The sequence below is a fragment of the Arthrobacter rhizophilus genome (assembly GCF_026241105.1).
Lineage (GTDB): Bacteria > Actinomycetota > Actinomycetes > Actinomycetales > Micrococcaceae > Arthrobacter.
Map to the genome: position 1 here is coordinate 1 of NZ_JAPFFT010000013.1, position 56418 is coordinate 56418.

The 56418-nt window shown below is 62.5% G+C and carries 53 protein-coding genes, 5 tRNA genes and 1 other RNA gene (1 of these 59 only partly in view); 34 read left to right on the forward strand and 25 right to left on the reverse strand.

The genetic code is table 11. The annotated features are described in order from the left end of the window. Window positions 1-478: 478 nt before the first annotated feature. From OOZ51_RS12290 to OOZ51_RS12320, 7 genes are all read left to right on the forward strand, one after another. Entirely contained in the window at window positions 479-901 is a 423-nt protein-coding gene (locus tag OOZ51_RS12290; protein ID WP_265979891.1) for a DUF3052 domain-containing protein, read from the forward strand. After that, window positions 898-1386 carry a peroxiredoxin gene (locus OOZ51_RS12295; protein WP_265979892.1) on the forward strand — a complete coding sequence of 163 codons (489 nt, stop codon included), beginning with the start codon at window positions 898-900 and terminating at the stop codon, window positions 1384-1386. Before OOZ51_RS12290 ends, OOZ51_RS12295 begins: the two co-directional genes overlap by 4 nt. A 5-nt stretch (window positions 1387-1391) precedes the next feature. After that, window positions 1392-2348, forward strand: coding sequence for an NAD-dependent protein deacetylase (locus OOZ51_RS12300; protein WP_265979893.1), 957 nt, complete (start codon window positions 1392-1394; stop codon window positions 2346-2348). A 56-nt stretch (window positions 2349-2404) separates the two neighbouring features. After that, window positions 2405-2480 (forward strand) — tRNA-Val (locus tag OOZ51_RS12305). 113 nt (window positions 2481-2593) lie between these two features. Then, complete coding sequence (locus OOZ51_RS12310; RefSeq protein WP_265979894.1) at window positions 2594-3118, forward strand: methyltransferase family protein; 525 nt, start codon at window positions 2594-2596, stop codon at window positions 3116-3118. Window positions 3119-3409: 291 nt separating this feature from the next. Then, window positions 3410-4207 (forward strand): IclR family transcriptional regulator, encoded by a 798-nt coding sequence (locus OOZ51_RS12315; RefSeq protein WP_265979895.1) that lies wholly within the window; start codon window positions 3410-3412, stop codon window positions 4205-4207. Window positions 4208-4399: 192 nt separating this feature from the next. Beyond that, window positions 4400-5716: an MFS transporter gene (locus OOZ51_RS12320; RefSeq protein WP_265980008.1), complete on the forward strand. Its 1317-nt coding sequence runs from the start codon at window positions 4400-4402 to the stop codon at window positions 5714-5716. Window positions 5717-5964: 248 nt separating this feature from the next. Here the strand turns inward: OOZ51_RS12320 and OOZ51_RS12325 are convergent, their stop codons facing one another. Beyond that, window positions 5965-7032, reverse strand: coding sequence for a D-2-hydroxyacid dehydrogenase (locus OOZ51_RS12325; protein WP_265979896.1), 1068 nt, complete (start codon window positions 7030-7032; stop codon window positions 5965-5967). Window positions 7033-7103: 71 nt separating this feature from the next. Here OOZ51_RS12325 and OOZ51_RS12330 point away from each other — a divergent pair, with 71 nt between their 5' ends. Genes OOZ51_RS12330 through OOZ51_RS12340 form a run of 3 tightly spaced genes read left to right on the forward strand, consistent with a single transcriptional unit; the run spans window position 7104 to window position 9875 of the window. Then, window positions 7104-8015 carry an NAD(P)-dependent oxidoreductase gene (locus OOZ51_RS12330; protein WP_265979897.1) on the forward strand — a complete coding sequence of 304 codons (912 nt, stop codon included), beginning with the start codon at window positions 7104-7106 and terminating at the stop codon, window positions 8013-8015. Window positions 8016-8031: 16 nt separating this feature from the next. Then, a complete protein-coding gene (locus OOZ51_RS12335) occupies window positions 8032-8802 on the forward strand; it encodes an SDR family oxidoreductase (protein ID WP_265979898.1) in 771 nt (256 codons plus the stop codon). Further along, window positions 8802-9875, forward strand: a complete 1074-nt coding sequence (locus tag OOZ51_RS12340) for an L-idonate 5-dehydrogenase (protein WP_265979899.1) — start codon at window positions 8802-8804, stop codon at window positions 9873-9875. The genes OOZ51_RS12335 and OOZ51_RS12340 overlap by 1 nt, the downstream gene beginning before the upstream one ends. Before the next feature lie 41 nt (window positions 9876-9916). On the opposite strand, the gene OOZ51_RS12345 is transcribed toward OOZ51_RS12340, so the two are convergent. Then, window positions 9917-10645 (reverse strand): FadR/GntR family transcriptional regulator, encoded by a 729-nt coding sequence (locus OOZ51_RS12345; RefSeq protein ID WP_265979900.1) that lies wholly within the window; start codon window positions 10643-10645, stop codon window positions 9917-9919. 233 nt (window positions 10646-10878) lie between these two features. Between OOZ51_RS12345 and gndA the strand changes: the two genes are divergently transcribed. Both gndA and OOZ51_RS12355 read left to right on the forward strand, forming a co-directional pair. Next, a complete protein-coding gene (gene gndA, locus OOZ51_RS12350; RefSeq protein ID WP_265979902.1) occupies window positions 10879-12315 on the forward strand; it encodes an NADP-dependent phosphogluconate dehydrogenase in 1437 nt (478 codons plus the stop codon). 241 nt (window positions 12316-12556) lie between these two features. After that, window positions 12557-13390: an oxidoreductase gene (locus OOZ51_RS12355; protein ID WP_265979903.1), complete on the forward strand. Its 834-nt coding sequence runs from the start codon at window positions 12557-12559 to the stop codon at window positions 13388-13390. Here the strand turns inward: OOZ51_RS12355 and epsC are convergent. The 3 genes from epsC to msrA all read right to left on the reverse strand — a co-directional run bounded on the left by epsC (window position 13387) and on the right by msrA (window position 15557). Next, entirely contained in the window at window positions 13387-13971 is a 585-nt protein-coding gene (gene epsC, locus OOZ51_RS12360; protein ID WP_265979904.1) for a serine O-acetyltransferase EpsC, read from the reverse strand. The two genes, OOZ51_RS12355 and epsC, sit on opposite strands and share 4 nt — an antisense overlap. A 50-nt stretch (window positions 13972-14021) precedes the next feature. Beyond that, window positions 14022-14957 carry a cysteine synthase A gene (cysK, locus tag OOZ51_RS12365; RefSeq protein ID WP_265979905.1) on the reverse strand — a complete coding sequence of 312 codons (936 nt, stop codon included), beginning with the start codon at window positions 14955-14957 and terminating at the stop codon, window positions 14022-14024. Window positions 14958-15032: 75 nt separating this feature from the next. Further along, window positions 15033-15557 (reverse strand): peptide-methionine (S)-S-oxide reductase MsrA, encoded by a 525-nt coding sequence (msrA, locus tag OOZ51_RS12370; protein ID WP_265979906.1) that lies wholly within the window; start codon window positions 15555-15557, stop codon window positions 15033-15035. Window positions 15558-15703: 146 nt separating this feature from the next. Here msrA and OOZ51_RS12375 point away from each other — a divergent pair, with 146 nt between their 5' ends. Together OOZ51_RS12375 and OOZ51_RS12380 are read left to right on the forward strand one after the other, a co-directional pair. After that, the gene (locus OOZ51_RS12375) at window positions 15704-16621 is read left to right on the forward strand and encodes a Nif3-like dinuclear metal center hexameric protein (protein ID WP_265979908.1); all 918 of its coding nucleotides are present in this window, start codon (window positions 15704-15706) and stop codon (window positions 16619-16621) included. A 134-nt stretch (window positions 16622-16755) separates the two neighbouring features. Further along, on the forward strand, window positions 16756-17493 hold the full coding sequence (locus tag OOZ51_RS12380; RefSeq protein ID WP_265979910.1) for a zinc ribbon domain-containing protein: 738 nt from the start codon (window positions 16756-16758) through the stop codon (window positions 17491-17493). Between the two features lie 71 nt (window positions 17494-17564). Here the strand turns inward: OOZ51_RS12380 and OOZ51_RS12385 are convergent, their stop codons facing one another. Then, window positions 17565-18329, reverse strand: a complete 765-nt coding sequence (locus OOZ51_RS12385) for a YaaA family protein (RefSeq protein WP_265979912.1) — start codon at window positions 18327-18329, stop codon at window positions 17565-17567. Between the two features lie 92 nt (window positions 18330-18421). Between OOZ51_RS12385 and rnpB the strand changes: the two genes are divergently transcribed. Beyond that, an RNA gene (gene rnpB, locus OOZ51_RS12390) (RNase P RNA component class A) lies at window positions 18422-18812 on the forward strand. Window positions 18813-18872: 60 nt separating this feature from the next. Here rnpB and OOZ51_RS12395 read toward each other — a convergent pair. After that, complete coding sequence (locus tag OOZ51_RS12395; protein WP_265979913.1) at window positions 18873-20252, reverse strand: TIR domain-containing protein; 1380 nt, start codon at window positions 20250-20252, stop codon at window positions 18873-18875. A gap of 235 nt (window positions 20253-20487) precedes the next feature. Further along, window positions 20488-21354 carry a DUF4231 domain-containing protein gene (locus OOZ51_RS12400; protein WP_265979914.1) on the reverse strand — a complete coding sequence of 289 codons (867 nt, stop codon included), beginning with the start codon at window positions 21352-21354 and terminating at the stop codon, window positions 20488-20490. A 331-nt stretch (window positions 21355-21685) separates the two neighbouring features. Between OOZ51_RS12400 and OOZ51_RS12405 the strand changes: the two genes are divergently transcribed. The 3 genes from OOZ51_RS12405 (at window position 21686) to OOZ51_RS12415 (ending at window position 24416) form a co-directional block, all read left to right on the forward strand. Then, window positions 21686-23182: a glyceraldehyde-3-phosphate dehydrogenase gene (locus tag OOZ51_RS12405; protein ID WP_265979915.1), complete on the forward strand. Its 1497-nt coding sequence runs from the start codon at window positions 21686-21688 to the stop codon at window positions 23180-23182. 88 nt (window positions 23183-23270) lie between these two features. Next, window positions 23271-23480, forward strand: a complete 210-nt coding sequence (locus OOZ51_RS12410; RefSeq protein ID WP_265979916.1) for a hypothetical protein — start codon at window positions 23271-23273, stop codon at window positions 23478-23480. 135 nt (window positions 23481-23615) lie between these two features. Further along, window positions 23616-24416 (forward strand): GmrSD restriction endonuclease domain-containing protein, encoded by an 801-nt coding sequence (locus OOZ51_RS12415; RefSeq protein ID WP_265979917.1) that lies wholly within the window; start codon window positions 23616-23618, stop codon window positions 24414-24416. Here OOZ51_RS12415 and OOZ51_RS12420 read toward each other — a convergent pair. The 4 genes from OOZ51_RS12420 to orn all read right to left on the reverse strand — a co-directional run bounded on the left by OOZ51_RS12420 (window position 24400) and on the right by orn (window position 26803). Then, complete coding sequence (locus OOZ51_RS12420; protein ID WP_265979918.1) at window positions 24400-25266, reverse strand: acyltransferase domain-containing protein; 867 nt, start codon at window positions 25264-25266, stop codon at window positions 24400-24402. The two genes, OOZ51_RS12415 and OOZ51_RS12420, sit on opposite strands and share 17 nt — an antisense overlap. A 3-nt stretch (window positions 25267-25269) precedes the next feature. After that, window positions 25270-25842, reverse strand: a complete 573-nt coding sequence (gene def, locus OOZ51_RS12425; RefSeq protein WP_265979919.1) for a peptide deformylase — start codon at window positions 25840-25842, stop codon at window positions 25270-25272. Between the two features lie 130 nt (window positions 25843-25972). After that, window positions 25973-26045: transfer RNA gene (locus OOZ51_RS12430), tRNA-His, on the reverse strand. A 131-nt stretch (window positions 26046-26176) separates the two neighbouring features. Next, entirely contained in the window at window positions 26177-26803 is a 627-nt protein-coding gene (orn, locus tag OOZ51_RS12435) for an oligoribonuclease (protein WP_265979920.1), read from the reverse strand. 151 nt (window positions 26804-26954) lie between these two features. Between orn and mptB (OOZ51_RS12440) the strand changes: the two genes are divergently transcribed. After that, window positions 26955-28580: a polyprenol phosphomannose-dependent alpha 1,6 mannosyltransferase MptB gene (gene mptB, locus OOZ51_RS12440; protein WP_265979921.1), complete on the forward strand. Its 1626-nt coding sequence runs from the start codon at window positions 26955-26957 to the stop codon at window positions 28578-28580. Here mptB (OOZ51_RS12440) and OOZ51_RS12445 read toward each other — a convergent pair. Continuing rightward, window positions 28564-29817 carry a glycosyltransferase 87 family protein gene (locus tag OOZ51_RS12445; RefSeq protein WP_265979922.1) on the reverse strand — a complete coding sequence of 418 codons (1254 nt, stop codon included), beginning with the start codon at window positions 29815-29817 and terminating at the stop codon, window positions 28564-28566. The two genes, mptB (OOZ51_RS12440) and OOZ51_RS12445, sit on opposite strands and share 17 nt — an antisense overlap. A 34-nt stretch (window positions 29818-29851) precedes the next feature. Further along, on the reverse strand, window positions 29852-31165 hold the full coding sequence (locus OOZ51_RS12450; RefSeq protein WP_265980010.1) for a glycosyltransferase family 87 protein: 1314 nt from the start codon (window positions 31163-31165) through the stop codon (window positions 29852-29854). 327 nt (window positions 31166-31492) lie between these two features. Here OOZ51_RS12450 and mptB (OOZ51_RS12455) point away from each other — a divergent pair, with 327 nt between their 5' ends. Further along, complete coding sequence (gene mptB / locus OOZ51_RS12455) at window positions 31493-33070, forward strand: polyprenol phosphomannose-dependent alpha 1,6 mannosyltransferase MptB (protein ID WP_265979923.1); 1578 nt, start codon at window positions 31493-31495, stop codon at window positions 33068-33070. A gap of 7 nt (window positions 33071-33077) precedes the next feature. Here mptB (OOZ51_RS12455) and OOZ51_RS12460 read toward each other — a convergent pair whose 3' ends face one another. After that, entirely contained in the window at window positions 33078-33755 is a 678-nt protein-coding gene (locus OOZ51_RS12460; RefSeq protein WP_265979924.1) for a DNA alkylation repair protein, read from the reverse strand. Between the two features lie 157 nt (window positions 33756-33912). On the opposite strand from OOZ51_RS12460, the gene map reads away from it, so the two are divergent. Then, complete coding sequence (map, locus tag OOZ51_RS12465) at window positions 33913-34680, forward strand: type I methionyl aminopeptidase (RefSeq protein ID WP_265979925.1); 768 nt, start codon at window positions 33913-33915, stop codon at window positions 34678-34680. Between the two features lie 33 nt (window positions 34681-34713). Here the strand turns inward: map and OOZ51_RS12470 are convergent, their stop codons facing one another. Both OOZ51_RS12470 and OOZ51_RS12475 read right to left on the reverse strand, forming a co-directional pair. Further along, window positions 34714-35379, reverse strand: coding sequence for a GNAT family N-acetyltransferase (locus tag OOZ51_RS12470; protein WP_265979926.1), 666 nt, complete (start codon window positions 35377-35379; stop codon window positions 34714-34716). A 63-nt stretch (window positions 35380-35442) separates the two neighbouring features. Next, window positions 35443-35515 (reverse strand) — tRNA-Arg (locus OOZ51_RS12475). A gap of 218 nt (window positions 35516-35733) precedes the next feature. Here OOZ51_RS12475 and OOZ51_RS12480 point away from each other — a divergent pair. The 3 genes from OOZ51_RS12480 (at window position 35734) to ettA (ending at window position 38641) form a co-directional block, all read left to right on the forward strand. Beyond that, entirely contained in the window at window positions 35734-36300 is a 567-nt protein-coding gene (locus tag OOZ51_RS12480) for a single-stranded DNA-binding protein (RefSeq protein WP_265979928.1), read from the forward strand. Between the two features lie 323 nt (window positions 36301-36623). Continuing rightward, window positions 36624-36911, forward strand: a complete 288-nt coding sequence (locus OOZ51_RS12485; protein ID WP_265979929.1) for a DUF6993 domain-containing protein — start codon at window positions 36624-36626, stop codon at window positions 36909-36911. 47 nt (window positions 36912-36958) lie between these two features. Beyond that, a complete protein-coding gene (gene ettA, locus OOZ51_RS12490) occupies window positions 36959-38641 on the forward strand; it encodes an energy-dependent translational throttle protein EttA (protein WP_265979931.1) in 1683 nt (560 codons plus the stop codon). Window positions 38642-38743: 102 nt separating this feature from the next. On the opposite strand, the gene OOZ51_RS12495 is transcribed toward ettA, so the two are convergent. Next, window positions 38744-39652, reverse strand: a complete 909-nt coding sequence (locus tag OOZ51_RS12495) for an acyl-CoA thioesterase (RefSeq protein ID WP_265979932.1) — start codon at window positions 39650-39652, stop codon at window positions 38744-38746. A 63-nt stretch (window positions 39653-39715) separates the two neighbouring features. Between OOZ51_RS12495 and OOZ51_RS12500 the strand changes: the two genes are divergently transcribed. After that, a complete protein-coding gene (locus tag OOZ51_RS12500; protein WP_265979933.1) occupies window positions 39716-40390 on the forward strand; it encodes a DUF8185 domain-containing protein in 675 nt (224 codons plus the stop codon). A 57-nt stretch (window positions 40391-40447) separates the two neighbouring features. Here OOZ51_RS12500 and OOZ51_RS12505 read toward each other — a convergent pair whose 3' ends face one another. From OOZ51_RS12505 to pepN, 4 genes are all read right to left on the reverse strand, one after another. Then, the gene (locus OOZ51_RS12505) at window positions 40448-40921 is read right to left on the reverse strand and encodes a globin (protein WP_323054747.1); all 474 of its coding nucleotides are present in this window, start codon (window positions 40919-40921) and stop codon (window positions 40448-40450) included. Window position 40922: 1 nt separating this feature from the next. Then, a complete protein-coding gene (locus tag OOZ51_RS12510; protein WP_265979934.1) occupies window positions 40923-41651 on the reverse strand; it encodes a mechanosensitive ion channel family protein in 729 nt (242 codons plus the stop codon). Between the two features lie 147 nt (window positions 41652-41798). Beyond that, the gene (locus tag OOZ51_RS12515; RefSeq protein ID WP_265979935.1) at window positions 41799-42278 is read right to left on the reverse strand and encodes an OsmC family protein; all 480 of its coding nucleotides are present in this window, start codon (window positions 42276-42278) and stop codon (window positions 41799-41801) included. A gap of 85 nt (window positions 42279-42363) precedes the next feature. Beyond that, a complete protein-coding gene (pepN, locus tag OOZ51_RS12520) occupies window positions 42364-44925 on the reverse strand; it encodes an aminopeptidase N (RefSeq protein ID WP_265980014.1) in 2562 nt (853 codons plus the stop codon). Window positions 44926-45064: 139 nt separating this feature from the next. On the opposite strand from pepN, the gene OOZ51_RS12525 reads away from it, so the two are divergent. The 3 genes from OOZ51_RS12525 (at window position 45065) to OOZ51_RS12535 (ending at window position 47609) form a co-directional block, all read left to right on the forward strand. After that, on the forward strand, window positions 45065-46066 hold the full coding sequence (locus OOZ51_RS12525) for a hypothetical protein (protein ID WP_265979936.1): 1002 nt from the start codon (window positions 45065-45067) through the stop codon (window positions 46064-46066). Between the two features lie 152 nt (window positions 46067-46218). Continuing rightward, window positions 46219-46701, forward strand: coding sequence for a ribose-5-phosphate isomerase (locus OOZ51_RS12530; RefSeq protein WP_265979937.1), 483 nt, complete (start codon window positions 46219-46221; stop codon window positions 46699-46701). After that, the gene (locus OOZ51_RS12535) at window positions 46701-47609 is read left to right on the forward strand and encodes an Fpg/Nei family DNA glycosylase (protein WP_265979938.1); all 909 of its coding nucleotides are present in this window, start codon (window positions 46701-46703) and stop codon (window positions 47607-47609) included. Before OOZ51_RS12530 ends, OOZ51_RS12535 begins: the two co-directional genes overlap by 1 nt. 73 nt (window positions 47610-47682) lie before the next feature. On the opposite strand, the gene OOZ51_RS12540 is transcribed toward OOZ51_RS12535, so the two are convergent. Next, window positions 47683-47756 (reverse strand) — tRNA-Gly (locus tag OOZ51_RS12540). A 144-nt stretch (window positions 47757-47900) separates the two neighbouring features. Between OOZ51_RS12540 and OOZ51_RS12545 the strand changes: the two genes are divergently transcribed. The 6 genes from OOZ51_RS12545 (at window position 47901) to OOZ51_RS12570 (ending at window position 53143) form a co-directional block, all read left to right on the forward strand. Further along, window positions 47901-47975: transfer RNA gene (locus OOZ51_RS12545), tRNA-Pro, on the forward strand. Between the two features lie 68 nt (window positions 47976-48043). Then, on the forward strand, window positions 48044-49414 hold the full coding sequence (tig, locus tag OOZ51_RS12550) for a trigger factor (RefSeq protein WP_265979939.1): 1371 nt from the start codon (window positions 48044-48046) through the stop codon (window positions 49412-49414). A gap of 253 nt (window positions 49415-49667) precedes the next feature. Continuing rightward, a complete protein-coding gene (locus OOZ51_RS12555; RefSeq protein ID WP_234749995.1) occupies window positions 49668-50279 on the forward strand; it encodes an ATP-dependent Clp protease proteolytic subunit in 612 nt (203 codons plus the stop codon). A 37-nt stretch (window positions 50280-50316) separates the two neighbouring features. Further along, on the forward strand, window positions 50317-50976 hold the full coding sequence (locus OOZ51_RS12560; RefSeq protein ID WP_234749864.1) for an ATP-dependent Clp protease proteolytic subunit: 660 nt from the start codon (window positions 50317-50319) through the stop codon (window positions 50974-50976). A gap of 184 nt (window positions 50977-51160) precedes the next feature. Beyond that, the gene (clpX, locus tag OOZ51_RS12565) at window positions 51161-52447 is read left to right on the forward strand and encodes an ATP-dependent Clp protease ATP-binding subunit ClpX (RefSeq protein ID WP_265979940.1); all 1287 of its coding nucleotides are present in this window, start codon (window positions 51161-51163) and stop codon (window positions 52445-52447) included. 81 nt (window positions 52448-52528) lie between these two features. Next, window positions 52529-53143: a mycothiol-dependent nitroreductase Rv2466c family protein gene (locus tag OOZ51_RS12570; RefSeq protein ID WP_265979941.1), complete on the forward strand. Its 615-nt coding sequence runs from the start codon at window positions 52529-52531 to the stop codon at window positions 53141-53143. An 84-nt stretch (window positions 53144-53227) separates the two neighbouring features. Here OOZ51_RS12570 and OOZ51_RS12575 read toward each other — a convergent pair whose 3' ends face one another. Both OOZ51_RS12575 and valS read right to left on the reverse strand, forming a co-directional pair. Beyond that, the gene (locus OOZ51_RS12575; protein WP_265979942.1) at window positions 53228-54103 is read right to left on the reverse strand and encodes an Fpg/Nei family DNA glycosylase; all 876 of its coding nucleotides are present in this window, start codon (window positions 54101-54103) and stop codon (window positions 53228-53230) included. A gap of 384 nt (window positions 54104-54487) precedes the next feature. Next, window positions 54488-56418, reverse strand: partial view of a valine--tRNA ligase gene (gene valS, locus OOZ51_RS12580; RefSeq protein WP_265979943.1) — the 3' portion only. It continues 691 nt past the right edge of the window; 1931 of the gene's 2622 nt are visible here — the last part of the coding sequence; its start codon lies beyond the right edge, outside the window; the stop codon is at window positions 54488-54490.

The window sequence follows — 56418 nt, forward strand, 5'->3', positions numbered from 1 at the left end:
ACGATCAGGCAGCTGGGAAGTCAACCCGCTAAGGATGTGTGAGGTCTCTTCTCCTGCAGCCACGTCCAACCTCTCTTTTGGCGCATTCATCGTCGCCTCAGGTCCGGCAGGGTAACTGCCCGTCATGAACGCGGCGTGTGCGACATATCGGTTACAACAGCCCGGTCATGTGCGCCGGGCAGGTTCTCTTGAGCTCAAGCTGCGCTATTCGCGGCGGGCGGTTGCCCTGCAGCCAAAGTCTTCACTGGCCACTGTAGCTTTGTACGAGCCGCGATGCGTAGCCGTGCTGCCGCGAAGGCGTTGTATGTCACACTCAAGCTGTTACATCGTATGCAGTAGTAGCTGTAGTCACAGCTGTTGCCCTGGCTGCAGGCGTGGCTGGGGCGCGGAATATGGTGGAACGCGGGACAATGGCTTGAAGCCCACGCCCAAAGGGTGTTGGCTTGTAGTAATCGAAATCACTTCAAGAGGAGGAAACGTGAGCGAGGCCGACGCCGCCACATCGGTAAATGTGGCGGAAAGATTGGGTTTCAAAGATGGGGATCTGATTCAGGAACTCGGTTACGACGATGACGTCGATTTCGATTTGCGTGATGACATTGAGAAACTCACGGGTTCCGAACTGCTCGATGAAGACGATCACGAGGTAGTGGATGCCGTCATTTTCTGGTGGCGCGACGGCGACGGGGACCTTGTCGACGCGCTCGTGGACTCACTGACCACCTTGGGTGAGGGCGGTGTGGTTTGGGTTCTGACTCCTAAATCGGGCCGCGACAACTACGTTTCGCCTTCGGATATCCAGGACGCTGCTCCTACTGCGGGATTGCACTGCACTACTTCCGCAGGCGTCTCCAAGGACTGGAGCGCTACTCGGCTGGTGGCACGCAAGAAGAACAAGTGACACACACCAAGCTGGGCCCCGGAGTTCCGGTTGTAGGGCAGGAAGCACCGGATTTCGAATTGGTAAACCAGTTTGGGGAGCCAGTTCGCTTGTCCGGACTTCGCGGCCGCAACGTGGTGATTGTCTTCTACCCCTTCGCCTTCTCCGGAATCTGCACAGGGGAACTGTGTGAGATCCGTGACAATCTCGGTATTTTCGAACACGCCACCGCAACCGTTCTTGGCATATCGGTTGACAGCAAATTTGCTTTGCGGGCCTACGCGGAAAAAGAAAGTTACGAGTTTGATCTCCTGGCCGACTTCTGGCCGCACGGGGCAGTCGCCGAGAAGTATGGGGTGTTTGACTCCGCTACCGGCATGTCTTTGAGGGGCACCTTCATCATTGATGCCGCGGGCATTGTCCGTTATGTAGTCGTCAACCCGCGCGGCCAAGCGCGCGATCTAGCGGAATATCGCGAGGCATTGTCCGCACTGGGCCAGGCCTAGCGCCCATGAACACCCAACGGCCCGGCGTCGGAATGACTGGCTTTGCCATTCTGCCGCCGGCCGACACCGTTGCATTGGCCGCGGATGAGCTCGAAGCTCTCCGCCAAGCCGGGAGGATTCTCGGCGGCAAACGGCTTTCTGTTCTGACGGGTGCCGGGCTGAGTACAGACTCCGGAATCCCTGACTACCGGGGTCCGGGAGCTGCGCCACGGAATCCCATGACCTTCCAGGAGTTCATCGGAAGCTCCGCCAACCGGCGCAGATACTGGGCGAGGAACCACCTTGGATGGTCCCACCTCCGGCATGCGGACCCCAATGCCGGGCATGCCGCCGTCGCACTCCTCGAGCGCCGCGGGCTGATCACCGGACTCATCACCCAGAACGTGGACCGGCTGCATGAAGATGCAGGCAGCATGAACGTTGTGGACCTGCACGGCCGCTACGATCGCGTGATTTGCCTTGACGGGGCACACGTCTTCACGCGAAAGCTCGTGGCGTCGATCCTTGAGGAAATCAATCCAGGATTTATGGAGGCCGCCCAGGCTTCCGGCGTCGTGGAAATGGCGCCCGACGCTGATGCCTCAGTGGAGGATCCCGAGCTCATCCGATCGTTCGTCGTCGCCGTTTGCCCCGTTTGCGGAGGAACGCTCAAACCCGACTTCCTGTACTTCGGCGAAAATGTGCCCAAGGATAGGGTGCAGCGCGCCTATTCCATGGTGGACGAGGCCGGGGCCCTGCTGGTGGCGGGATCTTCTCTGACCGTAATGAGCGGGTTGAGGTTCGTGAGGCATGCAGCCAAACTCGGCAAGCCTGTGGTGATCATCAATCGAGGACCGACCCGCGGAGACGGGTTCGCGAGCCTCAAAGTGGAAGCCGGGGTCAGCGGCGCTCTAGCGTGGCTTGCCGCCGAACTTCCCGATCTATCGCCCCCGGATTCGCGGATTAGTGTTCCGGGCGAATGATCCGGTAGAGTACATGTTCGTTGGTTGAAGCGCCGAAGGCGTTGAAATCAGTGTTTGGGTCTTTAGCTCAGCTGGTAGAGCGCCACGTTTACACCGTGGATGTCATCGGTTCGATCCCGGTAGGACCCACCACGTGAGAAGAGCCCCTGAGGTGCGAAAACGCAGCTCAGGGGCTTTTTCTTTTGCTCAAAGAAGCGTGTGGGCTGGTGCTTGCCGCCAATCGTTGGGCGGTTCAGAATGGTCGCATGAGAGCGTCCGGAGATGCGACGCGTGAAAAGAGGCTGGCGGCCCTTGGCACGACGGTGTTCGCCATCGCCCCGGCAACCGTTGCAGGTCTGTTGCCGTGGGTGGTGACCCGCTGGAAAGTGCAGGAGCCCGTGCCGGGAGGGCTGGTTGCCCAGTGCGCTGGAGTCCTCCTGATTGGCGCAGGAACGGCAGTGATCACCGATTCGTTTGTACGTTTCGCACTCGAAGGACTGGGCACGCCGGCACCTTTTGCGCCGCCGAAGAACCTCGTGGTCAGTGGGTGCTATAGGTTCGTGCGGAACCCCATCTACGTGGCCATTGGGTCCGCTGTGACCGGACAGGGTCTCTTACTGGGACAGCCGAGGCTGTTCGTCCTGGCGGCGCTGGGCGCCGTTCCCGTGGTGGCCTTCGTCAGGTTGCATGAGGAGCCGACGTTGGCTCGCAAGTTCGGCGCCGAGTATGAGGACTACCGCGCCAGCGTCCCGCGCTGGCTGCCGCGCTTCACACCCTGGCGGCAGGGCTAGGGTCGGACCTGATCCGCTGCGGGGAATTGGAAGAGCTCTCCACCGCGACTATTGGGGGATGCCGCGGTGGAGAGCTCAAAGATGAATATACAGAGAATTTCTGGATATGGAAAGGACGCGCGCCCTACGCCCGGGGCGACTCCTTCGAGCACTGAGCCACTATGATGGTATTTGTTCAGTGGATTGAACAAGCGTGATTGCCGCGGGTCGAAGTTCCGCTGCCCTAGGCAGCATTTCTTCTGGCCAGCACGCGCCCACTCTGCGCCAGACGCACTATTGCGAAGGAGAATCATGGCTGATTCCCGCACCCCCCGTTCCGCCGACGGCTTGGGGAGCTCCTCGCCAGCGCCTGCCGTGACTCGCGCAGCTGCGGTACTGGACGCCTTGGCTGAGGCTCCTTCAGGTCGGCTGACGCTCAGTGACCTTGCGAGGGAGCTGGGGATTCCGAAATCATCCACCTCAAACCTGCTGCTTGCCCTCGAGGAAGCCCGGCTTATTACCCGCGAAGGTGCCGACTTCTCCCTTGGCCGGAAATTGGTTGAACTTGGTGCCGCATACCTCAGCCGGCTCGATGAAGTCCAGGAGTTCTACAAGTTCTGCGAGCAAGCGCCGACATTGTCGGGCGAAACAGTGCGGATCGCGATGATCGACGGGGATCACATCATTTACCTGGCGCGTTACGAAGGGCACCCGGCCGTCCGGCTTACCTCAAACATTGGCGACAAGATGCCGCTTTCCCTGAGTGCCGTCGGCAAGGTGCTCTTGGCGCAGCTTCACGACCATGACATCGAGGCGATGTTTCCGGATGATGTGGAGCTTCCTGTCATGACTCCCAAGTCCCTGCGCAGCGCTGCTGAGCTGAAGGCCCAGGTGGCTGCGATCCGTAAACAGGGTTATGCCTTGGAGGACGAGGAGTCCACCCTCGGCGTGGTTTGCCTTGCCGTGCCCGTTCCTACCCATGGGGCACATGGCCCGAGTCTCGGACTCTCGGTGACTGCCCTGAAGGCCACCTTTTCCGAGGAGCAGGCTGCCCTGATGGTGAAGGAACTCAAGGAGCTCGCTCACTCGCTGGGCAACCCGATGGGCTAGCTGATCTCGCCGTCCGGCGAGGGTCATATATAAATCTGATTACACCACTTGAAACCCGTCCAATGTGCTGTACTCTGTTCACTATAGTGATTCACGCCATGGCGGCTGACACTATCTCGCCAGACCAACGGGGGTCTGGAGTGTTCTTGAGGGAGTGCTGTGACAACTCGTACTAAGACAAAGCTTGCTGATATGGACGGCGCAGTAGTTGAGCCGGAACAGCTGCGAAGGGCAACTCTTGCCAGCTCCGTAGGATCCGCTCTGGAGTACTACGACTTCTACATTTACGGTCTGGCTTCGGCCCTGATCTTCGGACCGCTGTTCTTCAAGCCCTTGGGTGAAAGCGGCGCATTGATCGCGTCGTTCGCCACCTACGGCGTCGGATTCGCAGCGCGGCCCTTCGGTGGTATCTTCTTCGGATTCATCGGAGACCGCTTCGGGCGCAAGATGGTCCTTCTGATGACCATCGGCATGATGGGCCTTGCCAGTTTCGCCATCGGCTTGCTGCCGACGTTCGAACAGGCCGGCATGCTCGGCGCTGTTCTTCTCGTGGTGCTTCGTATCGTCCAGGGCCTCGGCGCCGGAGCCGAGCAGGCAGGCGCAACAACGCTGATCTCCGAGGTTGCTCCGCCCAAGCGCCGCGGCTATTTCGCTTCGCTGCCGTTCGTTGGCATCCAGCTCGGTACCCTTCTTGGCGCCGGCACCTTCGCACTGATTGGCATGGCCAACAAAAGCGTGCTTGAAGGCTGGCTGTGGCGTGTGCCTTTCCTCGCCAGCTTCATCCTGATCATCGTGGCCGTTTTCATCCGCCTCAGGCTGAAGGAAACTCCAGTGTTCCAGGAGCTTGAGAAGCACAAGAACGTGGTGAAGAACCCCGTAGGTGAGCTCTGGAAGCACTCCAAGAAGAATGTGCTGGTGGGCATCGGTCTTCGCATGGGCGAGAACGGCAACTCTTCGATCTACTCGGCGCTGCTCATCTCCTTCATGTCCGTCAAGGAAGGCGTCTTCCCTGGCGACAAGTTCATCGGCCCGGTCGGCCTGCTGATAGCCGCCGGATTTGCAGCCGTCATGGTGGTCACTTTCGGCGCACTGTCTGACCGTATTGGTCGCGTCAAGGTTTACCGCTATGGGGCCTTGTTCCAGGCAATCTTCGCGATTCCCGCCTTCTACCTGGTGACCCTCGGCAACGTGACCCTCGTTTGGGCCGTCATGGTTGTCGGCATCGCCCTTGGCGTTCAGTCGATGCTTGGCCCGCAGTGCCCCCTGCTGCCCGAGCTCTTCGGCTCGCAATACCGTTTCACCGGTGTGGCATTGAGCCGCGAACTGTCGGCTGTCCTGGCCGGCGGACTCGTGCCCCTCGTCGGTGTCGCACTCCTCGCCGCCACTGGCAACTCTTGGGTGGTCCTGGCCGTCTACTCGCTGGTCCTGGCGCTGATTTCGTTCGTTACGACGTTCTTCACGCCGGAGACGGTCGGACGTGACCTCCGGTCTCTGGAGGACGCCAAGTAAGCCAGACCCGTACCCCGACGTACGCAAGCAGCGGCGGCCCCTCCCGACAAGGAGGGGCCGCCGCTTTGTTACGCCCCGTCATGCGCGGCGTTCCTGTTCCTGTCTGGAGCCTGTTTTGGAGACTCGCGCTAGTTGCGCCGGAATGGCAAACAAGCCTTGGTTTCGCACAGCAAAGCCGCCCCGTACAACAAAGCGGCCCCTCCGGAACACCGGAGAGGCCGCTACGTTGGCGCTGAGTGGTTTGCGGTTTAGTAGAAGTGCACCGTGTCCACAAGGTGGGGGAGCTCGACGCCGTCGAGGAATGTGCGCAGGTTGCTGACGAAGCGCTCGGCGATGAGGCGGTTCTCGGCGGCGCTGAGCGCAGAGGTGTGCGGAGAGAGCATGACCTTCGGGTGGTTCCACAGCGGGCTGCCCTGGGGTAGAGGCTCCACAGCGAAGACGTCCAGGCATGCGTAGGACACCTGGCCGTTGTCTAAGGCTTCGAGGAGGGCCTCCTCATCAACCACGGTTCCACGGCCAACGTTGACAAAGACCGTTCCGGGCTTCATTGCCGAGAAAACGTCGTGGTTGAAGAGCTTCTCCGTGTACGGCGTACCGGGGAGGGTGTTGACGACGGCGTCTGCCGAAGCGAGGAGCCCGGCGAGGCCCTGGTTGTCTGCCACCTCCTCGATTCCCTCGATGGCTTCGACGTTGCGCTTGGTTCCGCTGACCTTCATGCCCAGTGCCCGGGCGATGCGGGCGGTTTCCAGGCCGATCTCGCCGAGGCCGGTGATGACCAGCTTGGAGCCGTCCACAAGTTTTGTAGGGGTACGCAGCTCGGGCCAGACCTTGGCGGCCTGGTCCTGTGCGAGTTCCGCGCTGCGCTTGAAGCCGTTGAGGATGCCTAGGGCGGCAAACTCGGCAAGCGGAAGCGCGTGTACGCCTGCGGATGTGGTCACCTTGAACTTCTGCAGAGTCTCGCTGTCGAGGCCGGAAGCCTTGACGGCGCCACCGGCACCAGCGGCCATGGCGTGGATCCACTGCAGGTGCGGGTTGCTCTGGGCGATGCGGGCCAGTCCGGCGGGGTTCTCGTTGGGAAAGCCGTAGAGGATCTGAGCCTTGTTCAACATTGACCAGTAGCGTTCCTCTTGTTCGGGAGTCCGCTTGAAGTCCGGATCGCCGGAGTGGTCGGCCGGGAAGCGTTCCGGAGGAAGCAGCTCGGGTTCGTAGAGCACCGTAATGCGCGGATCTACTGCGCGGATACGCTCCACATGCTCAGCTTCGAGCGGGACTGCGATCGCGATGGTAAGTTCATCAGTCGTCATAGTGTTCATCATACTGAATTGAGGCTAGGATATTGAACAGTTTTTGAAATATGAACCACGAAGAAGTGAGGTGCAAACGGGACATGACAGCCAAGACTGTAGGTTTTGTGGGACTCGGACTCATGGGCTTCCCCATGGCCGCCAATCTCCTTGCCAGCGGCTGGGAGGTGACCGCTTGGAACCGTTCGGTCGAAGCGCTGACCGAGTTGGAGAAGCTCGGAGGAAAACGTTCGGAATCGGTTGCTGAACTGCGTGACCAACCCGCCATCATTTTCATGCTCCCAGATCTTTCCTACATCCAGCACGCCGCCGCGCCGCTGCTCGACTCCTGGCGTTCGGATGCGCCGCTCCCCGGAACCGCAGTGGTCGTTATGAGCAGCGTGTCGCCGACGGCCGTCCAGGAATTCGGCCGGACCGTCCATGACGCCAGTGGCGGGAACGCCGTCGTCGTCGATGCCCCTGTCAGCGGCGGAACCAAAGGTGCGCAGGACGGCACGCTGGCCATCATGGTGGGAGCCAGCGAAGAAGACTTCCGGCGAACGCTCCCGGTACTTCACGCCATGGGCACCACCGTCCGCCGCATGGGCGCCCTGGGTGCCGGTTCGCTGGCCAAGGCCTGCAACCAGCTGATCGTCGGGACCACGACGGCGGCGCTTGCAGAAGCCGCGGAACTCGCCGAACGCTCGGGCATGGACGCTTCTGCCCTCTTCGATGTCCTGGCTGGCGGACTTGCTGGAAGCCGCGTGTTGGAGATCGTCGGACCTCGGCTTGCAGCCAAGGACTACGCGCCCACGGGTCCCGCGAAATTCATGCACAAGGATCTCAAGTTCGTCCTCGAAAGTGCCGAAGCGGCCGGTGCCGCCGTCCCGATGGCAACCGCCGGCGTCGAACTTTACCGCGAACTGATCGATCAAGGCCTTGGCGACCAGGACCTCGCTGTTGTCCGCCAGGCCATCGCCAATCTCAGTGACTCCTCTGTAAGTCCTCTGAACTAGGTTAGGAAACACAACCATGACTGGAATCTTTGATCTCACCGGGCGCGTTGCGCTCGTTACGGGATCCAGCCGGGGCATCGGCAATGCGCTGGCCCGCGGATTGGCCGATGCCGGTGCCACCGTAGTTCTCAACGGCATCAACACGGAACGGCTCAAGGATGCAGAAGCCGCCATGGCGGCGGACTTCGGGCCCGGCCGCATCCACAGCTGCGCGTTCGACGTCACCAGCGATACCGAAGCAGCCCGCGGCGTTGCCTGGGTTGAAGAAAACGTTGGCCCCCTGGACATCCTGGTCAACAATGCGGGCATCCAGCACAGGGTCCCCATGCTGGACCTCGATGTGAAGGACTGGGATCGGGTCATCACCACCGACCTCACAAGCGCTTTCCTCGTAGGGCGAGAAGCTGCCCGCCACATGATCCCGCGAGGCCGCGGCAAGATCATCAACATCTGCTCGGTGCAGACGGACCTGGCGCGTCCCACGATCGCCCCCTACGTCGCTGCCAAGGGCGGACTGCGCAACCTCACGCGCGCCATGACCGCTGAATGGGCGGCTTCGGGCTTGCAGATCAACGGCATCGCCCCGGGTTACATCCACACTGAGATGACCCAGAACCTCGTGGACGATCCCGACTTCAATTCCTGGATCCTTGGCCGCACGCCGGCCCACCGATGGGGCACCGTGGAGGATCTTGCCGGTCCTGCCGTCTGGCTTGCCTCGGAGGCGTCCAATTTCGTCAACGGCCAGACGATCTTCGTCGACGGCGGAATGACGGTGGTCGTCTAATGAGCGACATCCAGCATGCTGGCTTTCAGCTTCCCCGGACTTCGCCCGCTGTCGTTGCACACGCCGCCGGCGACCTTCGCATCGAGGACATAATCCTCACTGCTCCGGCTCCCGACCAGGCCGTCGTGGAGATCGCCTACGGTGGCATCTGCGGCTCGGACCTGCATTACTGGCTCCACGGAGCAGCGGGCGAATCCATCCTCAAGGCGCCTCTGGTCCTTGGCCACGAAATCGTCGGCACGGTAGTCGAGCAGGCAGCCGACGGCAGCGGTCCGGAAGCCGGCACCGCCGTCGCCGTCCACCCGGCGAGCCCTGCCCCCGGCACAGCTAAATACCCGGAAGACCGGCCCAACCTTTCTCCCGGCTGCACCTACCTCGGCAGTGCCGCGCGCTTCCCGCACACGGACGGCGCCTTCAGCCGCTACGCAACGCTGCCGTCCCGCATGCTCCGGGCACTTCCTGCCGCACTGGACTTGCGTACGGCGGCGCTCGCGGAACCTGCAAGTGTTGCATGGCATGCCGTCGCCCGAGCTGGGGACGTGGCCGGAAAGACGGCGCTCGTGATCGGAAGCGGCCCGATCGGGGCGCTGGCGGTTGCCGTCCTCAAACGTGCAGGAGCGTCCCGGATTGTGGCTGTCGACATGCACGACAAGCCTCTTGAAATTGCCCGCGCGGTGGGTGCGGACGAGGTCCTGAAAGGCGATGATTCCGAGGCTATCGCCGCGGTGGAGGCAGACGTGGTCATCGAGTCCTCCGGCAGCCACCACGGGCTGGCATCGGCCATCAAGGGTGCCGTGCGCGGTGGCAAGGTGGTCATGGTCGGGCTGCTGCCCTCGGGCCCGCAGCCGGTCTTCATTTCGCTGGCCATCACCCGCGAGCTCGAACTGCTCGGCTCATTCCGCTTCAACGACGAGATCGACGACGTCATTGCCGCACTCGCGGACGGCTCGCTCTACGTGGATCCAGTGGTGACGCACGAATTCACTCTGGACCGTGGCTTGGAGGCCTTCGAGGTGGCCAAGAACTCGGCCGAATCGGGGAAGGTCCTCCTGAACTTCCAGCCTGCGGCCTAGCCGCCCAGGCAATCAATCGAGCGGTGCTGGCGGGTCAGCCGTCAGCGCCGCTCGACTGGAACAAAGACCCGTGGCTGGCCTTCCCAGCTAGGCGACAAGTCCGCGATCGTCTCCCGCATGATGTTGGACGAGGCCTCGCGGGCTTTGTCGCCGTCCCCGTCGCTGATGCCCTGGGCTACGTCCAGGTGCCATTGCAAGGCCGCTTCCTTCGGATGTTCGGGCATGAGCCCGTGGACCGTCCGGCCGGTGAGTGTTTCCGAGACCTGACCGATCAGGTTCGCGAACATTTCATTGCCCGAACCGGACAGCACCAGCGCGTGAAAGCGGATGTCCAGGTCCAGGAAGGTGGGCATGTCGCCCGCACGGCCTGCTTCACGCATGGCCAGGGAGATTTCCAACAGCTCGCTCCGAAGCGACTCCGGAGCGTTCTCCGCGGCCAGTTCTGCGGCTACAGGCTCGACGGCGGAGCGGAGTTCGGCGAGGGAGCGCAGCTGTGCGCCGCGGCCTTCTCCGGCCAACCGCCAGCGGATGACCAGCGGGTCGAAGGGATTCCAGCGGTGCGCGGGGAGTACCCGGATGCCAACGCGCTTGATGGTTTCCACCAGTCCCAAAGACTGCAGCACCCTGACGGCCTCGCGTACCACCGAGCGGGACACCTTGAGCTCCTCCTCGAGGTGCTCGGCCAACATGACATGGCCCGTGGGGAGCCTGCCGCCGACGATCCGGGTACCCAGATGCTCGACAGCGCGGAAGTGGAGGCTGGTTGACATAGTTGTAAGCATAGTGGCGTTGACCGCGGCGTTACTGGCAGCCCGGCCGGTGGGCAACTCCCCACAGCGCGGGCTCGCAACATAGACTCTTTTGTGACGCGGACGCTTCCGAAACGTGGGCGAAACTTTCCCAGACACGGTCCGAATACGTATGGTTTATTCCAGCTACTGCTTTGGAAAGCGTTTCCTCGCTTCCAGCAGGACTCATTGCACAAGAACGAATTGGAGTTTTGATGTCAGCACACATCGGTGTCACCGGCCTCGCGGTGATGGGCGCCAATCTGGCCCGCAACCTGGCCCGCAACGGCTTCACCGTTGCCCTCCACAACCGCTCCGTCGAGAAGACCGACGCCCTGCTGGCCAAGCACGGCACGGACGGCGACTTCATCCGCACGGAAACCCTCCAGGAACTCGTGGACTCCCTTGAGAAGCCCCGTCGCGTCCTGATCATGGTGAAGGCCGGAAAGCCGGTTGACGCCGTCATCGACCAGCTCGTTCCGCTGCTGGAGCCGGGTGACATCGTGATCGACGCCGGCAACTCGCACTACGAGGACACCCGCCGTCGCGAAGCCGCGCTTGCCGAGAAGGACCTGCATTTCGTGGGTGTCGGTGTTTCCGGTGGCGAAGAGGGTGCCCTCAACGGCCCCTCCATCATGCCCGGTGGTTCCAAGGAGTCCTACGACGCTTTGGGCCCGTTGCTCGAAAAGATTTCCGCCAAGGTTGACGGCCAGCCGTGCTGCGCCTGGATCGGCACCGACGGCGCCGGACACTTCGTCAAGATGGTTCACAACGGCATCGAGTACGCCGACATGCAGGTCATCGGTGAAGCCTTCGATCTTCTCCGTTCAGGCGCGGGCATCGAGCCGGCCGAGCAGTCCAAGATCTTCGCTGAATGGAACAAGGGCGAACTCGCTTCCTTCCTGATAGAAATCTCCGCCGAGGTCCTGGGCCACGTTGACGCCAAGACGGGCAAGCCGTTTGTCGATGTTGTCGTGGACGCTGCCGGCCAGAAGGGCACCGGCCGTTGGACGGTCATCTCCGCCCTCGAACTCGGCTCCCCGGTTTCCGGCATCGCGGAGTCCGTCTTCGCTCGTGCCCTGTCTTCCCAGGCGGAGCAGCGCAAGATCGGCCAGGAGCTCCTCGCCGGCGAGGAAATCGCCGTCGACGTTCCCGAGAACTTCGTCGAGGACGTCCGTCAGGCGCTGTACGCCTCCAAGCTGGTTTCGTACGCGCAGGGCCTGGACATGCTGACCTCCGCTGCCAAGGAATACGGCTGGGACCTCAAGCTCGATGAAATCGCTTCGCTGTGGCGCGGCGGCTGCATCATCCGTGCCGAGCTGCTGAAGGAAATCACCAACGCCTACGCAGCCGAAGTGAAGCCGGCCAACCTGCTGTTCGCCCCGGCCTTCACCAAGGCGATCGCCGGCGCGCTGCCGGCATGGCGCCGAGTGGTGGCAACCGCAGTCCAGCTGGGCATCCCGGTTCCCGTGTTCTCCTCCTCGCTGGCCTACTACGACGGACTGCGCCGCAAGCGCCTCGCTGCGGCAGTCATTCAGGGACAGCGTGACCTTTTCGGTGCGCACACCTACGGCCGCGTTGACGCCGAGGGCACCTTCCACACCCTGTGGGGCGAAGACAAGTCCGAAATCTCGGCAGTCGACACACACTAGAGATTGGGGCAGGCCCTTTCGTGTCGACTCCGTCGCCACGTAGGGACCCTGCTGCCCCACTCTTGGGGCAGGCCCTTTCGTGTCGACTCCGTCGCCACGTAGGGACCCTGCTGCCCCACTCTTCCCTGACCCACTCTGCTCCTGACAAAGGCCGGCACTTCCCCGATACTGTGGGAGGCGCCGGCCTTTGCCGTAGGCGGGCCGGCCGCGAATACAACCCCCGCCACACGAGGAGCAATCCATGCCGCAACGCGTCGCATTTGTCACAGGTGCGTCAACAGGAATCGGTTTCGAAGCCGCTATCAAGCTCAGCAAGGCAGGGATGGTGGTGTACGCCGGGGCGCGGAGGGTCGAGAAGATGGAGCCCCTCAAAGCCCATGGGATCAAGGTGTTGTCCCTGGATGTCACCGTCGAAGAGTCCATGAGGGCCGCTGTGGACCTTGTCCTGGCCGAGCAGGGACGGATCGACGTGCTGGTCAACAACGCCGGATACGGGTCCTACGGCTCGCTGGAAGAGGTACCGCTGGACGAGGGCAGGCGGCAGTTCGAGGTCAACGTCTTCGGTCTCGCCCGGATGTCCCAACTGGTGATTCCCGTGATGCGGGCCGCGGGTTCAGGCAGGATCATCAATGTGTCCTCGATCGGCGGCAAGATGTACGAACCCCTGGGCGCCTGGTATCACGCAACCAAATTCGCCGTCGAGGGCCTCAGTGATTCGCTGCGGCTTGAGCTCAAGCCGCATGGCATCGACGTCGCGATCATCGAGCCCGCAGGAACCGACACGGAGTGGGGCACCATCGCCGGGGAGAGCCTGCTCACGGTCTCGGGACATGGACCCTATCGGGACCAGGCAGGCGTTGTCGCGGCCGCTTTGGCTTCGACGTCAGGGACGGCCCTGTCGACGCACCCGCGCACCGTCGCGGGCGCTATCGCACATGCTGCAAAAGCGCGAAGGCCCAGGACCCGCTACCCGGTGGGTAGGGGAGCCTGGACCATCCTGGCGTTGCGGAGGGTTCTTCCGGACCGGGCCTTCGACACGGTCTTTTGGAGCGCCTACAAGCGCTTCGCTGCCTAGATCCGGTATTCGATGTAGTACTCGGCCGGGTCGACGGCCGGCTTGGTTTCGCTCTTGGCATCGCGGTGCCGCCACGTTGCGGGAACGCCGGTGATGATCGACTCGGGCGGCGCGTCTTTGACCACGACGGCGTTGGCGCCTACGGCACTGTCCGCGCCGATGGTGATGGGGCCAAGGACCTTCGCCCCGGCTCCGATGGTGACCCGATCTCCGATGGTGGGGTGGCGCTTGACTTTGGCCAGTGAGCGGCCGCCAAGCGTGACGCCGTGGTAGATCATGACGTCTTCGCCGATCTCGGCGGTCTCACCGATCACCACACCCATGCCGTGGTCAATGAAGAACCTCCGGCCGATGGTCGCGCCGGGGTGGATCTCGATTCCGGTCAGGAACCGGGCAAGCTGCGAAATGAGCCGTGCCGGAAAGCGCAGGTCAGGGTTCTGCCACAGTTTGTGCGTCAAGCGGTGCGCCCAGATGGCATGCAGCCCGGAGTACGCAAAAAAGTTCTCAAAGGAGCCTCGGGCCGCCGGGTCATGTGACCGGGCGGCCTCGAGGTCCTCCATAAGTCTTGCGAAGAAGCTCACAAAGACCTTTCTACAGGAAATGAACGAAGGCGGTTGCGCAGGGTCTGCAATCAGCCGCGAATATCGTCAAAAAGCACGGTGGATATGTAACGTTCGCCGAAGTCGGGGACGATTGCCACGATGAGCTTGTCCTTGTTCTCCGGGCGCTTGGCGAGCTCCAGGGCACCCCAGACGGCTGCGCCGGCCGAGATGCCGCCGAGGATGCCTTCCTTGGTGCCGAGGGCGCGTGCGGTGGCTACGGAGTCCTCCAGGGTTGCGTCGAGAACCTCGTCGTAGACGTTGGTGTCCAGGATTTCCGGAATGAAGTTCGCGCCAAGTCCCTGGATCTTGTGCGGTCCGGGGGCTCCGCCGTTCAGGATGGGGGAGTCCTTCGGCTCGACGGCCACGATCTGGATCTCCGGCTTGCGCTCCTTCAGGACCTGCCCGACGCCGGTGATGGTACCGCCGGTGCCGACGCCGCCGACGAAGATGTCCACTCCGCCGTCGGTGTCCGCCCAGATTTCCTCGGCCGTAGTGGTGCGGTGAATCTCCGGGTTTGCCTCGTTGGCGAACTGCTGGGCCCAGACGGAGTTCTCCGTGTTGGCCACGATCTCCTGTGCCTTTTCGACGGCGCCGCGCATGCCTTCCGAGCCGGGGGTCAGGACGATCTCAGCACCGTAGGCGCGCAGCATGACGCGGCGCTCGGTGGACATGGTTTCCGGCATTGTGAGGATGACCTTGTAGCCGCGTGCAGCGCCGACCAGGGCCAGTGCGATGCCGGTGTTGCCGGAGGTTCCCTCAACGATGGTGCCACCCGGCTTCAGGGCGCCGGATTTCTCGGCGGCGTCGACGATGGCGACGCCGATACGGTCCTTGACGCTATTGGCGGGGTTGTAGAACTCCAGCTTCACTGCAACCGTGGCTTCCAAGCCTTCGGTGAGCCGGTTCAAGCGGACCAAGGGGGTTCCGCCGATCAGCTGGGTGACGTCGTCGTAGATCCGTGCCATGTAATCATGCCTATTCTCTGGATTCGCTTAAATAGCTACTGCTGAGGTCAGCCTAACGAGCGGTGTTACACGCTGCTACGCGCGGAGCCACGAAGAGTAATATTTCCGGGCCTTGGCGAGTTTGGGGTTGATGATCACCTGACAATAGCCCTGCTCCGGGAATTTGGCGTAGTAGTCCTGGTGGATGGACTCGGCCTCATAGAATTCCGGCAGCCGGCTGACCTCGGTCACGATCGGCTTGGACCATAGTTCCTGGTTCCGAAGGATGGCTTCTTCGAAAAGGATCTTCTCTTCCGTCGTGGTGTAGAACATCGAGGAACGGTACTGGGTCCCGACGTCGTAGCCTTGGCGGTTGAGCGTGGTTGGATCGTGCAGGGCAAAGAACATGTCCAGGATGACTTCCGCCGGGATAACGTCCTCATCGAAAGTCACTGCTACAACCTCTGCGTGGCCCGTCATACCGGAGCAGACATCGTAGTAGTCGGGGTTACGGATGTGCCCTCCCGTGTATCCGGAAACCACGGAACTGACGCCTTTGGTCTTCTGGTAGACAGCATCGAGGCACCAGAAGCAGCCTCCGCCAAGTACAAAAGTTTTCATGATCTCTTCAATGGCCGGGAGTCCTGGATGATTCCCGCACAACCTTACGGGAGTGTGACGGCGAAGACCCCGCCACCGGCAGCAATATCAGATAGTTCGGTTGCCGCAAGCGCGTCATGGCCACCGGATGCGCAAGAATGTAGTGCATGGAAGCTGTGAACACCGCGGTTGCAGATACAGGATCCGGGGAAGAGCCGGAAGACGGTGCGGCCGGAACTTCAGGAACCAGTACCCCCACGCTTGGCCAGGTCTTGCTGGCTGTCGAGGAGCTCTGGCCTGAGTCCCTCGCCGAGGACTGGGACGAGGTGGGCCTGGTGGTCGGGCGGCCGACTGCGACCGTCACCAAGGTCTTGTTCGCCGTGGATCCCACCCTCGCCGCCATTGACGAAGCCATTGAATGGGGTGCCGAGCTCCTCGTCACGCACCACCCTTTGCTGCTCAAGGGCGTCACCTCGGTGGCTGCGACGAGCGCCAAGGGCCTTGCTGTCCACCGGCTCATCGAGTCAGGTACCGGCCTGCTGACCGTGCACACCAACGGAGATTCCGCCGTCGGAGGTGTTTCGGATGTTCTCGCGGACGCGTTCGGACTGGACAATGTTGTCCCGCTGGCCCCTGCTGCCCACGGACTGCCGGAAGAGGGCATCGGCCGGGTAGGGGATCTTTCGGAACTCATGACCCTCGGCGATTTTGCGGCTCGCGTTTTCGAGATTCTGCCTTCGGTAGCCGGGGGAGTGCGAGTAGCCGGGGACAAGGACGGACTGGTACGGCGTGTTGCTGTGTGTGGCGGCGCCGGCGACAGTCTGTTCGATGCTGTCCGGGCGAGCCAAGCTGACATCTACGTCACTGCGGATATGCGCCACCACCCCGCGTCGGAAGCGCGCGAAGCTGCTGTTGACGGCAGGCCGTACCTTATTGACGTATCCCATTTCGCGAGCGAGTGGCTATGGCTGCCCGCCGCGGCCGAGGCGCTCGGCAACGTACTCGCGGACCAAGGGCACGATGTCGAGATCCGGGTCGCTTCCACCAATAGCGATCCCTGGGACTTTATTCTGACTCCCGGCTAAGCCTGGCGTGCGAGGGGCCCCGGGTGAGCGCAGCGAGGCAGGGGAGCACGCCAGGCGCTAGAGTCGAGACAAGCAGGCCTGAGAGCCTGGCCGGGAATGGATATCGTCCCCGGCACGATCAAGCGGAGGTAAGCGTGGCCAAGGCAGCACCGGCGGAACAGTTGAAATTGCTCGAACTGCAGGGGTTGGACGCGAAGCTCAAATCCTTGGCCAACCGCCGACGCACTCTCGAGAGCGACCCCCGCATCACCGATCTTCAAGACGCCCTCAGCGTGGCCAACGGGGCACTCGGGACCGCGAAGCTCGCCGTCCACGACGCCGAAGCCGAGCTGAGGCGGGCGGAGACCGACGTCGAGCAAGTCGCCGGCCGCATTGAGCGGGACGAAGCCAGGCTTAACAGCGGCACCGGCCTCTCCAAGGATCTCGTTGCGTTGCAGAGCGATATTGCATCACTGAATAAGCGTCGCTCCGACCTTGAGGACGTCGAACTGGAAATCCTCGAACGCCTGGACGGGCTGAGGGAGCGCCAAGTCGCCCAACAGCAGATCGTTGATGACATCCAAGGTTCTTTCTCAGGAATCCGTGCAGAGCTGGACGCCGCGATTGCCGAGATCGTCGCCGAGGAGACTGATGTGCGAGCGCAGCGGTCCGGTTTCGCCGCAGGGCTCGACGCCGGGATGCTGGCTATCTACGAAAAGACCCTCGCCAGGCGCGGCGTGGGGGCCGCCAGGCTGTTCCACGGCAAGTCCGAAGGCTCAGGGATGACGCTCAGCCCCGGCGATCTTGCCGAGGTCAAGGCCGCCGCTGAGGATGAGATTGTCTTCTGCCCCGATTCCGGCTGCATCCTGGTGCGCTCCGCCGAATGGAACTAACCACCTGGTCCCCACCCAACTAGCTCGCAGTTAATGTCGTTTTCAGCCGTCAAAACGACAACTACTGCGAGTCAGTTGGGGAGGATGATGCTGAGGGTGTGCGGCTTGCGGGCCGTGCCTTCCGTCGACTCCGCGGTCCAGATTTCTGAAGCGGCCTTGAGTAGCTGTTCGGGGGTTGCCGGAGCCTTCCCTCGACGGCTCAGCAGATGCCGGGCCAGTTCGCCGCGTGTGTGCTTGGCGAAGTGGCTGACGACCGTGCGTTTGCCATTGGACTCGGAAAAAACGTTGACGGCGACAGTCTGCGCCGGGGGCGGTGCCCACGCCGCGGCGTAGGTGCTGGAGCGGCAGTCCACGAGCAGCTCGCCCTCCACCCGTGAGGCGAGGGCCTGCGTAAGCTGCGGCTTCCAGAACGACGCGAGGCGCCCGACGTCGGGCAGTGCCGTTCCCATGGACAAGCGGTAGGCGGGCACGCGGTCGCCGAAGCCAATGGCGCCCCACAGGGCGGACACCACGAGGATAGACTCTGCCGCTTTGCGGCGCTGCGCAGGCGTCAGGGTCTTGTACCCAAGAGCGTCGTAGAGAACTCCTGAATACACCTGGTGGGCAGGCGCGGCCGGTTCTGCGTGCAACCGGGTATTGCGTTCGACGTCGTCCTTCAACGACGCGCCCACGCCCAACAAGGTGAGGGCGTCCTCGTGCGCGCTGACCAAGCCCAGGGCGTCGAGCACTTTGGCCCGGTAGCTATTGAGTTCCGGAAAACTCAGGGACTCCCATTCGACGGCGGGGCCCTCTATAGCGGGGGTCTTGCCTTCGGAAGGCGGCAGGAGAATCAGCACTTGTCGATATTAGCGGTAATGCCGGCGGCGCCTGTCCGGTCGGCACAGTCCGGCAGTGCAGAGGGCCCGACGCCGGTAGACTGTAGGGCGGATGGGTTGACCAGGCGGCCGCGCGCCACGTGAGTGGCTCGAGGAACGTCCGGGCTCCACAGGGCAGGGTGGTGGGTAACGCCCACTCGGGGTAACCCGCAGGCCAGTGCCACAGAGAACAGACCGCCCGCAGTTGCTCGTGCCTGCACGAGCTACTGGCAGGTAAGGGTGAAACGGTGGTGTAAGAGACCACCAGCTCCTTGGGTGACCAGGGAGGCTAGGTAAACCCCACCCGGAGCAAGGCCAGACAGGACACGATCGAGGGCTGCTCGCCCGAGTGTCCGGGTAGGCCGCTGGAGGGCGTCGGCAACGGCGTTCGTAGATGGATGGCCGCCACTCTTTCGCTGGCAACGGCGGGGAGCACAGAACCCGGCGTATCGGTCAACCCATCCCTTCACAATTGGCAGTGGCGCGCGAGGCGTTGTCTGTTCATGGTCCGTCATACGCAACGCGTCATCTGTACATCGAAGCATAGGACGCCACGAGGGCTAGGAACCATAACCCGCTGACTGCGACCCCGATCCAGCCCCACACCAAGGCCTTCTTCGAGGCGGCGAGCGCAGCGGAGGGATTGCCCATCCTCCAGCGTTTGGAGACCTGCGACGCGAAGTAAAAGGCCACGGCGCCGACGGGGATGAACAGCAACAGAACTCTTATTTCCGCCCCCAAAGCGATGGACAGCACCAGCGCGACAATCGAGAGTACTAGGTGCCGGGCCGGCATAGCCGGATGCTGCGCGGCTTGGCCAGGTGGCTGCGGCCATGGTTGCTGGCCCTGATGTGGCTGTGCTTGGGGTTGCTGCGCCTGGCCCTGGCGGGGCACAGCCTGGAAGAACTGCGGCTGTCCGGCAGCAGGGTTGGGCGGCGGGGCGGGCTGCTGGGTTTGCTGTTGACGAGGAGTGTGGTTGGGATACGGCGACGGTGGGAACGGCCCCAGCGTCGTTTCACCTTCCGGGCGCTTCCCCTCGTGACCGGCTTGGACATTTAGGTCGCCGGTGGCTGTGAAGTCGGCTTCCGTGGAGGACTGCTCGTTCGCTGCACGCTGCTGTCCGGAACCATGTTGCCCGGCCCCGTTCTGCACGCGCTCTTCTTGCCCCGACCTCGGATGTTCCGGCGCAGGGCGCATCGCCAGGGAACCCTGTGCTGTCAGCTGCGTCGCATTCTCCTGCCGGATTCGGTCGATTTCCTTCGACGTCAGGTGGTAGAGGTCCCTCCTGTCTTCGAGCTTCTGGAGCAACTCCAAAGCGGCGTCGTGTTCCCGAGGTCGACGCAGCGAAGCGCTGAGCTTGGCGGCAATGGAAAACTGTTCGTCTGCCGTCAAGACTGACTGCCGCAAAACGTCGCGCATGTTTCCGAGATAGGAGACAGGCACGGCGGGTGGTTCCGGAAGTGGATCGGGAAGCGGCGCACCCAAGGGGACCGTGTAGAGCGCGTTGGCCAGTTGGGCACCTGTCAAAGGACTCGGGTTCGTGTAGTCGATGAACTGCAAGGTTGCGATGTCCGGCGGTAGGAGATCGCTACTGACTTTTCTCACAATCAGCGGTATGAGCCTCTTGCCCAGCTGCCGCGCGTAGAGGCGTTCACGAGAGGCAGCCTCCGAGTCAACGAGATCAGAAGAGACGACGAGGATCATGGCGTCGCATCGCCGGATCTGGTCAAGAATCACATCCCACCATTCCTGCCCGCCGTCCAGGTTGCTGTCCAGCCAGGCTTCGTGGTGCAGCGCGGAGATGCCGGCTCTGACATCGTCGAGGAAGTTCTTGTCCTCCCGGGCGTAGGAGATGAAGACACGCCTGGCTGTGTTCGATGTTGTAAATTCGGCTGGTGAACTCACGATGGGTCCCGGGCTGGAGCGACGTGCCGGCTGTTCTGAAGATCTGTGCGGCAAGAGGGAAGGGTGCGGAGGCACGAATGCCCAAACAATATATCAACTCAATGGTGAAACCAAGGCTACGCTTGCACTGAGCGTATTTCCATAGTTATGTCGAGCTCGACGAGTCCTTTACTCAAAGATCCCGGGCGCAGGTAGCTGCGCAACATTTGGGGGCCCGTTGACGGGCCCAGACGGCTCATGCGCTTCGTGTCGCCACCCACATCGTGTGTTCCCGGCTGATGGCCTCTTCCGCATCCGAAACAGCGCGGGCCCACTCCGCCTCGTTCGTCCCTTGAAGAATGTCTTCCTGGATGGCTAATTCACGGCTAGTGGTGCTGTATGCCGAGGCTAACTGGGAGTGTTGCTTAAGAACCAACCATGCGGCGCTAGCGGAAATCACGGAACCCAGGACTCCGCCCAGGTTTACCGGTAGGGGCCCAGCGAGGCGCAGGGTGGCTAGCGCCACGGCGATGATCTCGGCGGACACCAGCATGGTTCGCCAATATTCCGCCCTTCTCCGGTTGTACCGGGCTTTCTCGGCGTACCAGTGACGCTGCGCCCCCGTCCGCTCGCGCAAATAGACGGCTTTTCTGTGTTCGAAGTCCGACTCCCGCAGTGCTGACATGGAGTCCGTGACGAGAGGGTTTTCCGTTTCGATTGCGATGCGGTCGGCGCCCTTTTCAGTAAGCTGCCGGGCTCGGGCGCGGAGTAGTTCATGGAGCTTAGCTTCGCTAAGGCCAGCCGTGAACGGTGCACCTTGGACTGCATAACGCCACGCCATGGTTTTCATGGATTCCGCCAGTGAGCGCCCGGCGTACCAGTCGCGCTCCGGTTGCAAGTAGGCAAGGATGAGTTCAGTGATGAGGGCGACGAGGAACCCTGCCAAAGCGACGAGGGCGGAGATATCCAGCGTGCCGGTGGAGAGGCTTACGATGCCTCCAAGAGCACCGATGACGGCTCCGGACAACCGGATCCGGTTCAGTGCCAGATACCGCCTCTGGCCGTTCAAGGATGCGGCGTCCGCGTCTTTGAAGAAACCGGGCATTTCCAATTCCACGCTCATCGCAGCACTTCCGTTCGTCCCTACCGCCCGTGGAGGCAGATTGCCGAAGGTGATTGAAGTGTAGAACCAGTGCCAGCGCGCCGCCAGAGCACGCGTGTGAGTGAATTCACGCGTCCCGGCTGCCAAAGCCTTCCGTGCCAGACCTTAGAATGGACACTGAACGTAGAAGTTCCACCGCCGGTTCTGCGTTCGCAGCCGGCGGTTTTTCTTTGCAACGTTCGAGGTGTCCGGGCAGACCGAAGTCCCGCCGATGCCAGTGCCGCAGGATTACTCCGGGCGGCCGCCATCTACGTACGAGGACGTATGTAGCTGACCCTAGGAAGGTAGTTCTGTGAGCCAGTCATCAGATTCTTGTCTTGATACGTGGATGGGCCGCGAAGCGCTGGCCGAGGCCATGATTCCGGTGATCGGCCGGCTGTACCGTGAAAACAACGTGGTCACGAGCATTCACGGGCGCAGCCTCATCAACAAGTCGTCGATGAACATCCTGAAAGCCCACCGTTTTGCGCGCCGAATGAGCAAGGACGAGCTCCTGCTTGAGGAAACCGCGCCTTTGCTCAACACCCTCGCTGAACTTGAACTCGGGGCCGCGGCGATCGACATCGCCCGCCTGAACGAGAAGTACAAGGCCGAGGCTCCGGGCACGCCGCTGGAGGACTTCCTCCGCGCCGAACTTGCCGGGGTTGTCGGGCGCCGTGGCGCGGACGACCGCACCAGCACCGACGTCGTCCTTTACGGATTCGGACGCATTGGCAGGCTCCTGGCCCGCCTCCTGATCGAAAAGGCCGGCGGCGGCCACGGTCTCCGCCTGCGCGCCATCGTGGTCCGCAAGGGCGCCGAAAATGACCTCGTCAAGCGCGCCAGCCTGCTGCGGCGCGACTCCGTGCACGGTTCCTTCGAAGGCACCATCCGCGTGGACGAGGCAGCCAACACCATCACCGCCAACGGCGTCCAGATCCAGGTCATCTACTCGGACAACCCCTCCACTGTTGATTACACGGCATACGGCATCAAGGATGCCCTGGTGGTCGACAACACGGGCCGCTGGCGCGACGCCGAAGGCCTCTCCCAGCACCTGCAGAGCAAGGGAGTCGCCCGCGTCCTCCTCACGGCCCCGGGCAAGGGTGAGCTGAAGAACATCGTCCATGGCATCAACCACTCCTCCATCGAGGACACCGACAAGATCGTGACCGCAGCCTCCTGCACCACGAACGCCATCACCCCGGTGCTCAAGGCACTCAACGACAAGTTCGGCGTCATCCACGGCCACGTGGAAACCGTGCACTCGTTCACGAACGACCAGAACCTGATCGACAACTTCCACAAGGGTGACCGCCGCGGACGCTCGGCCGCGCTGAACATGGTCATCACCGAAACAGGCGCGGCCAAGGCCGTGGCGAAGGCCCTTCCGGAACTGCAGGGCAAGCTGACCGGCAACGCGATCCGCGTTCCCACCCCGGACGTATCGATGGCCATCCTCAACCTGAACCTTGAAAAGGGAACCACGAAAGAGGAAGTCAACAACTACCTTCGGGAGATGTCCCTGCACTCCGAGCTGCGGAAGCAGATCGACTTCATCGACTCACCCGAGGTCGTCTCCACCGACTTCGTCGGCTCCCGCCGCGCAGGCATCGTGGACGGCCTGGCCACCATCGCCACCGACAAGCACCTCGTGGTCTACGTCTGGTACGACAACGAATTCGGTTACTCCTGCCAGGTAGTGCGCGTCATGGAAGAAATGGCCGGCGTGAACCCGCCGTCGTTCCCGGCACGCGGCGTCGCGGTGAACCTTGAACCCAAGGCAACCTTGGAGCCCGCCGGCGTCTAGCAGGTTCCGGCCAAGGCCAGGAAAGACACACAGGGGTTTCCCGGCTAATGCGCTGGTATCAGCCGGGAAACCTGACCAGAATGGACGCATGGAACGCGACAAGATTCTGGAACATGACACAACCCTGGAACACGCACTGGACGTAGCGCGCGCCAACTTCAAAGAAGCCCAGCGCCTGCTCGACGAAGCCAAGTCGGGATTCGCGGCGGGGGATATCGCCGAGGACCGCGTTGTCCAGCTGGAGTCACTTCTACAACTCGCAGCCGAAGACTTGAAACGGGTCACCAGGGAGCAATAACCGGCTGCTCGAGTGGCCCGCGCGGTGATTATTCCGACACAGTGACTTGTCCTCCACACTGTGGATATCGGGGCGGGTTATCGGTGCCCTGACCTAGTCTCAAGGGACGTATTCCTCCTCGAAAGGAACCATCCCTTGAGCACCACTTGGGCTGCATATCGACGTGCCCGCCGCCGGTCCCGTCAGGCCTGGGTGCTGCTGATTGTGTTGATCGCGGGTGCACTTGGCGGCGTTGCATGGTTCTTCACCGATGGCCAGTTCGCCGTCGCTGAAGCCCCGGGCAATGGACCCAAGGAAGCGCCCGTCTTCGACCCTTCCTGGATGAAGCCGGTGGAGCCCGTCCAGCCAGTCCCCGTCGATTCAGCCGTCGATGCGCTGGAGACGCTGCCCGTGAAGGGGCGCGCCGTCAAAGACAACTACGACCGCAACGAATTCGGCCAGGCGTGGCTCGACGTCGACCGGAACGGCTGCGATACCCGCAACGACATCCTGAGGCGGGATCTTACGGCAGTAGAGTTCACTGCAGGCTCCAAATGCAGGGTTGCGTCTGGAGAGCTCCGCGAGCCCTACGTCGGGCAGGACGTCCAATTCCGCAGGGGATCCGAAAGCAGCGCAGCCGTGCAGATCGACCACGTGGTCGCCCTCGGCGATGCCTGGCAGAAGGGTGCCCAACAGCTCACTGCGAAGCAACGTCAAAGCCTCGCCAATGATCCCCTCAACCTCATTGCTGTCGACGGCGCCGCCAACGTGAAGAAGAGTGCCAGCGACGCCGCAAGCTGGCTACCCGCGAACAAGGGCTTTCGTTGCCATTACGTGGCCCGGCAGATCTCCGTGAAGGCCGCGTACCGGCTCTGGGTCACCCAAGCCGAGAAAGACGCCATGAAGCGCGTCCTGGACTCGTGCCCGGGCCAGCAGACCATCAGGGCGATGGAGTAGTGGTATGGTTCCCGGTCGACGGAGGAAGCACCAAGCGGCCGTGGCCAAGTTGCCAGACCCCGCCGTCGTCGATCCTTTCCAGGACCACGCGCTGAAGCGACGTCTCGCGGGGCAGCCCGGCAAGGCTTTTCATGTCCCGGTGCCGGAAGGTGAAGTAGACGGCGTCGCTCGGGGCATCAGAGCAGCGGTCCAGGGTGAACCGGCGGGCAAATGCGGCGATGTTGCTGTCCGGTAGTTTGCGGGCAAGGTAGGGGTCCAGCATCCAGGAGTCGCAGCTCGCGACGGCAACGGCTTTGTCCGGGAAGTGGCGGTCAAGGAACTCCCGGGCGTGGTTGAAACTCGCGTCCACGAGGGCAGGGGAGAGGCCTCCATCCTCGGGAATATGAACGCCTAGCATCCATTGATCGTCCACATCGGAGTGATCTGCTGTGTCGTGGCGGACAAGGTGGAACTGCAAGCGGCCGATCCGGAAGATGTTTCCCGCCATGTGCAGCGTCAACCAGGCCCACGTGTCCAGACCGAAGCGTCCGTGAACCCGTCGGTTGATGCGAAGGTTCAGTCCCACGTCGGCGAGGATCGCGGCCGAAGATTCCCGCGGGATGCCGAGGGAAAGGTGATGGCTGTTGACCACGGGCGCAAAGCGGAGGAGCGCCTCGATCCAGTCCGTTTCCGTGCAGCCGTCCGCCGAGGCGGACTCGGTGGGAAAGGCGCCCAGACGGGCATCCAGGACGGCAAGAGCCCGTCGTGTTCCGTCTCCGGGCGGTGACGCCAGCAGCGCCGCGCACGCCAAGGCGTCCTCGCCGTGGATGTCGAGGAGCCTGAACAATTCGTCCTGTGCGATGCCGCTCATCAGTCAGTGCCCGAAGGGATCCGGATCGACGCCCGGCATCCAGGTCAAGCCGGGGACTCCCCAGCCGTTCTTCTTGGCCTGCTTCAGGGCCTTCTTGGCATAACGGTCAACGAGGCGATTCACATAGAGCTTGCCGTCCAGATGGTCGAATTCGTGCTGCATAACCCTGGCGAACCAACCTGTCGCCACGAAATCCACCGGGTTGCCGTAGCCGTCGAACCCTTGGACGCGGGCCCACTCGGCCCTCTGCAGGGGGTAATGCTCCCCGGGGAAAGACAAGCAGCCTTCTACGTCTTCCTCCGGATCCGGAAGGGTGCCGGGGATCTTGGAGAGGGTGAGAACCGGGTTCACCAGGACGCCTTCGTCTGGTGCGTCGTCGTCATTGGCGTATTTGAAGATGAAGATTCGTTTGGCGACTCCCACCTGGGGTGCGGCCAGTCCGACGCCGTTTGCGGCTTCGTTCGTCTCGAACATGTCGGCAATCAATGTGCGCAGTTCGTCGTCGAACACTTCGACCTCGCTTGCCCGGCGGTGGAGTACGGGCTCGCCCCAGATGGTGACTGGCAGGACGGTCATGTCAGGTGTTCCTCTGGTTCTCGGGTCTGGAAGACTGGATGGCGGAAATCGGCCCGGACAAAGCAAAGGCCGCACTGGATAACCAGTACGGCCTTTGGCTGCGATCGGCAAACTACACCGATCTCATGAGGGTGAGCGACGGGGGTTGAACCCGCGACCTCCTGGACCACAACCAGGCGCTCTGCCAACTGAGCTACGCCCACCATGCGCCTTTGACCGCTTTCGGAATGACCCGGCAGCTGCGAAGGCAACGACAAAAACTATACCCCGTCTTCAGGGATGGTTTTGCCACTTTCGACCCTTTGGGTGAAATTTCCCAAAAAGGTGCCGCAGATCACGTACTTGCCGGCGTCTCCGGGCCGCCAGTGACCTGCTTGGAAATCCGCTGTGCCGTTGCTGTATCCGGTCCAGGCGCCGGGACAAAGACCGCTTCGCGGTAGTAACGCAGTTCGTCGATGGAGTCCTTGATGTCTCCGAGCGCACGGTGACCACCATGTTTGGCGGGGGACTGGAAATAGGCGCGGGGGAACCAGCGGCGCGAGAGTTCCTTGATGGTGCTGACGTCGATGACCCGATAGTGAAGGTGTTCGACGATGTTGGGCATATCGCGCGCGAGGAACATGCGGTCTGTTCCGACCGAGTTGCCCCCGAGCGGTGCCTTCTTGGGGTCGGGCACCCACTTCTCGATGTACTCAAGGACGATTGCTTCGGCCTCGGCCATGGTCTTGCCATGGGGGAGTTCGTCCAGGAGCTTTGAACGGGTATGCATGTCGCGGACGAAGTCGTTCATCTGCTCGAGAGCGGTGTCTTCGGGTTTGATGACCACGTCCACGCCATCACCCAGGATGTTGAGGTCCGAATCTGTGACCAAGGCCGCTACCTCGATCAGGGCGTCGTTTTCAAGGTCAAGACCAGTCATCTCGCAGTCGATCCAGACGATGCGTTCATTAGTAATAGGCACGCGCCCAGCCTACCGTTTGGCCGCATGGGAAGCGTGGCGGGGCGCTCGATTCCGCGTTTGAGGCGTACTCCGGCTGGTAAACTGGGCCGTTGTCGAGCGGTTATTGCCTGCCTCGACGAGCTGGACCAATGTACGTAGGGACTGGAATATCATGACGGCAGGCGGATCGGGCGTGGGCACCTCAAACAGCCGGGATGACGCAAAGGAACCAGCCCTGCCGTCTGAGACGATCGCCGAGGGTCTCCATTCCCCGAACAGTGGGCATACGGACGACGGTACCGCAAGCCAAGTCAAGGCCTACGTGGCCATCTGGGAGGGGTTCTTCGGATCCCTCATGATCTTCGCTGGTTCGATCGGCGCCGGCTGGATCGCCAACGGATCCCCCATGTTCAGGCACCCGGTTGTCATCGCTCTGCGCACCGAGGGCTGGGGCGTTACAACCTCCACCATCTTGCTGACGGCCGGGGCCATGCTTTTGGTCAGGTCCTGGTTGCGGCTGGGGCAAAGGCTCAAAGATTGGGGGCCAGGCTCGCTCAGATCGGTGGTCGTGGCGGTCGCGGCGTGGGCCGCGCCGATGATGTTCGCGGTGCCCATCTATTCGCGGGACGTGTACGCCTACACCGGCCAAGGCAGGCTGGTTTTGGAGGGCCAAAACCCCTACACCGCCGGTATTTCCTCGCTCAGCAACTGGTTTTCCCTCGGTGCCGACCCGGCCTGGGCTGAAGCCAAGACCCCCTATGGGCCATATTTCCTGTGGCTTGCGAGGTGGGTGGTGGGCATCACCGACGCCCAGCCCGATTTTTCCGTCTTGCTCTTTCGAGTTTTGGCGATGGCGGGAGTGCTGCTCTGCGTGGTGTACGTTCCCAAGCTGGCCGAGCTGCACGGGATCAATCCGGGCCGTGCGCTGTGGATCGCTGTTGCGAATCCGCTCTTTCTCATCAGCTTTGTAGCCAGTGCCCATAACGATGCCTTGATGGTGGGCCTGGCGGTGGCAGGAATGTACTTTGCCGCCACCGGCCGCCATATCACCGGTCTATTACTGGTCACGGCTTCCATCGGAATCAAGCCGATCACAGTGCTTCTCCTGCCTTTCATCGGCCTCATGTGGGCTGGCCCGGCCGCGAGTTGGACCCGCAAGTTCCTGTTCTGGGGCGCGACTGCGGCCATAAGCTTCGGTGTGTTGGGCGTGAGCGGAATCCCCTACAACCTTGGTTTTGGGTGGGTCTGGGCCATCCTCGATCCCACCCCCGGTTACACCGGATATTCGCCTTCCGGTTTCCTCGGCCAGCAGCTCGAGTTGACCGCGAACCTCTTGGGCCTGCCAGGGCCGGCTGTGGCCACGGGGCTCCGTACGCTCATGAAGTGGGTCGGAATGGCACTGGTGGTGGTCCTGATGTTCCGGGGCGACTATTCGCGACTGGTGCGGCGGGCGGCCCTGGGGTTTGCCGCCGTCGTCATGCTTTCCCCCATCATCCAGCCGTGGTACATCCTGTGGTTCATCCCGCTGCTCGCCGTCACAGGCATCAGGGACGACTGGCAGATCAAGTCCCTTTATGTCGCTATCACGTTCTTCGTGGCCTTCGGCGCGCAGGACCAGATTTCGGTGCTGTCCTTTGTGGAGATGAACGTCAAGGTGTCTTCCCTCGCCTTCGTGGTGGCGGTGGGATTCACGATCTACTTGATGGTCCTCGACGTGCACACCCGCAGACTACTGATCCAGTCCACTCCCATGGAACTCCTCCGCAGGCTCGAGCGAAGGCTCAGGCGCCCCGAATAGCTGTCGCTGCGCCGGACTTGCGGCCGAGCTCGAGGGAGCGTTGTACAGACCACCACAGCAGGACAACCAGAAGCACATTACGCGTGGTGAGTACTGCCGCCATCACCGGGTTGGCGTGAATGAGCGGAGTGTAGAACAGCGGGTAGATCACAAAAGTCGTCATGGCGATGCCCATGAGAAGGGCGGCGGGAACACGCCACCGGTTCCAGTCGTGGGTCAAACCGGCGACAACCACAGGGGCCAGCCAGATGATGAATTGCGGCGAGCCCACCTTGTTGAACACGATGAACGCGGTGGTCATCATGAGGGCCCCCTCAAGAAACAGCTCTTCCGGTTCGGCTCCGCGCCTAAGTGCCCAAATCAACAGGGCTGAGCTTGCGACGGCGGCGAGCACCAGGAGGGGCTGCATCATGAATGCCGCTACATTCGCGCCCGGTCCATACACTTCCGTGGAATTGATGGCGACGTTGTCGGCGATTTTGGAGCCGTCGATGTTGAGCACGCTCAGCCAGACCCAGGGAGTCGAGAACGTGGCTTCCAATTGCATGCCGCGCTCACCTTGGTTGGTGAGGAAGTCGAGGATGTGCGGAAGCCCGCCTGAAAGGTAAGTGCCCAACGCGACTGCCGCCGTTACGGCGGCGCCGCAGGCTATGATCTGCAGCCTGCGGCCACTCGCGATGACGATAGGCACCAGGACGGCGGCCGGCCAGACCTTGATCCAGGTGGCAATGCTGAGAAGGATCCCCGCTGCGACGGGACGAGTGGCTGCATACAGCAGGGCTACCAGGACGATGGGCGCGGTGATGCCCTCCACCCGGGCAAAGCTGAGGTAACCCATGAAGGCAGTGAAGAACAGCCACCACCAAGCGGGGGCGATGCCGGTTGTCCGGCGCGGCCCGCGGGTCAAGATGAACAATCCGGCGGCGTTGAGAACGGTGATGATCAACGTCCAGACAAGCAAGTACGGGCCCGGGCCCGCGATGTTGGCCAGGAAGATCGGAATCTGGGCGAGCACTGGATAGACCCAAGGGCTGATCATGCCGTTGAGATCCGCAGGGTTGTAACCGTTCATTGCCCACTGGCGGTACTGCTCGGTGTCGCTGAAGGTGTGCCCGGAGATGAAGAAGCTTGCCATCCAGCCGAGGAAGTACACATGGACTGCTGCGAAACCCCACCACACGCTGGAAGGACGGCTGAACCATGCGACGGCGGCAGGCGGCACGGCAGCGTTGCGCACGCGGGCCAAGCCGTCAAAGAATCGAACGGAAATCTCAGGACTCCTTGGCAGCGGCGGCCGGTTCGTTGGCCGGGATCTTTTTGCCCAAAAGGTACAGCCGGCGAACGGACCAGCAAAAGAGCACAACCAGCAGGACATTGCGGACGGTCAAAACGAAGGCCATCCAAGGGTTGTTGTGGCTGAGGGCATCGTAGAAGAGGGGGTAGATGAAGTATGTGGCCACCGCAATTGCGATGAGCATGGCCGCTGGGACCCGCCATTCCTTCCAGCTATGCGCGAGCCCGACGGCGACAGCTGGCGCCAGCCAGACCATGAACTGTGGGGATCCGACCTTGTTGAATACCACGAACGCCGTGGCCATGGTTAGGGAGCCGGCCAATAACAGCTCCGTGCTGTCGGCCCCGCCGCTTCGTTTGCCATTGTGAAGTGCCCAGAATGTCAGGGCAGCGACCAGGAGTGCAGCCAAGACAAGGAGGGGCTGCATCAGTTGTGACATGAAGGGTGTACCCGGGCCATCCACCTGCATCGAGTTGATGTCCGTATTCATGTACATCCTGGAGTCGCCCACATGGAGGACCGAGAGCCACAACCAAGGAGTCGTAAACGTGGCCTCCAGTTGCATCCCGCGATCGCCCTGCTGGGTGAGGAAGTTGAAGAGTTTGGGCAGCGCGCCCACGGCAGCCGTGAGGGCGACCACAAGGGCGGTGGTCAGAATCCCGGCAGCCACCACGCGGATTCTCTGCTTGACTACGGTGATCAAGGAAAGCATGACGGCGGCGGGCCAGACCTTCATCCAGGTGGCAACGCTCAGAAGGGTCGAGGCAATGAAAGGGTGGGACACTCCGTAAGCCAGGGCGATCAGCACGATTGGTGCGGTAAATCCATCCACACGGGCGAATCCCAGCCATCCCATGATGAAGACGAAGACCAGCCACCACCATGCTGCCGGGATGGCCTCCCGGCGGCGTCCCCACCCCGTGAGCTTGGCGAGGGCTGCGCCGTCGAGCACGGTGATCATGAGCACCCACAGGAAGAAGAACGGGCCGGGACCAGCCAAGCCTGCGATGGCCATCGGTATCAGGGCAAGGACGGGGTAAACCCACGGACTGGGCCCGCCACTGAGGTTCTCATCCCGGAACCCCGCAGCAGTCCAATCCCTATAGATGAATGTGTCGCTGAAAGCTTCGCCACGCAGGGAGACGATCAAAGCGAACACGAGGAAGACCAAGTGCACAACGCAGAAGCCGGCCAGCAGACCCTTGGGGGAGTTGAGCCTTGTTTCCAACGAAGAGGGAATAACACGATGACGGAACCGTGTGAGCGCGCTGAAGAATGAGTCCGTGGAAATGGGAAGATCCTTGTCAGGTAGTTATCGTCACAGGGTGCCGCGAGCCGTTGCGGCGGGAGCCGCTCCAGGCAACAGCGGTTCCGTTGAAATTCATGCGGAACCGGCGTGCCTGTGAGCATTCGGCATCAAACCAGCGCCCTGTTCATCCTATCTCAGGCCAGTTTCCCAGTCCGACCCGGGGTTCGGAGGGCCCCGGGATGCCGCGGGCGGCGATGCTACAGTTGCAATAATCCATGGCAGCCGGCATACCACGATGCGGCAGGGAACCGGACAGGATTTTGTTTAATGGTGACGTCGAAGTTTCGCGAGCGTGAGGTGAGGAGTTCGTTGACTCATCCAGAGGCGCTTGGCGGCTCCAACGCCCCGGTACACGGCACTGTTATTGCCAAGGCAGCAAGGACGGCGATCCTTCAAGGGTTCATCGGGTCTTTGCTCATGGTGGCTGGGTCGGTAGGTGTCGGCTGGCTGGCCAGCAGCAGTGCGTTGATCCGCACCCCACTCTTCATCATGGCCAGGACGTCCCCGGCAGGAGTGATTCTATGCACCGTGATGCTCTGCCTCGGTGCTCTGCTGCTCTTGCGCTCATGGCTTCGCATTGCCCAGCGGATCGGCGGCTGGAACCCCTCCGCGCGTCCTGTCCTCCGGCGTGCATTGTGGATGTGGGCACTGCCGCTGATGTTCGCGCTGCCCCTGTTCAGCAGGGACGCTTATGCCTACATCGGCCAGGGCCGTCTGATGGAGCAGGGCCTGGATCCTTACACTAACGGCATCTCCGCCCTGAGTAACTACTTTTCTCTCGGACCCGACAAAATGTGGACCGAGGCTCCAACGCCATACGGTCCGCTCTGGCTGTGGATCGAACAGGGAGCCGTTTGGGTGAGCGCAGGCATCCCGGAACTTGCCCTGATTCCCTTCAGGCTGGCAGCACTCGGCGGGGTCTTACTGCTCGCCGTCTACGTTCCGCGATTGGCCGCGCTCCACGGAGTCAACCCGGACAGGGCGCTTTGGCTTGGTGTCCTCAATCCCGTTCTCCTCATCAACTTCATCGCGAGCGCGCACAATGACTCCTTGATGTTGGGCCTGGCTGTTGCCGGGCTGTACTACGCCTCGGTCAAACGGCCCGTGCTCGGAATCGTGCTGATCACGGCTTCGATCGCCATCAAGCCAATTACTTTGATTGCGTTGCCGTTTGCTGGCCTGCTGTGGGCCGGGTCCCGTGCCGGGTGGGGCCGCAGGATGTTCTGCTGGACGGCCACGTTGGCCTTATCCCTAGGGCTACTGGCCGGTGCAGGCTTCGTAAACGGACTGGGATTCGGTTGGCTCGGTGCGCTGCAGACTCCCGGTGCCGTCTGGATCTGGTACGCGCCAGTGGGCCTGCTGGCACATACGGCAGGCTCCGTCGTCGGACTTTTCGGCGGTCCCGGCGTCCCCGTGACGGATGTCATCCAGACCATCGGAACTGCGGTTTCGGCGCTTCTTATCGTCTGGCTTGCCGTCCGCACGCCGGGTCGTGGAATCGGTATGCCCGCGCCGATCGACGACGAACCTGGGTTCAAGAAGACTGTGCTTCGCAGGATGGCCTGGGCCTTCGCCGCCGTCGTAGTCCTGGCGCCGGTGATTCAGCCCTGGTACATGGTCTGGTTGCTGGTGTTCTTTACCGTGACGGGAATCGCGGACGGGCCCCAGCTTCGGACGGTCTTTTATTTGACGGCGTTCTTCACCCTTATCGCCCTGACGGACCAATTGAGCGTCTTCCAATGGATCCCCATTGAGGTGGTGCGCGGAGTGGCCATCGCCATCGCGGTCTCCTTCATCGCCTATCTGGTGTTCTTTGACAAGAAGACCCATGTGCTGTTCCGCCCGCGTCGCGGGATTTTGAAGCTCAAGCTCAAGCCGAAGTCCTGATCCGGATTCAGCCGAGGTGTTTCATCGCCTCGCGAAGCGACAGTTGGCTCAGGCCGGCCTGTCGGGTTTCGACGTAGTCCCGCACCCATTGAGGATCCGTTTTGGCGTACTCCCGCAGCGTCCAGCCGATTGCCTTCCGGATGAAAAATTCCTTGTCGGCCAGATTGGCGTCGAGCACAGCGGAGAGAAGTTCCTTGTCTGTGGCTGACTTTGCCTTCAGTTGGGAGGTGATGGCGGCGCGCCGGATCCAGAAGTCCGGGTCGGTTGCCCACTTGCGCAAGAGCGGGGTCAGCGTGCTCCGGTGGTGTTGCAGTAGGGCGCAAATACGGTCGGAGACGCCGTCCACGAAGTCCCACCATGCACCTGTCCGGATGATTTCTTCGTACAGCGGCAACATCTCCAGATCCTTGGACACGGACTTGAGTGAGGTCAGATCGATGGCCGCGTAGCGCTCTTCCCGCCATGTGGCCTCCCGCCACAGCAGCCTGACATCGTGGCGCAGTTCGGCCGGGGAAACGAAAGGCAGTTCCTTTGCGGTGGTGAGAACCATGCGGCGGACCACAGGAACCCTGACACCGAGGGAGGGCATGGCTGATTTCATGTATGTCTGTGCTGCTTTCGCCCTTTCTGGATCTGCTTCTGCACGCAGGCGTTCCCGGATGACGGCGATTCTTCCGTGTTCCATACTGCGACTCTAGGGCAGTATTGCGGCGGCCCGCTTCTCTGCGGCGGTCTCTACGCGCCATCCGGTTGACTCGCGCCGGAGCGCCCATAAAGTGGAGTGGAAGAGTTCATCCAGTGGCCGCTTCGGGCCCCTTTTCCTAGTGCTTTGGAGGCCCGCTTTGTCCATGGTGAAGACGCCAAGCGAGATTGCACTCATGCGCGAAGCCGGACGGGTGGTTGCCAACACGCTTTCCGCGGTTCGCTCGAAGGCCGAAGTTGGGGTGTCGCTCAAGGAACTGGACAATGTTGCTGCCGCTTTCATTGAATCCGCCGGAGCCAGGCCGGCGTTCCTGAATTACCGGCCGCGGTGGGCATCCACGCCCTTCTCCGGTGTTATTTGCACGAGCGTCAACGACGCCGTGGTGCACGGAATCCCGGACGGATACGTGCTGCAGGACGGCGATCTCCTGAGCGTCGACTGCGGAGCATTTGTGGAGGGTTGGTGCGGAGATGCAGCCATAAGCTTCATCGTGGGCACTCCGGATCCTGTGGACCAAGAGTTGATCGACGCCACGGATGCCGCCCTTGCCCGCGGAATCGAGGCGGCCCGGATTGGAAACAAGATGGGCGATCTTGCGTACGCCATCGGCGGGGAAGCCAAGCGCAGTGGCTATGGCATCCTTGCCGATCACGGGGGCCACGGCATTGGCCGGACCATGCATGCGGAACCTAACGTACCCAACATCGGCCGGCCGGGCCGCGGGGTGAAGCTCGTGGAGGGTCTGGTGATCGCCATTGAGCCGATGCTGATTCTGGGTGGCAGCGACGACTACTATCACGATGACGACCAATGGACCCTGCGCTCTGCCAACGGCCGCCGGGCGGCGCACAGCGAACACACCGTCGCGATCACAGCAGACGGCCCAGTTATCTTGACGCTGCCGTAAGTGGCTTTTGCCTCGGCACCTGTCCGCAAGAAATCAGCGCAGCAGGCGCATGACCGCCCTTCCGGGCACTGCTGTGGAAACGATCGTGAAGCCCGCCGCCGTGAACAACTTGACCGTCCCTTGGTAGAGATCGGCCGAACCGGCCTTCGGTCGGATCGAGGGATCCACGGGGTAGCCTTCAACTATTCCGGCCCCGTGGGCGAAGGCATGCCCGACGGCGGCGGCCAGCAACGCTGCGGCCACGCCGCTGCGGCGTTGGCCGGGAGACACCACGAAACAACTGACCGACCAAACTCCAATGCCGTCGTGCGCGCCTGCTCCTGCGGCTTTTAGGACTTGGGACCTTTCGATGCGCGGGTAGCACTCGCGCGGCTCGACGGCGCACCAGCCCACTGCTTCGCCGCCTCGAAACGCCAGAACCCCGGGTTCGGGGCCGCCGTCGCCGAACTTGGCTTTGAGCTGCTCCTTCCGCGCCTCAGGGCGCGTGGCTTTCCAATCCTGACCGGGGAGGGCGAACCACCGGCACCAACAGCGCGAGGGCTCGCCACGGATGCCAAAGAGGTTTTCGACGTCGGGCCAGGTTGCGGGGCGCGCGGTGATGGCGGCGGAGCCGAGGACGTTCGGGACCATGGGAACAGCGTAGATCGCGGCGAGGTCCACGGCATGGGTTTGGTGCCGGCAGGGGGCCTGGGAGCGCACCGGTTAACGAAAACCAAGAGCGGCTCTGAACTACGTTTCCGCAGGTCAGAGCCGCTCTTTGGGTGCCCCGGGAGGGAATCGAACCCCCGACCAAGAGATTAGAAGGCTCCTGCTCTATCCTCTGAGCTACCGAGGCTGGTGACGCTTTCACAGCACGTGGCTGAGGCGCCATCAAGAGTTTACATTGCGGCGGCTGCATGTGTTGTCAGGTCGGTTAAGGGAGTGACTCTTCCTCCACAGGCGGCCATTCGGCGTGGCTATGCACATACGGGAATTGGGTACTGCCGGAGAGCTGGGCAGCGCGAGAAGCTGAAAGAGCCAGCCAGGCACTTCAACTCACGTTAGGACAAGACCATGAACGACATCATTACCGTCCGGGGATTCGTGGCCTCGGAAATCAGAAGCTCGACGACGCCGGGCGGAACAGGGACTGCCTCATTCCGCCTGGGCTCCACGGAGCGCAGGTTCGACCGTGCCAACGATGTCTGGATCGATGGCAACACCAACTGGTTCACGGTCCAAACGTTCAGGCACCTCGCGGGAAATATTGGGTGCAGCGTCAAGAAAGGCCAGCGGATCATCGTTGTCGGCAAACTCAAGTTGAGGCAATGGGAACGCGACGGCAAGATCTACCACGTTGCGGAGATCATTGCCGAATCAGTGGGGCACGACCTCATGTGGGGCTCGGCGAACTTCATCCGGACCACAAGCGGCACGAGTCCGCAGATCACGCCTGCTGCCCCGGACTCGGAGCCGGAGAATCAGTGGCCTGCTGCGGAGGACGACGGTGAAAGCGGCCCGCACGACGACGAGGACGCGGGTGGCGCAGCTGAGCGGGGTGTGATTCTTCCAGCTGGAGAAGGCGACGAGCCGGTTCTTGTTGATGCTGATACCGGAGAACTCGTGGACGCAGGTGTTTGAAACAATGATGCCGTGGACATCCGCGGATTGCCGTGCGGCGCAAGAGACAGTGCGCCGCATGGCAGAATGGCCGGGTGATGAGCAGGGGAACGCCGCGAAGACCATCAAGACACCGCCACGTCGCTGGAAGCCGACGCTTGCTGCTTGCGGGGCCGCTACTAGTCGCCGGACTGGTGGCGGGCTGTTCCGCACCGGCTCCGGTCGTGTCTGGAAGCAATCCAATTTCATTGCCTTCCCCGTCGAGTCCAGTCACCCCCGTTCCGGCCCCCGCCAGTCCCGGCGCTGGCATCCCTTCGGCTTCGGCTTCGCTCAGCCCAAGCACGGTGAGCCTGAAGCAGACCATGGAGTCCGCGCTCAAGACCCTGGCCGCGGCGACGCCGAAACCGGCACAAGAGGCATTGCGATCACAACTCGTTTCAGCCGGCATTCCCGCCTCGACTTTGGAGGTGTCCGCGAGCAAGACGCCCACAGGGCTGGACGCCGATGCCATTGAGGCGGCGGCCAAGCTGGACAAGGACTGTGTCATGGGCGAGATCAGGGACGGCCAGGTATCGGTGTCCGTCCTGCCCGTGCTGGCCAGCGGCAAATGCTTCGTCGGGGATTCCCGCTAACAGGGCCGAATGTGAGTTATGCCTTGCCACCCATTAGATTTAACGGCATGGCGGAATTCATTTATACGATGACCAAGGCTCGCAAGGCCGTTGGCGAAAAACTTATCCTGGACGATGTCAGCATGTCGTTCTTCCCTGGCGCGAAGATCGGCGTCGTTGGCCCGAACGGAGCCGGCAAATCCACGATCCTGAAGATCATGGCTGGTATCGACACACCGTCGAACGGCGAAGCCCGCCTCAGCCCCGGCTACTCCGTGGGCATCCTCCTGCAGGAGCCGCCCCTGAACGAGGAAAAGACCGTCCTGGGCAACGTCCAGGAAGGCGTAGGCGAGATTTACTCGAAGATCCAGCGCTTCAACGAGATCTCCGAGGAAATGGCCAACCCGGATGCCGACTACGACACCCTCCTGGAGGAAATGGGCCACCTCCAGGAAGCCATCGATGCTGCCGATGCCTGGGACATCGATTCCCAGCTCGAACAGGCCATGGACGCGCTGCGCTGCCCGCCGGGCGACTCCGACGTGACTGTCCTGTCCGGTGGTGAGCGCCGTCGGGTTGCGCTCTGCAAGCTCCTGCTCCAGAAGCCTGACCTCCTGCTCCTTGACGAGCCCACCAACCACTTGGATGCCGAAAGTGTCCTGTGGTTGGAACAGCACCTGTCTTCCTACCCCGGCGCCGTCCTCGCGATCACCCACGATCGCTACTTCCTGGATCACGTCGCCGAGTGGATCTGTGAAGTCGACCGCGGCCGCCTGTACCCCTACGAAGGCAACTACTCCACGTACTTGGAGAAGAAGCGCGCCCGCCTGGAAATCCAGGGCAAGAAGGACGCCAAGCAGGCCAAGCGGCTCACCGAAGAACTCGAATGGGTCCGTTCCAACGCCAAAGGCCGCCAGACCAAGTCGAAGGCTCGTCTGGCCCGGTACGAGGAAATGGCAGCCGAGGCTGACCGCACCAGGAAGCTCGACTTCGAGGAAATCCAGATTCCGCCGGGACCCCGTCTGGGTGGCCTGGTCCTGGAAGCGAAGAACCTGCAGAAGGGCTTCGAAGACCGGACCTTGATCGACGGGCTTTCGTTCTCCCTTCCCCGCAACGGCATTGTTGGTGTCATCGGCCCCAATGGCGTCGGCAAGACCACCTTGTTCAAGACCATCGTTGGGCTCGAACCCCTCGACGGCGGCGACCTCAAGGTCGGCGACTCCGTGAAGATCTCCTACGCCGACCAGAGTCGCGGCGGCATCGACCCCAACAAGACGCTCTGGGAGGTCGTCTCCGACGGGCTCGACTTCATACAGGTCGGACACGTTGAAATGCCATCCCGTGCCTACGTCGCGGCCTTCGGCTTCAAGGGTCCGGACCAGCAGAAGAAGGCCGGGGTGCTCTCCGGTGGTGAGCGCAACCGTCTGAACCTGGCGCTGACCCTTAAGCAGGGCGGAAACCTGCTGTTGCTTGACGAGCCCACCAACGACCTCGACGTCGAAACCCTCAGCAGCCTCGAGAACGCCCTGCTCGAGTTTCCCGGCTGCGCTGTAGTGGTCTCTCACGACCGGTGGTTCCTCGACCGTGTCGCCACCCACATCCTGGCTTATGAAGGCGATGAGGAAAACCCCTCGAAGTGGTACTGGTTCGAGGGTAACTTCGAGTCGTACGAGGAGAACAAGGTTGAGCGACTCGGCCCGGACGCTGCGAAGCCGCACCGCGTGACGCACCGCAAACTGACCCGCGACTAAGCGGATCCAACCACCGAAGGCCGGCGTCCCTGGATGACTTTTCCGGGGCGCCGGCCTTCTTCCTGTGATGATCTTGCCGCGCTGTGGCAGCGACGCAAGGAACTACTGCGGAATCCGGAGCATGCCCTCCTGCGCCACGGTGGCGACGTGCAGGCCATCACGGCTGAAGATCCTGCCCGTGGCCAGTCCGCGGGCGCCCCGTGCGCTGGGGGACTCCTGGACGTAGAGCAGCCATTCATCCACGCGGACGGGACGGTGCCACCACATGGCGTGGTCAAGGCTGGCCACACTCATGCCCGGTGTCATCCAGCTCAATCCGTTCTTGCGCAGCACCGATTCCAAGATGGTGTAGTCGCTCGCGTAGGCCAGGGCTGCCAGGTGGAGGTTGGGATCGTCCGGCATCGGGCCGAAGGTTTTCATCCAGACGGCATTGCTGGCTATGCGGTCCTTGGGCGCTTCCACATACAGCGCGGGATCGACGTGGCGCACATCGAAAGGCCGCTCGAAGGACATGTGGCGGGCCAACGGATGGTCGTACTTCTGCAGGAGTTCCGCGGTACTCGGCAAGGATTCGGGGTCCGGAATTCCCGCTGGCATGGCGGCCTGGTGCTCCACACCCTCCGCCTCGGTCTGGAAGGAAGCGATCATCGACAGGATCGGTTGGCCCTCCTGGTATGCATGCACCCGACGCGCTGAGAACGAGCGTCCGTCACGGAGCCGTTCAACGCTGAAAGTGATGGGTTGGTTGGCATCCCCGGGACGAAGGAAATAGCCGTGCATCGAGTGGACGGCTCGGTCCTCATCCACGGTGCGCATACCGGCCACGAGTGATTGAGCCAGGACTTGTCCGCCGAACACCCGATGTCGGGGCTGTTTCTGCGACGGTCCGAGGAAGATGTCCTCGGCGGTCCTCGCGCCGTCGAAATCGGCCAGGGACAGCAGCTCGATGAGGGTGGATGTCGGGTCCTCAATGGCAACCTGATGTTCCAGGCCGGCGTGCGCGTCAGTCATGGTTCGACTCTAGACGCCGCACCGACCCCTCTCAACCGAGGACATGCCGGTAGAGTCGATGATGTGTCCGATGTACTGACCCAGTCCTTCCGTTTCGTCGATCCCCGCGATCTGGCGGATCTCCGCACCTATGTCACGCGCGCCAAGAGCATCGACGACGGCGCGATTCGGCTTCAAGCAACCGGTCGCGTACTCGCCGCATATGTCTGCGTCCTGAGGCCGCGTCTCCTGGGCGAATCGACGCCCACCATCCTCGGGCTGCGCACCGTCGCCTTGGCAGATGACGCCCATGCGGACGTCACCGTGACCCTGTCCTCCGTCCTGGACCGCCTCGCGCGGTCCGGTGCCGACGACGTCGAGCTGGCCATTCCGCCGTCGACCGTTTCCGAGTCGTGGGCGGGAGTCGGGGCGCCCCGCAGCGGCTGGGAGCCGCTCGGTTCAGTGCCCGACGCCGAACTCAGGGCGGTGGCGAATGCCGGCATAGCGGAGGTGGCCGGGATTGTTCCGGATCAGCCTGGCGCTTTGATCGTCAACAATGCCAGGGCAGCGGTGTGGGGACGGGAGATTCCCGGGCTCGGCGGCGTGCCCACAGGCGCGGCGTTCGCGGCTTTGGCTCTCGGTTTCCTTGGCGACGGGGAGCACCGCCTCTTCCGCAACGGGCGTTGGTTCCGGCTCAGCGGAAGCCGGGGCCACATCCTGGCACGATCCGGATCGGGCCTGGGCTTCCAGGCCCGCTGAGCCCGCGTACGCGAACCCGGACGCACTTCGCCCGAGCCAACAGAGTCGCCTACCGGGTCAGGGCTGCTGGACCGACGGGCTGTTCACCATTGTGAGCGCAGCCCGTTCCATGTAATCCCACAGCGTACCTTCGTGCAGCGGAGACAAGTCGAGCGAATCCACTGCCGCGCGCATGTGGAAGAGCCAACGGTCCTTGGCTTCGGGTGTCACCTGGAATGGCATGTGCCGCATCCGCAGGCGGGGGTGCCCGCGTTCTTCGCTGTAGGTGCCTGGACCGCCCCAGTACTGCTCGAGAAACATGAGGAACCGGCGCTTTGCCGGGGCGAGGTCTTCCTCCGGGTACATCGGCCGGAGCAATGGATCTGCGGCGACGCCGTCGTAAAAGACGTCGATGAGTTTCACGAACGTATCGTGGCCACCGATGGCCTCGTAGAAGCTATCGGTGTAGGCAGGCTGGCTAAAGGGATCGTTTTGCATCAACTGCTGCCGCTCGGCCGGCTGCGGTGCCGCGGATTCCGGCTGGCTGCTCATGTCACTCACCGGCTTTCTGCTCTTGAATCTTGGGAGATTCCTTTGAAGATTGAGGCGCACCGGATGCAGCGGTTTCGGCAGGCGCAGTACCCGGGGGTGCAGGCGGAACGTCGTCCGGGACGGCTGGTTCCTCGGGCACGTAGTCGCCCTGCGAGCGGTTGCCCACCCTCAGGATTTCACCGTTGCGCAGATACCAGATCGCGCCGTCTTCGGCCCGGAGCCTCGTGATCCGGAGACCCACGGATTCAACGGTGCCGATCACTTCGGTAGTCACGATCACATCGCCGATCCCGAACTGGTCCTCGATGGTGATGAAAATGCCGGACAGGAAATCGCGGATGAGCTGTTGGGCGCCAAAGCCAATGGCCACACCCAGGATGCCTACGCTCGTCAGCAGTGGCGCAATGTCCACGTTGAGGAACTTGAGCACGTAGATGATCACGATGACCACCACACCCACGCTGAGAACACTCGTCAGCAGTGAACCAATGGTGTGCGCACGCTGGGATCGCCGTTCATGGTCGAGCGCCCGGAAGGCAGGCTGGACCCACCTGAAATGCGCTTTCTTGAAGAAGCTGGTGCCCTCTGCCACGCTGCGGGTAATACGCAGAATGATGAACCGGGCCACAACCCAGAGCACCAACCCAATGCCCAGCGTTACGAAGATTGACGCGAAATCGATCTTGGCTGCATCGGCCACGATGTTGTCGGTCGACGAGGTGACGTTCATGTGCGGGAATGCTCCTCACGGGATCCAATTGTTCGCCTGGCCCTTTTTTGCCGGGCGCTGAACACTCTGTCCACGGTCAACCCTATCGCCGTAGCGTGGCCGCATGCGCATCCTGATTCTTGGCGGAACAGGGTTCCTGTCATCTGACTAGCTAGCCGCCGCCGTCGTGCTCGGCTCATGCAGCACGGGAAAGTTGACGCTCCGGGCGATGAAGCACACTTGGTTGGCCTCATGGTGCAATTCGTCCATGAGGGAAAGATGTGCGGGGTCGGCAACGGTGACCTGCGGCTTCAAGGTGACGTTCTCGAACTGTCCACTGCCATCACGGTTGAGGCGCATCATCCCCTCGGCATGGTCCACATAGTCCGTGACTACTACGCCGTGTTTGACCGCGACATGCAGGAAAGACAGCATGTGGCACTGGGACAGGGCAGCGAGGAGCAACTGTTCGGGGTTGTACCGGCTGCGGTCGCCATGGAACGTCGGGTCCGAGGATCCCTTCAGGACGGGCAGCCCCGGGATCTCGACGTCGTGGTCCCGGGAATAGCCGCGGTAAGTGGAGGTTCCGCTCCCCAGATTTCCGCTCCAGCGCACGGTGAGGGAGTAACGGTGTTCGTCCAGGCTCATGCGGAAAGTCTAACGGCGGCACCCGCCGCCGTTATGCGAAGGGGCCCCGGTTTCAGGATGCGGAACCGGGGCCCTGGGATGGTGTTTAGGCGTCCGCTGCGCGGGCCCTGAGGGCACGGGCAACGCCGTCGCGGTTTTCGAGCATCATGCGCCGCAGGGCGCTGCTGTCCACCGGCAGCTCAGCAAGGAACTTGTCCGTGCGGTCCACCGTGGCCTGTGTGGTCAGTTGCGCCGGGTAAAGCCCGACGACGATCTGCTGGGCCAGCGCGTGGGTGCGGTTGGCAACAATTTCCGGGACGGCCTCAAAGTACTTTTCCGCGTACGGTTCCAGCAGGGAGGTGTCCAGCACCCGCGTGAAGCCGGCGACGGCCGAGCTTTGGATGGCATTGGAAAGCTCGCCGGTCACAACGATCTTCTTCCACGCCGTGGCCTTGGCCTCGGGAGTGGGAAGGGCTGCCGTCGCCAGTGCGGCGGCGTTCTGGCCGTTGGCTGTGTGGTCACGCTCGAGTTCGGCGTCGATCCGGTCCTGGCCCTGGCGGCCACCCACCACCAGCGAGGTGAGGAGTTCCCAGCGCAAGTCCTGGTCAACGGTCAGTCCATCCAGGACCATGCTGCCGTCCAGGAGCGCCTGGACCGTGTCCAGTTGTGAGCTGCTGGCGGCAAGCAGAGCGAAGGACTTCACGAACTGGAGCTGGGCGTCCGATCCGTCAGTCACGGTGGACGACAGTTCCCACAGCTTGTCCGCGGCGGCCACTGTGGCGGCATCCTTGTGCTCTGCTGCGACGTAGTACGTCAGCGTGGTGGCCAGTTGGCGGAGTTGGGTCTGGATCACGGAGGAATCGGTCTCGGACGCGATGTTCGCCAGAATCAGTTCGACGTAGCCGCGGGCCGGAGTCTCGCCGTCGCGGGCCGCATCCCAGGCGGAGCCCCACACGAGGGTGCGGGGCAGGCTGCCGGCAAAGTCCTTCAGGTGGGCTTTTGCAGTGGCCCAGGATGCGGGGTCGAGACGAACCTTCGCGTAGGCGAGGTCATCGTCGTTGAGCAGGACCAGGTCCGGACGTGCCAGCCCGGCAAGGGCGGGGACATCGGTCCGGGCGCCGTCGACGTCGAGCTCCTCCCTGTGGGTGCGTTCGAGCTTGCCGGCGGCTGAGAGGTTGTAGAAGCCAACCGCGAGGCGGTGCGGACGCAGGGTGGGCTGTTCGTCGATGGCTGTCTGTAGGATCGAAAACGAAGTGATGGTGCCGTCCGCGTCGGCCTCGAGCTCGGGGGCGAGCGTGTTGACGCCGGCGGTCTCGAGCCAGAGCTTGCCCCACTGGTCCAAGTCGCGGCCACTGGCAGCTTCGAGTTCCTTCATGAGGTCTACCAGTTCGGTGTTCTGCCAAGCATGCTTCTGGAAATACTCGCGGACGCCGGCCATGAATTGTTCCGGTCCCACCCAGGCAACCAACTGCCGCAGGACGGAAGCTCCCTTGGCATACGTGATGCCGTCGAAGTTGACCTCGACATCCTGGAGATCATTGATCTCGGCGAAAATCGGGTGGGTGGTGGGAAGTTGGTCCTGGCGGTATGCCCACGATTTCTCCACGGAGGCGAAGGTGGTCCAGGCCCGGTCGAATTCGGTGTTTTCGACCGCGGCCAGGTGGGACATGTACTCGGCAAAGGACTCGTTGAGCCAGAGGTCGTTCCACCAGCGCATCGTGACGAGGTCGCCGAACCACATGTGCGCCAGCTCGTGCAGCACGGTGATGGCACGGCGTTCGATTTGGGCGCCCGTGACCTTGCCACGGAAGACGTAGCCCTCGAGGATCGTCACGGCGCCTGCGTTTTCCATGGCGCCGGCGTTGAACTCGGGAACGAACAGTTGGTCGTACTTCTCGAAGGGATACGGGAAGCCGAACTGGGCCTCGAAGAACTCAAAGCCCTGGCGGGTCAGTTCGAAGATGTTGTCGGCGTCCAGATACTGCATGAGGGACTTGCGGGCAAAGACACCCAGGGGGATGACCCGGCTGTCGGAGCTGGTGACCTGGCTGCGAACCGCTTGGTATGGTCCCGCGATCAGGGCTGTGACGTAGGAAGAAATGCGGGGGGTGGGGGCGAAGCGCCAGACCGAGCGGGCAGCGCCGCCGTCCCCGGGAGTGGTTTCCACCGGGACGGGAGTGGGGGAGTTGGAGATGAGATCCCAGTGCGAAGGGGCAGTCACCGTGAACGTAAATGCCGCCTTCAGGTCCGGCTGCTCGAACACGGCGAACATGCGACGGGAATCGGGCACTTCGAATTGGGTGTACAGGTAGACCTCGTTGTCCACCGGATCCACAAAGCGGTGCAGGCCCTCACCGGTGTTCATGTAGGGGGCGTCGGCAACTACCGTGAGCTCGTTCTCCGCGGCGAGCTCCGGCAGTTGGATGCGGACGCCGTCGGACACCACCGCGGGATCCAGCTCGGTGCCGTTCAGCGTCACGCTGTGCACGGTTTCCGTGATCGCGTCGATAAAGCTCGTGGCACCCTCGACGGCGGAGAACTTCACCACCGTGGTGGAGCCGAAGACCGTGGCGCCCTTCGTCAAGTCGAGGGTGACGTCATACGAAGTCACGGTGAGCAATTCTGCGCGCTGTGCCGCTTCTTCGCGCGTCAGGTTCAGGCCTGGCAAGGTGGTGCCTCCAAGAATGGGTTGCAGAAAGCCGGCTGACTTCAGCCAATGCCGGCGCTGTGAAGTCATTCTTCCATTTGATCCCGGCTTGGCAAGGACGCTGGATCACAGTGTCGCTGGCCGGGGGTAGCGTTGGATCATGGGAAAGATGCGCGACTCGTTGGACCTCCGGGCACTCCGCTTTGCGGTGGCATTTCCGCTGCTGCTCGCCGCCGCATTTGCTGTGTGCGCACTCATGTTGCGCAACAACCTTCCTGAGCCCGTTGCCATTGCGTGGAACCCCGACGGCGGCAGCAGCTTTGCGCCGTTCGCCGCCTACGTGTCCGGCGGAACCGGCCTCATGGTCCTGACCGGATGGTTGGTCTTCGTCCAAGCTGTTCCGCTCGCCAGGCCAGTGATCATGCGCCGGTTCATGATGGGCTTGGGTCTCATGGTGACGCTCTTCATCACTGCGGTGCTGGCCGCCGGACTCGTGGGACAAACGGGCCTCACCGATGCGCGCAACTCGCACGTTGACGCCACAGTCCTCGCGCTGGGTGCCGGTGCGGCCTTGCCCTTGGGCGTGGTCATGATGATGGCTTTCAAGCCTGACCCGCGCTGGACACCGGAAGACGACGCCGCCCTCGAAGCCGAAGTAACCCTGAAGGAAGACTCCGGTCTGGCGGAGGACTCCATGTTGCTCTGGGTTCACGCGAGAAGCTCGGTGTTCGTGATGATCTGCGTGGCCACTCTATTTCCTGCCATGTTGATCGCGATTGCGGTTCCGTGGCTGGGGGCATTGCTCGCGGCAACCGCGGCCATAGGAGCGTGTTTCCTCTTCGTCCGGGTGCGCGCTGACCGCGGAGGAGTGCAGGTGTTTGTGGCCGGAGTCCTGAAGGTCTTGACCGTGCCCGCCGTGGACATCGCCGGAGCTGCCGCACAAGAAGTCAGGGCCGCCGACTTTGGCGGCTGGGGACTCCGGCACCACGGAGGAGCCACGGCCATCCTCGTGAGTAGCGGACCCGCCGTCGTCGTTCGCCAGGTCAGTGGCCGCAGGGTGGCTTTCAGCGCCGGGACCTCAGCGACGGCGGACCGGCTCGCTGGAATCCTGAACCGCGTCGCGGCCCGTGCCCAGCGCGGGGAGCAGCCTCCTGCTCCCTGAGCGCCTGAGGTTCGCCGCGTCAGCGGGCTTCGTCTTCACCGGCTTCGTCTTAAGAGGTGGGCAACGGCCCGATCCTAGTAACCTAGTAACCGCATCCCTCACCGCCGCGCCCGGCCTTGCCGCGTTCGCGCGCCAGACTGAATGGACTTCCTGTGACCACACCCCGCGTCCACATCGCTACGGACCACGCTGGCATGGAGCTCAGCGCCCACCTGGTGAGCCACTTGACTGCCAAAGGCTACGACGTGGTTGACCACGGCCCCAAGGTGTACGACGCCCTTGACGACTACCCTTCGTTCTGCATCAACGCGGCCGCTGCCGTTGTCGCAGACCAGACCGCCGGCGTCCACGCATTGGGCATTGTCCTTGGCGGATCCGGCAACGGTGAACAAATTGCCGCAAACAAGGTCAAGGGTGTCAGGGCCGCGCTGGCTTGGAATCTTTCCACGGCGAAACTTGCCCGCGAGCACAACGACGCCAACGTGATCGCCGTAGGCGGTCGGCAGCACACAGTCGAGGAAGCCACCGAACTGATCGAGGCCTTCTTGCAGGAACCGTTCAGCAACGACGAACGCCATGTGCGCCGGATCGGAAAAATCGCCACCTATGAAAACACCGGCGAAATCGTTGCATAGTGCCTGAAGGGCATTCGATTCACCGCCTGGCACGTCAGTTCCAGGATGTCTTTGCGGGTCAAGTCCTGGACGTTTCCAGCCCGCAAGGCCGTTTCACCGCGGGTGCCGCGCTTCTGGACGGACGCAAGCTGCAGGAGGCGACGGCACACGGTAAGCAGCTCTTCCTCCGTTTCGACCGCGGAGTGATCCTTCATGTCCATCTGGGTCTCTATGGTGCCTGGAACTTTGGCGGCGACGAATCCTTCCGCGGGGCCTCGAGCATCGGGGCGCCTCGGCGTATCGGCGAGCGTGAGACCTTCTCGCAAGACGCCGAGCAGGATGCAGGGAGCCTCACAGGCAGCTATGCGGGACCGCCCGAGCCGGTGGGGGCCGTCCGGGTGCGCCTCGTCTCACGGAACGGCTGGGCAGACCTGCGCGGCGCCACCACGTGTGCGGCGATCACCGAGGCCGAGGCGGCGACTGTCCTTGCGCGGCTTGGTCCCGATCCCCTTCATAACCTTTCAGGGGACCGTGACGAGTTCATTCGACGGATCCGGCGGCGCAAAACGGCCGTAGGGCTCCTCCTGATGGACCAGTCCGTTGTGGCCGGAATCGGAAACATCTATCGTGCTGAGGTGCTGTTCCGGCAGGCCGTTGATCCGTGGACTACGGGGGGTGCCTTGGACGACGAAACCGCCGGGCTTCTGTGGGATGACACAGTGGCGGCCATGAACGACGGCGTCCGTGACGGGCGGATTGTTACGACTCCTCCGGCTTGGTGGAACGGCGGGGACGCAGGAGCGCTCGACGGCGAGGCCCACTTTGTCTACAAGCGCCAAGGCCAGCCGTGCCGGCGATGCGGCGAAGCAGTGGCGATGGCTGAGATCGGTGCGCGCAAGCTCTATTGGTGTCCCGGCTGCCAGGACTAGCATCTACCCCTGGCTGGGGCAATCACGCAACGCTTAAACACGAAGGGCCCCTCAGCGAGGGGCCCTTCGTTTTTGGAGGGGACGACGGGAATCGAACCCGCGTAATCAGTTTGGAAGACTGAGGCTTTACCATTAAGCTACGTCCCCGGGTAAGACTGCCTGCACCCTTGGAGGTGTTCCGCGCATCTTTCCGGCGGCTGTTGAAGCCGGATATAACTAAACCTAATTCAGGGGCCAAGTGTCAAATGTGCATTCTCCGGCGCTATGCCCGTAGACTGTCCTGTGCATTCACGGGGTGTAGCTCAGCTTGGCTAGAGCGCCTGCTTTGGGAGCAGGAAGTCGCAGGTTCAAATCCTGTCACCCCGACTCTGTGTGCCTGTCCCGATCCGGGGCGCGCCAGAACCCCATCCCACAAAACCAGGAGTACTTAGACTGTGAAGAGCGCTGTCGAGAACCTCACCGCCACGCGGGTCAAGCTCAACGTTGAGGTTCCCTTTGAGGAACTGAAGCCGAGCATCGATGCCGCTTACAAGACCGTTGCTTCGCAGATCCAGGTTCCCGGGTTCCGCAAGGGCAAGGTTCCCTCCAAGCTGGTTGACCAGCGCGTTGGCCGTGGCTACGTCTTGGAGACCGCCATCAACGATGGCCTCAATGGCTGGTACCAGGCTGCCGTCCAGGAAGCTGGCCTCCGCCCGCTGAGCCGTCCCGAGGTTGAGATTACCGAGGTTCCGGACCCGTCCTCGACCGACGGTGAGCTGAAGTTCCAGGTTGAGATCGATGTCCGGCCCGAGGTTGAACTGCCCGACTACGCCGGCATCAAGGTGGAGGTCGCTGCAGCGGAGTCCTCCGACGCGGACGTCGACAAGGCCCTGGATGAACTCCGCGGCCGCTTCGGCACGCTGAAGCCGGTTGACCGTCCGGCTGCCGATGGCGACTTCCTGACCATCGACATCACCGCCACGATCGACGGCGCCGAGATCGATTCCGCTACCGGGCTGTCCTACCAGGTTGGCGCCGGCACCATGCTCGAAGGCCTCGACGAGGCCGTCACCGGCCTGTCTGCCGACGAAGAGGCAATCTTCGACACCACGCTGGTTGGCGGCGAGCACGCCGGCGAGGCTGCCCAGGTCAAGGCTGTTGTCAAGACCGTCAAGGAGCGCGAGCTTCCCGAGGCAAACGACGACTTCGCCCAGCTGGCATCCGAGTTCGACACCCTCGCTGAGCTGCGCGAAGACCTCGCCAAGCAGGCCGCTGAGTCCAAGGTGGTCGGCCAGGGCGTCGAAGCCCGCGACAAGGTCCTGGACAAGCTCGTCGAGCTGATCGAGGTTCCGGTTCCGGACTCGGTTGTTGAGGAGCAGCTCGAAGCTCACTTCAACCCGGAGAACGCCCACGGTGAAGGCGATCACGACACCGAGGAACACCGCGCCGAGGTCAAGGCGAACACCGCCCGGGCCTTCCAGAACGAGATCATCCTTGATGCCATTGCCGACAAGGAAGAAGTGAGCGTCAGCCAGAACGAGCTGATCGACTACATCGTCACCACGGCAAGCCAGTACGGCATGGACCCGAACCAGTTCGCCCAGATCATCGATCAGAGCGGCCAGGTTCCCATGATGGTTTCCGAGGTCCGCCGCCGCAAGGCCCTCGCAGTTGTCCTCGGCCAGGCCGAGGTTGTCGACTCCGAAGGCAACAAAGTTGACCTGAGCGACTTCGTGCGCCCCGCTGGCGAAGAGACCGCGGATGTCGAAGAAGCTGAAGAAGCAGCTGTCGTCCCGAGCGATGACCCTGCTGCAGTGAAGTTCTAGTTTCACCTCTCGCCGCCCTCGGATCACCTGATCCGGGGGCGGCTTGGTTTAAGCCGCGTTAAGCCGTGCCGGCGCCGAAAAGCCGCACGTCCGCAATCGTGCGCCGTCAGCGAACAGCGGGATTTGGGAGAACAAATCGCCATCGAAAACAGTTAGTGTCCAAGTAGTGAAGATCAGGGATGGCAAGTTCAGCAATGGCCCTGTCACCAGCGAGAGGTAAGTACTTATGTCACAGCACGCAGAGGCCCCCAGGATGGCAACCGTCGATCCAGCGGCGCAGGACAACTACATCTACAACCGCCTGCTGAAAGAGCGCATCATCTGGCTCGGATCCGAAGTCCGTGACGAGAACGCCAACGCGATCTGCTCCCAGCTCCTCCTGCTCTCGGCTGAAGACCCGGAGAAGGACATCTACCTGTACATCAACTCACCTGGTGGTTCCGTGACTGCCGGCATGGCCATTTACGACACCATGCAGTTCATCCCTAATGACGTCGTCACCGTTGCCACCGGACTGGCGGCCTCCATGGGCCAGTTCCTTCTTTCCTCGGGCACCAAGGGCAAGCGTTACGCCACGCCCAACGCCCGCATCCTGATGCACCAGCCTTCCGGCGGCATCGGTGGCACGGCGTCGGACATCAAGATCCAGGCCGAATTGATTCTGCACATGAAGAAGGTCATGGCTGAGCTCACTGCGGAACAGACCGGACAGACTGTCGATACCATCCTCAAGGACAACGATCGCGACAAGTGGTTCACGGCCGTCGACGCTCTCGAGTACGGCTTCTTCGACAAGATCGCCGCCCACGCAGGCTCGGTTGCCGGCGGTGGCGGAACGGCCAACGCCTCGAACTCAGAGAACTAACCGGCACCAAGAAACATTCAGATCAGGAGCAATAAACATGAACTACAACTTTGGATGGTCTGCCGGTAATCTCCCGTCCAGCCGGTATGTCCTCCCGCAGTTCGAAGAGCGCACGCCCTATGGCTTCAAGCGCCAGGACCCGTACACGAAGCTCTTCGAGGACCGCATCATCTTCCTCGGCGTGCAGGTTGACGACGCTTCCGCCGACGACATCATGGCCCAGCTGCTGGTACTCGAGTCCACGGACCCGGACCGCGACATCACGTTGTACATCAACTCCCCAGGTGGCTCGTTCACGGCCATGACGGCCATCTACGACACCATGACGTACATTCGGCCGGAGATCCAGACTGTTTGCCTGGGACAGGCGGCCAGTGCCGCTGCCGTGCTGCTCGCGGCAGGTACTGCCGGGAAGCGTCTCGCACTGCCGAACGCCCGGGTACTGATCCACCAGCCGTCGCTGTCCGGCGGCCAGGGCGGGCAGGCCTCGGACCTCGAGATCCAGGCCGCAGAAGTCATGCGCATGCGCTCCTGGCTCGAGGACACGCTGGCCAAGCACTCAGGCCGGACGCCGGAACAGGTCAACAATGACATCGAGCGCGACAAGATCCTCACCGCCGCAGAAGCGATGAACTATGGATTGATCGACCAGGTGCTTGATTCCCGCAAAATCAAGCCCCAGGCAATCGCCAGGTAACTGGCCAAAATTCGACGCCGGTGCGGTTCAGGAAATATGGACCGCATCGGCGTTCTGTTTCAACCCAAGCAGCCCATTGTGTCCTACAGTGGAAGTTGTCATGGTGGCGCCCCCGCTGCGATCTTGCGAACTTGGCGGATAGGTACGGGGCTGCACCACCCGCATGAAACGAAGGGATTCCCACATGGCTCGGATTGGCGAGAGCACGGATCTGCTGAAGTGTTCTTTCTGCGGAAAGAGCCAGAAGCAGGTGCGGAAGCTGATTGCCGGGCCCGGCGTGTACATCTGCGACGAGTGCATCGAACTCTGCAATGAGATCATCGAAGAGGAGCTCGCCGAAGTGTCGGATCTGGGCAGCTTTGAGTTGCCCAAGCCGCGGGAAATTTTCGATTTCCTCCAGGAGTACGTCATTGGCCAGGAGCCTGCGAAACGCTCCCTCGCCGTCGCGGTCTACAACCACTACAAGCGCATCCAGGCGGGTCACGCGCCGAAGACGGGACTGGGCGAAGGCGGACACCACGAGGACGTGGAGATCGCCAAGTCCAATATCCTGCTCATTGGCCCCACCGGTTGCGGCAAGACCTACCTGGCACAGACGCTCGCCCGCCGCTTGAACGTTCCTTTCGCCGTCGCTGACGCCACCGCCTTGACTGAAGCCGGATACGTGGGCGAGGACGTAGAAAACATCCTGCTTAAGCTCATCCAAGCGGCTGATTACGACGTCAAGAAAGCCGAACAGGGCATCATCTACATCGACGAGATCGACAAGATTTCGCGTAAGAGCGAGAACCCGTCCATCACACGCGACGTCTCCGGTGAAGGCGTACAGCAGGCACTCCTGAAGATTCTCGAAGGGACGGTGGCCTCGGTTCCACCGCAGGGTGGCCGTAAGCACCCGCATCAGGAATTCATCCAGATCGACACCACCAATGTGCTGTTCATTGTGGCCGGCGCCTTTGCCGGACTCGAGGACATCATCGGATCGCGGTCCGGCCGCAAGGGCATTGGATTCGGGGCCCCGCTCAACGAGGTCAAGGACAACGTGGACAGCTACGGCGAGGTGATGCCGGAGGACCTGCTCAAATTTGGGCTGATTCCTGAATTCATCGGACGCCTGCCTGTGATCACCACCGTGTCCAACCTTGACCGCTCGGCGCTTATCCAGATTCTCTCCAAGCCCAAGAACGCGCTGGTCAAGCAGTACCAGAAGATGTTCCAGCTGGACGGCGTAGAGCTCTTGTTCGACGACGACGCCCTGGACTCGATTGCCGACCAGGCCCTAGAACGTGGCACCGGAGCCCGTGGCCTGCGCGCCATCATGGAGGAAGTGCTGCTGCCGGTTATGTTCGACTTGCCCAGCCGTGACGACATCGCCAGCGTTGTTATCACCGCCGACGCCGTCAACAAGAAGGGCCAGCCCACCATGATCGCGCACGAGGTCGTGGCGAAGCGGCGGAATAAGTCCGCCTAGCCCGGGGTTGGCATAGCTGGTGCCGGACGCGCATTCTTCCGGCTAGCCGCGCCCCTGTACGTTCTATCCGAGGAGTTCCCTATGCCCGAGCAGATCGCAAACAAGGTTGATTTCTGGTTCGACCCCATGTGCCCTTTCGCCTGGGTGACATCCCGCTGGATTGGCGAAGTGGAAGACGTCCGTGGCATCGAGACCACCTGGAACGTCATGAGCCTTTCCGTGCTTAACGAGGGCCGCGAACTTCCGGCAGAGTACGCCGAGAAGATGGAGCTTGGCTGGGGACCGGTCCGGGTCATCATTGCCGCCCGCGAGCTGCACGGAGACGAGTACATCAAGCCGCTGTACGACGCGATGGGTTCCCTCATCCACCACGATGGCATCAAGGACTTCGCCGAGGTCATCTCCAAGGCCCTGGCTGAAACCGGCCTGCCCGCCGAGTTGGCCCGCTTTGCCGATTCCGAGGAATACGACGTCCAGCTGCGTGCCAGCCACGAATCCGGTATTTCCTTGGTGGGCCAGGACGTGGGGACCCCGGTGGTTGCGGTGAATGGGACTGCATTCTTCGGACCCGTTCTGACCCGTATTCCCCGAGGCGAAGAAGCCGGCCGAATCTGGGATGCCACGGTCACGTTGGCCGGCTACCCGCACTTCTTCGAGCTCAAGCGCAGCCGCACCGAAAGCCCCGAATTCAACTAGGCAGGACTCCGGCTCGCGGTTGAACGGATCGCGGTTGAGCGGCTCGCGGTTGAGCTAAGCGCGGTTGGGCGAACCCTGGCCTGGCTATTTCAGGAAGCGCGACGTTCTACGGTCCGCCAGGATCTTTCCGTTCGTTTGGCAGGTCGGGCAATACTGCAACGCGGTGTCGGCAAAGGACACCTCACGGATCGTGGTCCCGCACACCGGGCATGGCTGGCCCGCCCTGCCATGCACCCTCATGGTGCTCCGCTTCGCGTCCTTGAGCTCGTTGGAGGCTTTCCCGGTTGCGGCGGCGACAGCCGCACCCAGGACGCTTTCGATGGCCTCATAAAGGACCTGGGTGGTATTCCTGTCCAGCGACTTGGCGATCGCGAACGGTGAAATTCTGGCGGCGTGGAGGATCTCGTCGCTGTAGGCGTTCCCGATGCCCGCGATGACGCTCTGGCTGCGGAGCAGTCCTTTGACCTGGTGTGAGCTTGTGGCCAGGATCCCGGTCAAGGTTTCGGCGGTGAATTCAGGGCTCAGGGGGTCCGGACCCAGGGTTGCAATACCCGGGACGTCCATGGGGCTTCGCACCACGTACACGGCCAGGCTTTTCTTCGTGCCCGCCTCCGTCAGATCCACGCCGACGTGCGTTGAGCCATCGGTCTTGGTGAAGCTGAGCCTGGCGGCAATATTGCTGCCGCCCATCCGTAGATGGGCCTGCGACGGCTGTTCGGTGTAGCGCAACCATCCGGCCTTGGCGAGGTGGAAAATGAAATGGGTCCCGTCAGCGTCGAGACTGATGAACTTGCCGAAGCGCTCCACCCCGAGGACTTTCCGACCCTCCAGGGACGAATACGGTGGATCGGCGGTCTTGAGCACTGCAAAGGAGGTGATCTGGATCTTCGTCAATTCGGCACCGAGAAGATTCCTGCCCAGGAAGGCGGCTAGTCCGGCCACTTCGGGAAGTTCTGGCATAGCAACACTGTCCCACAAAGCACCCACCTGCCAGAACCCCGGAGGCCAGTCACGAACGCCAGGAATTACATGGAAGTAGTTCCTGAAGAGGGCTTGTGCTGGCTGGAGCGCGGGTCAAGAATAGAACTTACCCACTTCGAAAGAAGAGGGACACGGAAACCAAAGATTCAGTGATATGTATCTGACGCAGCCTTCGGCAAAGTTGGATGCAAGCTACCAGTGACGAGGTAGGAAGACCTGAAAGTCCGAGGATTCCGCCAGACTGTCGAGACGTCACCAGGCAGCCGAAAAGTCGAAGCCCCACCAACGGCTAAACGCTGATGGGGCTTCCCCTTTGCCCGAAAACTCACGGACAAGGCCCGGAAACTCCCGGGCTCTTCGAAACTAGGCCTGCGCGGGCTCCTCGGCAGGTGCCAGGACCACGTCGCTCACCGTGAGTTCGCCGTCAGCGGCTACCAGCGAAATCTCCTGTGCGTTGGCTGCGGCCTTCAAATCTCCCAGTCCGGCTTCCAGCTGCGCAACAAAGGATTCTCCCGCGGTGATCGTGGCGGAGAGAACTTCGGTGCGCTGCTTGACCTTGGCCTCTGACTTGGCCTTGCGGATGCCACTCAGCGCAATGCCAACGGTGCCCAGCATGGTGGTGTCGCCGTCGACGATTTCCAGGGCCGCAGGCCACGCCGCGCGGTGCACCGAGCCTGTGCGCCACCAGCTCCAGACTTCTTCGGTGGCGAAGGGCAGGAACGGCGCGAACAGGCGCAAGAGTGAATCCAGCGTGGTGGCGAGGGCTGCAAGGACGGAGGCCTGCTCCGTCTCACCGGCAGCACCGTAAGCGCGGTCCTTGATGAGCTCAACATAATCGTCAGTGAACTGCCAAAAGAACGATTCCGTGATCTGGAGGGCGCGCGCGTAGTCGTAGTTGTCGAACGCTTTGGTGGACTGAGCCACGACGTCGGCCAGCTGTGCCAGCAGCGCACGGTCCAGGGGGTTGCCCAGGACGGACAGGTCCGCGCCGACAACCGAGTTCTCGGTTGCGCCTAGGTTCAGCACGAACTTGGAGGCGTTGAGCAGCTTGATGGCCAGGCGACGGCCGATCTTCATCTGGGCGATTTCGTAGGCGGTGTCCGCGCCAAGCTTGGCCGAGGCAGCCCAGTAACGGACGGCGTCGGAACCGAATTCGTTGAGGACGTCGGTCGGAACCACCACGTTGCCCTTGGACTTGGACATCTTCTTGCGGTCCGGATCCAGGATCCAGCCCGAGATGGCGGCGTGCTTCCACGGCGCGCTGTTCTGCAGGGCATCTGCCCGCACAGCCGAGGAAAAGAGCCAAGTGCGGATGATGTCGTGGCCTTGGGGACGGAGGTCGAAGGGGTAGACCTTGCCGAACAGTTCCTCGTCACGGCTCCAGCCGCCCACGATCTGCGGTGTCAGGGAGGACGTGGCCCAGGTATCCAGGACGTCCGCGTCACCGATGAAGCCGTTGGGCTGCTCGCGCCGGGACTCGTCGAAGCCGGGAGCCGCGTCTGCCGCTGGGTCCACGGGCAAGGACTCGTCGGACGGGAGGATCGGGTTCGCGTAGTCCGGGTTGCCCTGGGCATCAAGCGGGTACCAGACGGGGATCGGCACGCCGAAGAAGCGCTGGCGTGACACGAGCCAGTCGCCGTTCAATCCGGAGATCCAGTTCTCGTAGCGGGAGCGCATGAAGGACGGGTGGAACTCGATCTCGTGTCCGCGTGCGATCAACCGTTCGCGGCGGTCCTCGTCCCGGCCGCCGTTGCGGATATACCATTGGCGCGACGTGACAACTTCGAGAGGCTTGTCGCCCTTTTCGAAGAAGTTCACCGGGTGAGTGATCTTCTTAGGCTCGCCGTCCAGCAGATCGGCAGCCGTGAGAAGTTCCACCACGGCTTCCTTTGCGCCGAACACAGTCTTTCCGGCGATCGCGGCATAGGCTTCGCGGCCGGCGTCGGTGGTGATCCATTCCGGAGTCTCCGCGATGATGCGGCCGTCGCGGCCCACAATCGCCCGCGTGGGCAACTGCAGCTCGCGCCACCAGGTGACGTCCGTCAGGTCGCCGAAGGTGCAGACCATGGCGATGCCTGAGCCTTTGTCCGCCTTGGCAAGCGGGTGCGCCTTGACCTCCAGTTCGACGTCGAACAGGGGAGACGTCACGGTCTTGCCGAACAGCGGCTGGTAGCGCTCGTCGTCGGGGTTTGCCACCAGGGCCGCGCACGCCGCGAGCAGTTCCGGGCGCGTGGTCTCGACGTAGATCTTCTCGCCGTCGGCGGTGAAGAAGGGGTAGCGGTAGTACGCGCCGG

Bases quoted from the DNA above. Each gene is read 5' to 3' on its own strand.
- OOZ51_RS12300 (WP_265979893.1), top strand. From the start codon at position 1,392: ATGAACACCCAACGGCCCGGCGTCGGAATGACTGGCTTTGCCATTCTG.
- OOZ51_RS12310 (WP_265979894.1), top strand. From the start codon at position 2,594: ATGAGAGCGTCCGGAGATGCGACGCGTGAAAAGAGGCTGGCGGCCCTT.
- OOZ51_RS12315 (WP_265979895.1), top strand. From the start codon at position 3,410: ATGGCTGATTCCCGCACCCCCCGTTCCGCCGACGGCTTGGGGAGCTCC.
- OOZ51_RS12320 (WP_265980008.1), top strand. From the start codon at position 4,400: ATGGACGGCGCAGTAGTTGAGCCGGAACAGCTGCGAAGGGCAACTCTT.
- OOZ51_RS12325 (WP_265979896.1), bottom strand. From the start codon at position 7,032: ATGATGAACACTATGACGACTGATGAACTTACCATCGCGATCGCAGTC.
- OOZ51_RS12330 (WP_265979897.1), top strand. From the start codon at position 7,104: ATGACAGCCAAGACTGTAGGTTTTGTGGGACTCGGACTCATGGGCTTC.
- OOZ51_RS12335 (WP_265979898.1), top strand. From the start codon at position 8,032: ATGACTGGAATCTTTGATCTCACCGGGCGCGTTGCGCTCGTTACGGGA.
- OOZ51_RS12340 (WP_265979899.1), top strand. From the start codon at position 8,802: ATGAGCGACATCCAGCATGCTGGCTTTCAGCTTCCCCGGACTTCGCCC.
- OOZ51_RS12345 (WP_265979900.1), bottom strand. From the start codon at position 10,645: ATGTCAACCAGCCTCCACTTCCGCGCTGTCGAGCATCTGGGTACCCGG.
- gndA (WP_265979902.1), top strand. From the start codon at position 10,879: ATGTCAGCACACATCGGTGTCACCGGCCTCGCGGTGATGGGCGCCAAT.
- OOZ51_RS12355 (WP_265979903.1), top strand. From the start codon at position 12,557: ATGCCGCAACGCGTCGCATTTGTCACAGGTGCGTCAACAGGAATCGGT.
- cysK (WP_265979905.1), bottom strand. From the start codon at position 14,957: ATGGCACGGATCTACGACGACGTCACCCAGCTGATCGGCGGAACCCCC.
- msrA (WP_265979906.1), bottom strand. From the start codon at position 15,557: ATGAAAACTTTTGTACTTGGCGGAGGCTGCTTCTGGTGCCTCGATGCT.
- OOZ51_RS12375 (WP_265979908.1), top strand. From the start codon at position 15,704: ATGGAAGCTGTGAACACCGCGGTTGCAGATACAGGATCCGGGGAAGAG.
- OOZ51_RS12400 (WP_265979914.1), bottom strand. From the start codon at position 21,354: ATGAGCGTGGAATTGGAAATGCCCGGTTTCTTCAAAGACGCGGACGCC.
- OOZ51_RS12410 (WP_265979916.1), top strand. From the start codon at position 23,271: ATGGAACGCGACAAGATTCTGGAACATGACACAACCCTGGAACACGCA.
- OOZ51_RS12420 (WP_265979918.1), bottom strand. From the start codon at position 25,266: ATGAGCGGCATCGCACAGGACGAATTGTTCAGGCTCCTCGACATCCAC.
- def (WP_265979919.1), bottom strand. From the start codon at position 25,842: ATGACCGTCCTGCCAGTCACCATCTGGGGCGAGCCCGTACTCCACCGC.
- mptB (WP_265979921.1), top strand. From the start codon at position 26,955: ATGACGGCAGGCGGATCGGGCGTGGGCACCTCAAACAGCCGGGATGAC.
- OOZ51_RS12460 (WP_265979924.1), bottom strand. From the start codon at position 33,755: ATGGAACACGGAAGAATCGCCGTCATCCGGGAACGCCTGCGTGCAGAA.
- OOZ51_RS12480 (WP_265979928.1), top strand. From the start codon at position 35,734: ATGAACGACATCATTACCGTCCGGGGATTCGTGGCCTCGGAAATCAGA.
- ettA (WP_265979931.1), top strand. From the start codon at position 36,959: ATGGCGGAATTCATTTATACGATGACCAAGGCTCGCAAGGCCGTTGGC.
- OOZ51_RS12495 (WP_265979932.1), bottom strand. From the start codon at position 39,652: ATGACTGACGCGCACGCCGGCCTGGAACATCAGGTTGCCATTGAGGAC.
- OOZ51_RS12505 (WP_323054747.1), bottom strand. From the start codon at position 40,921: ATGAGCAGCCAGCCGGAATCCGCGGCACCGCAGCCGGCCGAGCGGCAG.
- OOZ51_RS12510 (WP_265979934.1), bottom strand. From the start codon at position 41,651: ATGAACGTCACCTCGTCGACCGACAACATCGTGGCCGATGCAGCCAAG.
- OOZ51_RS12515 (WP_265979935.1), bottom strand. From the start codon at position 42,278: ATGAGCCTGGACGAACACCGTTACTCCCTCACCGTGCGCTGGAGCGGA.
- OOZ51_RS12525 (WP_265979936.1), top strand. From the start codon at position 45,065: ATGGGAAAGATGCGCGACTCGTTGGACCTCCGGGCACTCCGCTTTGCG.
- OOZ51_RS12555 (WP_234749995.1), top strand. From the start codon at position 49,668: ATGGCAACCGTCGATCCAGCGGCGCAGGACAACTACATCTACAACCGC.
- OOZ51_RS12560 (WP_234749864.1), top strand. From the start codon at position 50,317: ATGAACTACAACTTTGGATGGTCTGCCGGTAATCTCCCGTCCAGCCGG.
- clpX (WP_265979940.1), top strand. From the start codon at position 51,161: ATGGCTCGGATTGGCGAGAGCACGGATCTGCTGAAGTGTTCTTTCTGC.
- OOZ51_RS12570 (WP_265979941.1), top strand. From the start codon at position 52,529: ATGCCCGAGCAGATCGCAAACAAGGTTGATTTCTGGTTCGACCCCATG.
- OOZ51_RS12575 (WP_265979942.1), bottom strand. From the start codon at position 54,103: ATGCCAGAACTTCCCGAAGTGGCCGGACTAGCCGCCTTCCTGGGCAGG.